General features: G+C 40.8%; 51 protein-coding genes and 2 other annotated features (2 of these 53 cut by a window edge). Of the genes, 37 read left to right on the plus strand and 14 right to left on the minus strand.

The genetic code is table 11. The features are described from left to right. The 3 genes in view from ACSQ8O_RS06390 to ACSQ8O_RS06400 are tightly spaced (at most 11 nt apart) and all read left to right on the plus strand, a layout consistent with a single transcriptional unit that may run on beyond the window. Positions 1-2,413 carry the 3' portion of a hypothetical protein gene (locus ACSQ8O_RS06390; protein ID WP_436240891.1) on the plus strand. 449 nt of this gene lie to the left of the window's left edge, so 2,413 of the gene's 2,862 nt are visible here — the last part of the coding sequence; its start codon lies beyond the left edge, outside the window; the stop codon is at positions 2,411-2,413. Between the two features lie 11 nt (positions 2,414-2,424). Beyond that, positions 2,425-4,224, plus strand: a complete 1,800-nt coding sequence (locus tag ACSQ8O_RS06395) for a site-specific integrase (protein WP_436240892.1) — start codon at positions 2,425-2,427, stop codon at positions 4,222-4,224. After that, positions 4,206-4,997, plus strand: a complete 792-nt coding sequence (locus ACSQ8O_RS06400; RefSeq protein WP_436240893.1) for a hypothetical protein — start codon at positions 4,206-4,208, stop codon at positions 4,995-4,997. Before ACSQ8O_RS06395 ends, ACSQ8O_RS06400 begins: the two co-directional genes overlap by 19 nt. A 115-nt stretch (positions 4,998-5,112) precedes the next feature. Here ACSQ8O_RS06400 and ACSQ8O_RS06405 read toward each other — a convergent pair whose 3' ends face one another. Continuing rightward, positions 5,113-6,060, minus strand: coding sequence for an ATP-dependent DNA ligase (locus ACSQ8O_RS06405; RefSeq protein ID WP_436240894.1), 948 nt, complete (start codon positions 6,058-6,060; stop codon positions 5,113-5,115). Between the two features lie 183 nt (positions 6,061-6,243). Next, entirely contained in the window at positions 6,244-7,239 is a 996-nt protein-coding gene (locus ACSQ8O_RS06410) for a DGQHR domain-containing protein (protein WP_436240895.1), read from the minus strand. Positions 7,240-7,381: 142 nt separating this feature from the next. Here ACSQ8O_RS06410 and ACSQ8O_RS06415 point away from each other — a divergent pair, with 142 nt between their 5' ends. Both ACSQ8O_RS06415 and ACSQ8O_RS06420 read left to right on the plus strand, forming a co-directional pair. After that, positions 7,382-7,753 (plus strand): helix-turn-helix domain-containing protein, encoded by a 372-nt coding sequence (locus tag ACSQ8O_RS06415; RefSeq protein WP_436240896.1) that lies wholly within the window; start codon positions 7,382-7,384, stop codon positions 7,751-7,753. A 349-nt stretch (positions 7,754-8,102) separates the two neighbouring features. Next, a complete protein-coding gene (locus ACSQ8O_RS06420; protein ID WP_436240897.1) occupies positions 8,103-8,243 on the plus strand; it encodes a hypothetical protein in 141 nt (46 codons plus the stop codon). Positions 8,244-8,261: 18 nt separating this feature from the next. On the opposite strand, the gene ACSQ8O_RS06425 is transcribed toward ACSQ8O_RS06420, so the two are convergent. Next, positions 8,262-9,005, minus strand: a complete 744-nt coding sequence (locus ACSQ8O_RS06425) for a hypothetical protein (protein ID WP_436240898.1) — start codon at positions 9,003-9,005, stop codon at positions 8,262-8,264. Positions 9,006-9,149: 144 nt separating this feature from the next. Between ACSQ8O_RS06425 and ACSQ8O_RS06430 the strand changes: the two genes are divergently transcribed. The 3 genes from ACSQ8O_RS06430 (at position 9,150) to ACSQ8O_RS06440 (ending at position 11,443) form a co-directional block, all read left to right on the plus strand. Further along, entirely contained in the window at positions 9,150-9,557 is a 408-nt protein-coding gene (locus ACSQ8O_RS06430; RefSeq protein ID WP_436240899.1) for a TIR domain-containing protein, read from the plus strand. Positions 9,558-9,570: 13 nt separating this feature from the next. Beyond that, positions 9,571-10,518: a caspase family protein gene (locus tag ACSQ8O_RS06435; RefSeq protein ID WP_436240900.1), complete on the plus strand. Its 948-nt coding sequence runs from the start codon at positions 9,571-9,573 to the stop codon at positions 10,516-10,518. A 175-nt stretch (positions 10,519-10,693) separates the two neighbouring features. Next, entirely contained in the window at positions 10,694-11,443 is a 750-nt protein-coding gene (locus tag ACSQ8O_RS06440) for a hypothetical protein (protein WP_436240901.1), read from the plus strand. A 300-nt stretch (positions 11,444-11,743) separates the two neighbouring features. Here ACSQ8O_RS06440 and ACSQ8O_RS06445 read toward each other — a convergent pair whose 3' ends face one another. The 7 genes from ACSQ8O_RS06445 to ACSQ8O_RS06475 all read right to left on the minus strand — a co-directional run bounded on the left by ACSQ8O_RS06445 (position 11,744) and on the right by ACSQ8O_RS06475 (position 16,346). Next, a complete protein-coding gene (locus ACSQ8O_RS06445) occupies positions 11,744-12,178 on the minus strand; it encodes a protein-tyrosine phosphatase family protein (protein WP_436240902.1) in 435 nt (144 codons plus the stop codon). Between the two features lie 10 nt (positions 12,179-12,188). Beyond that, positions 12,189-12,665 (minus strand): ArsI/CadI family heavy metal resistance metalloenzyme, encoded by a 477-nt coding sequence (locus tag ACSQ8O_RS06450; RefSeq protein ID WP_145667206.1) that lies wholly within the window; start codon positions 12,663-12,665, stop codon positions 12,189-12,191. A 1-nt stretch (position 12,666) separates the two neighbouring features. Next, on the minus strand, positions 12,667-13,095 hold the full coding sequence (gene arsC, locus ACSQ8O_RS06455; RefSeq protein ID WP_436240903.1) for an arsenate reductase (thioredoxin): 429 nt from the start codon (positions 13,093-13,095) through the stop codon (positions 12,667-12,669). Between the two features lie 36 nt (positions 13,096-13,131). After that, complete coding sequence (locus ACSQ8O_RS06460; protein WP_436240904.1) at positions 13,132-14,544, minus strand: arsenic transporter; 1,413 nt, start codon at positions 14,542-14,544, stop codon at positions 13,132-13,134. An 8-nt stretch (positions 14,545-14,552) separates the two neighbouring features. Next, positions 14,553-14,876 (minus strand): ArsR/SmtB family transcription factor, encoded by a 324-nt coding sequence (locus ACSQ8O_RS06465; protein WP_436240905.1) that lies wholly within the window; start codon positions 14,874-14,876, stop codon positions 14,553-14,555. 14 nt (positions 14,877-14,890) lie between these two features. Continuing rightward, the gene (locus ACSQ8O_RS06470; RefSeq protein WP_436240906.1) at positions 14,891-15,310 is read right to left on the minus strand and encodes an arsenate reductase ArsC; all 420 of its coding nucleotides are present in this window, start codon (positions 15,308-15,310) and stop codon (positions 14,891-14,893) included. A gap of 196 nt (positions 15,311-15,506) precedes the next feature. Then, positions 15,507-16,346 carry a hypothetical protein gene (locus ACSQ8O_RS06475; protein WP_436240908.1) on the minus strand — a complete coding sequence of 280 codons (840 nt, stop codon included), beginning with the start codon at positions 16,344-16,346 and terminating at the stop codon, positions 15,507-15,509. Positions 16,347-16,473: 127 nt separating this feature from the next. On the opposite strand from ACSQ8O_RS06475, the gene ACSQ8O_RS06480 reads away from it, so the two are divergent. The 4 genes from ACSQ8O_RS06480 to ACSQ8O_RS06495 all read left to right on the plus strand — a co-directional run bounded on the left by ACSQ8O_RS06480 (position 16,474) and on the right by ACSQ8O_RS06495 (position 20,265). Beyond that, on the plus strand, positions 16,474-17,940 hold the full coding sequence (locus tag ACSQ8O_RS06480; RefSeq protein ID WP_436240909.1) for a hypothetical protein: 1,467 nt from the start codon (positions 16,474-16,476) through the stop codon (positions 17,938-17,940). A gap of 263 nt (positions 17,941-18,203) precedes the next feature. Next, positions 18,204-18,545 (plus strand): ArsR/SmtB family transcription factor, encoded by a 342-nt coding sequence (locus ACSQ8O_RS06485; protein WP_436240910.1) that lies wholly within the window; start codon positions 18,204-18,206, stop codon positions 18,543-18,545. A 72-nt stretch (positions 18,546-18,617) separates the two neighbouring features. Next, positions 18,618-18,800 carry a hypothetical protein gene (locus ACSQ8O_RS06490; RefSeq protein ID WP_436240911.1) on the plus strand — a complete coding sequence of 61 codons (183 nt, stop codon included), beginning with the start codon at positions 18,618-18,620 and terminating at the stop codon, positions 18,798-18,800. Positions 18,801-18,873: 73 nt separating this feature from the next. Then, positions 18,874-20,265, plus strand: coding sequence for an NAD(P)-binding domain-containing protein (locus ACSQ8O_RS06495; protein ID WP_436240912.1), 1,392 nt, complete (start codon positions 18,874-18,876; stop codon positions 20,263-20,265). A gap of 348 nt (positions 20,266-20,613) precedes the next feature. Here the strand turns inward: ACSQ8O_RS06495 and ACSQ8O_RS06500 are convergent, their stop codons facing one another. After that, the gene (locus ACSQ8O_RS06500; protein ID WP_436240913.1) at positions 20,614-20,880 is read right to left on the minus strand and encodes an ATP-dependent DNA ligase; all 267 of its coding nucleotides are present in this window, start codon (positions 20,878-20,880) and stop codon (positions 20,614-20,616) included. Positions 20,881-21,060: 180 nt separating this feature from the next. Here ACSQ8O_RS06500 and ACSQ8O_RS06505 point away from each other — a divergent pair, with 180 nt between their 5' ends. From ACSQ8O_RS06505 to ACSQ8O_RS06515, 3 genes are read left to right on the plus strand one after another with little or no spacing between them, the layout of a single operon-like run. Next, a complete protein-coding gene (locus ACSQ8O_RS06505; RefSeq protein ID WP_436240914.1) occupies positions 21,061-22,587 on the plus strand; it encodes a spore germination protein in 1,527 nt (508 codons plus the stop codon). A gap of 20 nt (positions 22,588-22,607) precedes the next feature. Beyond that, a complete protein-coding gene (locus ACSQ8O_RS06510) occupies positions 22,608-23,765 on the plus strand; it encodes a Ger(x)C family spore germination protein (RefSeq protein ID WP_436240915.1) in 1,158 nt (385 codons plus the stop codon). Positions 23,766-23,781: 16 nt separating this feature from the next. After that, positions 23,782-24,891 carry a GerAB/ArcD/ProY family transporter gene (locus tag ACSQ8O_RS06515; RefSeq protein ID WP_436240916.1) on the plus strand — a complete coding sequence of 370 codons (1,110 nt, stop codon included), beginning with the start codon at positions 23,782-23,784 and terminating at the stop codon, positions 24,889-24,891. Between the two features lie 99 nt (positions 24,892-24,990). On the opposite strand, the gene ACSQ8O_RS06520 is transcribed toward ACSQ8O_RS06515, so the two are convergent. After that, positions 24,991-25,872 (minus strand): Ku protein, encoded by an 882-nt coding sequence (locus ACSQ8O_RS06520; protein ID WP_056608508.1) that lies wholly within the window; start codon positions 25,870-25,872, stop codon positions 24,991-24,993. Positions 25,873-26,028: 156 nt separating this feature from the next. On the opposite strand from ACSQ8O_RS06520, the gene ACSQ8O_RS06525 reads away from it, so the two are divergent. The 7 genes from ACSQ8O_RS06525 (at position 26,029) to ACSQ8O_RS06555 (ending at position 32,347) form a co-directional block, all read left to right on the plus strand. Further along, positions 26,029-26,214: a hypothetical protein gene (locus ACSQ8O_RS06525; RefSeq protein WP_056608512.1), complete on the plus strand. Its 186-nt coding sequence runs from the start codon at positions 26,029-26,031 to the stop codon at positions 26,212-26,214. Beyond that, positions 26,211-26,393 (plus strand): H-type small acid-soluble spore protein, encoded by a 183-nt coding sequence (locus ACSQ8O_RS06530; protein WP_056608515.1) that lies wholly within the window; start codon positions 26,211-26,213, stop codon positions 26,391-26,393. Before ACSQ8O_RS06525 ends, ACSQ8O_RS06530 begins: the two co-directional genes overlap by 4 nt. A gap of 164 nt (positions 26,394-26,557) precedes the next feature. Continuing rightward, on the plus strand, positions 26,558-27,055 hold the full coding sequence (tsaE, locus tag ACSQ8O_RS06535) for a tRNA (adenosine(37)-N6)-threonylcarbamoyltransferase complex ATPase subunit type 1 TsaE (protein WP_436240917.1): 498 nt from the start codon (positions 26,558-26,560) through the stop codon (positions 27,053-27,055). Then, positions 27,036-27,845, plus strand: coding sequence for a tRNA (adenosine(37)-N6)-threonylcarbamoyltransferase complex dimerization subunit type 1 TsaB (gene tsaB / locus ACSQ8O_RS06540; protein WP_436240918.1), 810 nt, complete (start codon positions 27,036-27,038; stop codon positions 27,843-27,845). The genes tsaE and tsaB overlap by 20 nt, the downstream gene beginning before the upstream one ends. Positions 27,846-27,847: 2 nt before the next feature. Further along, positions 27,848-28,351, plus strand: coding sequence for a ribosomal protein S18-alanine N-acetyltransferase (gene rimI, locus ACSQ8O_RS06545; protein ID WP_056608522.1), 504 nt, complete (start codon positions 27,848-27,850; stop codon positions 28,349-28,351). A gap of 64 nt (positions 28,352-28,415) precedes the next feature. Further along, on the plus strand, positions 28,416-29,456 hold the full coding sequence (gene tsaD, locus ACSQ8O_RS06550) for a tRNA (adenosine(37)-N6)-threonylcarbamoyltransferase complex transferase subunit TsaD (protein ID WP_436240919.1): 1,041 nt from the start codon (positions 28,416-28,418) through the stop codon (positions 29,454-29,456). A gap of 238 nt (positions 29,457-29,694) precedes the next feature. Then, positions 29,695-29,946, plus strand: a binding site (T-box leader). A gap of 61 nt (positions 29,947-30,007) precedes the next feature. Further along, positions 30,008-30,267 (plus strand) — a binding site (T-box leader). A 502-nt stretch (positions 30,268-30,769) separates the two neighbouring features. Further along, positions 30,770-32,347 (plus strand): 2-isopropylmalate synthase, encoded by a 1,578-nt coding sequence (locus tag ACSQ8O_RS06555; protein WP_436240920.1) that lies wholly within the window; start codon positions 30,770-30,772, stop codon positions 32,345-32,347. Between the two features lie 531 nt (positions 32,348-32,878). On the opposite strand, the gene ACSQ8O_RS06560 is transcribed toward ACSQ8O_RS06555, so the two are convergent. Continuing rightward, on the minus strand, positions 32,879-34,834 hold the full coding sequence (locus ACSQ8O_RS06560) for an ABC transporter ATP-binding protein (protein WP_436240921.1): 1,956 nt from the start codon (positions 34,832-34,834) through the stop codon (positions 32,879-32,881). 239 nt (positions 34,835-35,073) lie between these two features. Here ACSQ8O_RS06560 and ACSQ8O_RS06565 point away from each other — a divergent pair, with 239 nt between their 5' ends. The 10 genes from ACSQ8O_RS06565 to ACSQ8O_RS06610 all read left to right on the plus strand — a co-directional run bounded on the left by ACSQ8O_RS06565 (position 35,074) and on the right by ACSQ8O_RS06610 (position 46,908). After that, positions 35,074-35,706: a 5-formyltetrahydrofolate cyclo-ligase gene (locus tag ACSQ8O_RS06565; protein ID WP_436240922.1), complete on the plus strand. Its 633-nt coding sequence runs from the start codon at positions 35,074-35,076 to the stop codon at positions 35,704-35,706. Between the two features lie 16 nt (positions 35,707-35,722). Next, entirely contained in the window at positions 35,723-36,217 is a 495-nt protein-coding gene (gene moaC / locus ACSQ8O_RS06570; protein ID WP_327205080.1) for a cyclic pyranopterin monophosphate synthase MoaC, read from the plus strand. A 111-nt stretch (positions 36,218-36,328) separates the two neighbouring features. Further along, positions 36,329-36,820: a MogA/MoaB family molybdenum cofactor biosynthesis protein gene (locus ACSQ8O_RS06575; protein WP_056608535.1), complete on the plus strand. Its 492-nt coding sequence runs from the start codon at positions 36,329-36,331 to the stop codon at positions 36,818-36,820. 75 nt (positions 36,821-36,895) lie between these two features. Next, positions 36,896-37,921, plus strand: a complete 1,026-nt coding sequence (locus ACSQ8O_RS06580; RefSeq protein ID WP_436241956.1) for a molybdopterin-binding protein — start codon at positions 36,896-36,898, stop codon at positions 37,919-37,921. A gap of 58 nt (positions 37,922-37,979) precedes the next feature. Next, positions 37,980-38,513 (plus strand): twin-arginine translocase TatA/TatE family subunit, encoded by a 534-nt coding sequence (tatA, locus tag ACSQ8O_RS06585; protein ID WP_436240923.1) that lies wholly within the window; start codon positions 37,980-37,982, stop codon positions 38,511-38,513. 86 nt (positions 38,514-38,599) lie between these two features. Further along, positions 38,600-39,340: a twin-arginine translocase subunit TatC gene (gene tatC / locus ACSQ8O_RS06590; protein WP_420851967.1), complete on the plus strand. Its 741-nt coding sequence runs from the start codon at positions 38,600-38,602 to the stop codon at positions 39,338-39,340. 244 nt (positions 39,341-39,584) lie between these two features. Further along, complete coding sequence (gene groES, locus ACSQ8O_RS06595) at positions 39,585-39,866, plus strand: co-chaperone GroES (RefSeq protein ID WP_028553854.1); 282 nt, start codon at positions 39,585-39,587, stop codon at positions 39,864-39,866. A gap of 75 nt (positions 39,867-39,941) precedes the next feature. After that, the gene (groL, locus tag ACSQ8O_RS06600; protein WP_056608544.1) at positions 39,942-41,570 is read left to right on the plus strand and encodes a chaperonin GroEL; all 1,629 of its coding nucleotides are present in this window, start codon (positions 39,942-39,944) and stop codon (positions 41,568-41,570) included. A gap of 704 nt (positions 41,571-42,274) precedes the next feature. Next, positions 42,275-43,849, plus strand: a complete 1,575-nt coding sequence (locus ACSQ8O_RS06605) for an SWIM zinc finger family protein (RefSeq protein ID WP_436240924.1) — start codon at positions 42,275-42,277, stop codon at positions 43,847-43,849. Next, positions 43,846-46,908 (plus strand): DEAD/DEAH box helicase, encoded by a 3,063-nt coding sequence (locus ACSQ8O_RS06610; protein WP_436240925.1) that lies wholly within the window; start codon positions 43,846-43,848, stop codon positions 46,906-46,908. Before ACSQ8O_RS06605 ends, ACSQ8O_RS06610 begins: the two co-directional genes overlap by 4 nt. A gap of 98 nt (positions 46,909-47,006) precedes the next feature. Here the strand turns inward: ACSQ8O_RS06610 and ACSQ8O_RS06615 are convergent, their stop codons facing one another. Continuing rightward, positions 47,007-49,535: an O-antigen ligase family protein gene (locus tag ACSQ8O_RS06615; RefSeq protein ID WP_436240926.1), complete on the minus strand. Its 2,529-nt coding sequence runs from the start codon at positions 49,533-49,535 to the stop codon at positions 47,007-47,009. Between the two features lie 271 nt (positions 49,536-49,806). Here ACSQ8O_RS06615 and ACSQ8O_RS06620 point away from each other — a divergent pair, with 271 nt between their 5' ends. The 5 genes from ACSQ8O_RS06620 to ACSQ8O_RS06640 all read left to right on the plus strand — a co-directional run. Then, positions 49,807-51,273, plus strand: a complete 1,467-nt coding sequence (locus tag ACSQ8O_RS06620; RefSeq protein WP_436240927.1) for a class I SAM-dependent methyltransferase — start codon at positions 49,807-49,809, stop codon at positions 51,271-51,273. A 79-nt stretch (positions 51,274-51,352) separates the two neighbouring features. Next, complete coding sequence (locus ACSQ8O_RS06625; RefSeq protein ID WP_436240928.1) at positions 51,353-52,321, plus strand: UDP-glucuronic acid decarboxylase family protein; 969 nt, start codon at positions 51,353-51,355, stop codon at positions 52,319-52,321. Next, positions 52,322-53,725, plus strand: a complete 1,404-nt coding sequence (locus ACSQ8O_RS06630; RefSeq protein WP_436240929.1) for a UDP-glucose dehydrogenase family protein — start codon at positions 52,322-52,324, stop codon at positions 53,723-53,725. It begins immediately after the preceding gene. Between the two features lie 29 nt (positions 53,726-53,754). Next, positions 53,755-56,976: a glycosyltransferase gene (locus tag ACSQ8O_RS06635; RefSeq protein WP_436240930.1), complete on the plus strand. Its 3,222-nt coding sequence runs from the start codon at positions 53,755-53,757 to the stop codon at positions 56,974-56,976. Between the two features lie 47 nt (positions 56,977-57,023). Next, on the plus strand, positions 57,024-57,671 hold the 5' portion of the coding sequence (locus ACSQ8O_RS06640; protein WP_436240931.1) for an ABC transporter permease. It continues 93 nt past the right edge of the window; only the first 648 of its 741 coding nucleotides appear in the window; it begins with the start codon at positions 57,024-57,026; its stop codon lies off the right edge, out of view.

Consider the following 57,671-nt stretch of genomic DNA (forward strand, 5'->3'; position numbering starts at 1 on the left):
CTTCTTTTTTGTAACAGGAGAATCATTTAATAAATTTATTGAGGAATATATGTCAATTCAAGAAGCAATGAATGAACTTGGCGTAAGCCGTAATATTTTCTTTCGCGATTTTCCTGGTGAGATAATTAATCTTTTTAATGAAAGATATAACTATAGATTTATTAAACGAAACGACCTTTCGTTATTTCAAAGAAAAGTCCGAGTTTACACTAGTGGCTATAAGAGAAAGACTGTTTCCAATAATTCTACTGTAAGCTACCGTGTAGTGACCACTACAAAATCACATATAAACAACAAACTTAACATTGCTTGTGTAAGCAAGAAAGTAACCAAAACGACGCTAAGTATATCTATAGAAAACTTGGAAAAGACCTTGAAAAATTATCATATAGTGCCTATTTCTAGTGCTAACTATATAGCCCAAATTGATTTAGATTTCTTAGTAACTGAGCAAAGTAAACAGATTGATGATTACAGCGCTCTTTATATCTTATCAAATGAGATTAAAGAAAAATATAATATTAGTCATGCTGGGAAGAAATTTAAATGGATCCTTCCCCCACCATTGATTTGTGTGAAAAGAGCAAATCTGGATTGGTCAGGTACAAAATTTTTATATTTGAAGACAGATATTACTCAATATTTGGAATATAAACAAAATAAAAAAGCAATTAGGCTTGACTCGAATCAAACAGGTCTAATATATTCTACGGTCGATTCTCAACTATTCCATAGTTTCCTAACCATAATCGATCAATTAAATATCAGTTTCTCTAATGATTCACAAGAAACAAAGGCATTCTGGTATAAATACGTTGAACGTAAATTGGCAAAGTCTTCAGCTAATGCCGAAACAAAAAGTGCAGACGTTTCAAAACTCTTAAAAATTACTGAGTTATTCATTCGACATACGGCAGACAAAGAAATTTTTTCATATTCAATAAACGAATTAAATTTACTTTTCTTTAATGACATGATTCAAATTTCTTATCAACAGGAGATAAGATTTTTCTTAAGTACAATAAAGAAAGCATTATTAAAAAAAGGCATTGATTTAAAAATAAGCAATTTAAGATACGATCCTAGTACTGTAAATGATAAAAGTACTGATAAGGATATCTATTCCATCGAAAATTATATTCAATTACTTGATTATGTTGGAAATATTAAATTGCATAAACTCAATGCGATAAATGATATCAGGAATTTTAAGTCCAATTATTATCATTACTCTTCCTCTTGGTTGTATGTATTACTGCATCTAAATAATGCTTGGCGACATTATGATGTCACTTTATTCCCGAGGATCGATTTAAATCATACCAAAATATCAAGTTTAGAGTGGTTACAGGCAAATGAAATCTCAAGGGAAGATGCACAAAGGATTGTCGCTCAAATCAAATCAATGAATTTGATTCATTCAAAAACCGGTAAAATTAGGTACTTTTTTTGCTCAGACGAACTATTATTACCTTTTGCGAATGCTGCAGCTATTTGTGAACTGAGATGTAGATTATACGAGCCCTTCTCAGACTGCTTGATAGATTTTAAATCAAATGCTAATGCAAGTAGAATATTCAAAATAAGAAGTAAAAAAAGATTCTTCTTCAATATGATAGAAAATTTAAATTTTGAATCCTTAAAGATGAACAGAACTATCATCAGTTATATGTACAACGTAATCAAAAAAGTTACAAACCGAAACCCTCTAGAAATAACAAAATTTATAAGAAGTCACTCTGATGAAGAGGTCAACAATATATATTTAATATTAACTCAAGAACATTTAGATTTTCTGACGAGACAATTATTCAATACAGGACATTTTGGATATATTTATGATTTGTTAGGAGAAATTTTATTTAATGATTCCCCACTTGAGTTAGAGGAAAAAGCGAGTCGTTCGTTAATACTGAAAGACACATTTGGAGATATTTTTCATGTGGAGAGAATGGCAGGGCTTCTTCGAGCATTATTGAACGAACGGACGTCTGTTTCAAATATTCTTAATGAACTTCACCCAGAAAAGACCAAAAGTCTCCTGAATTTAATAAAACTAGGACAGCAGCCTGCAAAAGAAGATGGTTACCAATGTATTTTCACTAAATGCAAATACCCTGAGAAGAGTTGTGGTAAGTGTCAATGTTCAATTCCCAACATATATGCCCTGTCTAAATTAGGTATTGTTCTAAATAAGAGAATTGAAGAGTATAAACAAAAATTTGACACTGGATTAATTGGTGATAGAACTCGGATTGCCAACCTGCTCTATTCTGAACTATCTCAACTTAAAGAAGCCATAAATAAGTTTGGAGAACACGTTGTATCAGAATTTTTAGAGGGTGGTATAGAAACGTTAAGGGAAAAACTTAGTTTATTACCTAGTGGAATTCAAAATTTAACGATGAAATGAGATTATAAAATATGGAAGATATAAAATTTTTCGATGATTTAGAGGATATTGAAGAATTTAATGAGGATAGTTTCAACGTGGATCATAGCATTAGGGATGCCTCGTTACTACTGGAAGAACTGAATGAAAGACCACTCTCAATGTTGGAATTTGATGATAACATATGGATAATAGAAGATGATTTTAATGATAAAAGGATAATATTTGATTTTAGTGAAATAGTTGAAAGTCTTAATTTTCTTAACAAAAAGCAAAGCAAATATCTAATAATCGTTATTAAATGTTGGACCACTACTTTTTTATCTAAATACGTGGTTCGTACTGCACAGAGATATTTTTCCAATCTAAAGGAATTTATTATTATTAGTCATTGCTTTAATCAAGAGCAACTCTATGAAGTCGAACGTTTTCTTAAATTCGAATTAGATGACTTACAAAGATATAATTCATTACTATCCGTTTTGAATTTTTTGGATTATTACGACTTAATAGATCCAGAGGGATTATATAGCAGACTGGCTTTAGAATTAAAAATAGATTTGAAATTACTTGTCGAGAATCGAAATATAAGAAGCTTACCACCTTCACATGAAGTAATGATTTTTGCATGGGTCCTTCAAGATTATTGGTCAACCGTTCTCATTGGAAGTGCCGATTATTTACGTTACCTCCCTGTATATTTTTGGTGGATACTTACCAATCTGATTCCACTTCGCCCTTCAGAGTTTTGCCATATAGAAAAGAACTGTTTATCGATGGAGAATGGGAGATATTACATACGTTTGCCTAGAAAAAAACAAAAAAAAAGATCGAAGAAACATATTCAAATTGTTGATAAAATCAGTATCCCAGAGGATCTTTATAACGAAATTAATTTATACCTTTCAAATACAGAGCAATATGAAATGCGGAGCAGCCTACTCTCCTACGAAGCAATCCCGAGCATTAGGCATGACAGTTACACTATCTCCAAGGGCTTAAAAAGAAAAATAAATCCACACGTGTTTTCACGTAACACATTATCGAATTTAGTGAACTATTTTTATTATAGAGTAGTATATGGAATTTACGGATTTACGCTAAATTCAGATGATAAGTGGAAAATAGTTGATGAAGATGACTTAGATCTATATCCCTTATCCGATTCAATAAAGAACACAGGAACGACGGACATTTCCAGAAAAATTAGACCTGGTGACACTCGACACTTTGCTTTTCTTAATTTAATGAGACAAGGTTATCATCCAATGGAGATTGCTAGGTTAGGTGGTCATACAAATATTGGTTCACAGTATCATTACCACCAACATGCGGAGTATTGGGTAGACACGGAAGTACTACAACTTATGACCCAATTGAAAGTTCAGTTAAAACGAGACAATCAAGATGTACACCTGGGAGAGGAGTATAAAAATTCTTATATCTTTGCTCCTGGTAAAGATCTCAATACCAAAATACCTTTAGAAATAGGTTTCTGTACAGATCCTGATCAGTTTTGTCAGGTTTCAGATTGTTGTTTATGCAACGCTTGGAGGATATCCCCAGAAGAATTCGTTTTAAAGGCAGCGGAGATTGAAAAAAGAATTATTGAAAGTGAGCTCGAGGTTAATAATCTAATAAAGGTCTTAAAGCATTTACATGGTCTTGCTTTAGGAGCTACAGCAGAAGAATTTAGCGAAGAAGATCATTTTTTCAACCTCGATTTAACACAAACTTCTAAACAATTAGACTTTGCATTGTCTAAACATGTTAGGTACATCTCTATTAAAAACGCAACAAGGGGGGAACATCGTTGGAAAAGAAGAACGTAGGAAAACCAAAAATAGTCTTGCCTAAAGAGTTGATAAATGAAATAATTCATCTTTTTATTAAAGATAAAAAAGTATCAGGATTAATATCTTATATGGACGTATTAAGATTCTCAATAGAACTTGAGAATAATGGTACGTTAGAATCTTTAAGATTAAAATATAAGGATAAAATCGTGAATGAAGAGAAAATAAAACAAAACCTTGAACTGAGGGAACATTTTTGGAGAAAAGGCGATGGTAGAAAGGCCATTGATGAAGCTAATAAAGTACTACTATTCCAAATCCCTGGCGGAACCGAGAATATTGAACAAGTTGTAGACACGTCGGATGCAATTGAGAAGTTCTTTTTAGGCAAGTCTGCTGATAAATATAAGCTACTTGGGGCGTTACAAATTAATGAGCAAAAATTAAAACGTTACATTAAGGAAAATAGAAACCTAATGGAAAAAATTTCGAAGCTAGAAAGGAAAAACGAAGAATTACTCTCCCGACTTTCCAAGTCGGAATCTAAATGTAACTCTTATGAACAAGTTATGTTCACTTGGTTAGATGCCAGCATGAGTTCCGAATCATCATTAGTAAATTTAATGACAACCGGGAAATCAAGACACCCAATTGTAAAACTATTCTTTGAAAAGATTTTCTCGGATGATCCTTTGATGGGTTACCGCGCTTTTGATGAATTCAGATCTAACCGTTCTAATCCTGAAACTCCGTCTAAGGTGATTAACATTGAACAACGTAGGAGTGTCCTAGACGATATTCGCATTTAGTTTAAGGGCTATTACAAACTATACATAGTTATTACTTCTTATTTAAATTTTTTCTACCTCTAGCACGGAAAATGAGCATGTGGGCACGGCACATGCTCATTAAAATTATGTTAATTCAATTTTCAATTTGCTGAATTGTACATTCTTTTGCCTGTACACCAACTAATGATTGTATACTAGGATGTCTCATTGTTCCATTTGATGTCCACTCTAAAAATTGTACCTTTACTGTATACTCAGGCTTAATCCAAATAGCATCTTTCTCCCTTGCTGGTTCATTAGCAAAGGGGCGATCCACAGTAATCATTGGCCGAATTAATTCAGTTAAATTTCGCCAATCCTCGTTACTTAACTTACCAGTGCCTGCGTGGCCTATATAGACAAATTTCCCGTTATCAAATAAACCTAATAATAAAGCATTAACAATTCCGTTCCGCATTGTTACTCCACCTATTACTGCAAATAAATCACGAAATATCTTTTTCTTTTGCCAACGTTTATCTTTCCCTCCAATAAGATAAGTTCCTCGAAGGTCCTTACTTATAACGCCTTCCATACTATGTTCTTTCATAACCTCAAATAGTTTATTTCCATCAGTAAAATTTTGAGTTATTTGCAGGTTGGGATAGGGAATAATGACCTCTTCAAGAATCTTCTGCCGATCAAACAGTGGTTTATCTACTAGCCATATGTCGTTGTACATTATGATATCAAAAATCATATAGGTAATTGGTGTCCGACTTACTGCAAGTTCAATGCTTTGTCTATTTCTTAACGACTCCCTTTTCATTACCTCATGAAACGCTGGCCTCTTTTGATCGAATGCGATTATTTCCCCGTCTATAATACAGGAAGTTGCTGAGCAATATTTTTGTATTTCTAATAATTCTGGGTATTGGTTAGTTCGATCATTTTGTTTGCGATTCATTAAGCGAACTTCATGCCCATCAAAATACGTTAACATTCGCACTCCATCCCATTTTATTTGTGTTACCCAGTCACTAGATGTAGGTACCGATTCCGTACTTATTGGTTCGAAGGGAATTATAGGATTAAGTTTCATGAATTTCTCCAGTTTTTTATTCCCCATTATTTCCATTATTTAAAAAACGAAACAGGTTGAAGAGAACAAAAAAACCGTTTATTAAGCCGTACAATCGGCTATAAACGGTCATTAAGTCTATCTTGTAATTTAAGGCGTTTGCTGTACGATCTAAGGCATTAAACATCTTTAAGCAACCTTCGGTCAAGTTAGTAGCATTTGATCCTTTAAATCCTCTGCTAGGGACTTAGCGCCCCCCATACCTTTTAGGTATTTCATTGGCCCCTCGGTCGTCCAATTTATATCTTTTAACTCTTTTATTGATTTTTGAATTCCACTGTAGTCAATTTGCTTTTTGTTTGGCTGAATACATCTAGTTAATACAGCAGCACCAGCTATCGAAAGTGCATCCAAACAAACAATGTGAGTTAAACGACTTCCTTTATAATCAATCCATTCCATCGGAAAAGTTTCCTTCAAAGTTTGGAAGTAAGTTAGGGCCAGTAATAGTTTGTCTTGTTTATTTAATGATGTCACTTTAGGATCTTTTATTAATAAATGAAGAGTTCGATAAAGATTTTGAAGTGTAATGTGACGACCTTTATTACGCTTTCCAATTATGCTGCCAATATGATAAAAAGGGCTATCGCTTCGAATTAAAAGTTCCGTTGCAATCCAACTAATATCATCTGAATCCCTCCTTAGAAACTTACTTAATGAAGGGCCTATGCCTTTAGCCTTTGTGTTAATTACATCAAAAAGCTTAATTTCTTCATCTTCATCTAATGAATGGAAAGCAAGAAACGGGACATTTAGATCTGAATGAGTTTCTTGAATGTAACGCTCAATACCACCCATTCTGTGTTGGCCGTCCATTAAGGATGCTTTACCTTTACAAAACAACCGACCGTAACTAGGACGCTGCTTGTCATAGCTCGAATACTCCCAATTTGATCCGGCGTTAAGAACAATAGGTGTAAAAAGTGCATCATCCCCTTTGGAAAGATATACGGCGAAATCATTGCATCTTTTAGCATCCACTGGACGTTGATATCCCTTTCCTGAAGGATGATCATATGGTTTTACGTATGTTAAATTTACAGCAATCGTGGCTGGTACATAGCTTTGATAAATAATTTTACCGCGCATTTTGGACTGTACCACATTTTCAATAACAATTTGTGATGGTAACAGAGTCATAGTTGTCTTCCCCTCAATATAAGAATGATTTAATTAAAATAATAGATCTTATAAGAGCTAAAATCAAATGGATATATATAGAATGAGTATCTTCATTATGAATGATAACTTCTCTAACCTTACATTAGGGAGGGTTATCACTATGATAAACATCACGAAACTAGTTGGAGAAAGAGTCCGTTATTTAAGGAAAAACCGTGGGCTTACCCAAGAACAATTAGGAGAAATAGTACAGTTACCCCAATCATATATAGGTGGAATTGAACGAGGGGAAAAGAATATTTCCTTGGAAACATTGGAGAGAATCATCTATGCGTTAGATGTACATCCTAAGGAGATGTTTGAGGATTTTGGGATCCTAGAATCAAGAGATGAGTTAGATAAAGAAAAAACGATTGATTCGTTAAAACTACTTCTTAAGTTCAGAAGTTTGGACGAGATTAATATTATTCATAGATTAGCTAAAGATGTACTTTTAGCAATCGATTCTAAAAATAAGACCGGTCACAATTAAATACTTGATAATTCTAGTCATGTAGAAAACAAATGCCCTAACTCATTAAATGAATTAGGGCATTTGTTTTCTAATGTTCAATGCACCATATCTTAGTGAAGTGTAGTTCTATGACTAAAATCTTGCCCATCACTGTAGCAGTGAACGCCAGCTTCATACCGCTTTAGCCGCCCTCTACAGCGCTATCTACATCTTAATTGAGGGGTGAAAAGCCAGCTATAATACTAGAGGCCACGAGAAGGCCTTATATGTCACTTAGTCACCTATTTAAGTCCCTAAAATAAAGGGAAAACCAATAGTTTGTCGAATATAAATTACATAGTATTCTTTTGAAAGGAGTCGAATGAATATGTCCAAAGATGGTCCTAGTAATAATCGCACTACTAATGACTCTGTATATAAACCAACATTATCAAGTATGAAAAAGGAAGAACGTTCTATTGATAAGCCTACAATTAGCAGTATTACGAAAAAAACAACTGGAAAGTAAATGGTATAGGTTATGTTATCAGTTATTTTTATAAACCTTTAGAATATCGTCCGCATCTTCTTGAGATAAATACCCTTCTCTAGCAAGTCTTTCTATAGTGATTTCTACATCATAAAGTTTTACATATGAACCAGATTTCACATCGTAAAAACTATGTGTAACAGGAATTGAATGGTCTTCAATAAATTTCTTATTAAACCCCTGAATTGACTCAAGAAACAAGTGGCGTTCTGACTCAAACGGTCTGGACGCTTTATCTATACATCCATATAGACCTGGATTATCCGGTTTATCGATTCGACCAATTTCAGCTATCTGCAGTTCATTTTTCAAAAATACCTCATCCCAAACTGATGGGTATTCTGAGTATGGTGCTACATTTCTCTTCTTACGCACCTTATTAATAAGTACTTCTCGAAGGAACTTATTTCCCCACACAGACCAGTATACTCCGAACAAATAACTTACAATCACACTTAATAATATGTATGAAATAATAAACCTAAAGTCATTGGTTGCAATCTTCAGATCATCAATACTCACTACATAGAAATTACTTGTTGTAAATACCCTGGTAAGTGCTACAAGGCAATTAAATATCAACAAGGTTATCATTGAAACAGGGAACCATAATAAAACAACATATGCTGTGAATTCAGATGGATTATGTTTTACGACTGCATTTACACCAAACGACTGCAACCAAAAATATAAAAGCAATCCAGGTAGTAAAAAAACAATAGTCCCGATTAAGTTATCCAATGTCCACACACTCCTTCTAAGGGTTTAATTATTCGTTGCTACCCTTGTATTCCCTTCCAAAGCATGTATTTACGTGATTGATTTATTAGTGCTATAAAACTCACAGAACAAAAGGGGATAAATAATCAAATGATATTAAATAACATGAATTCAAAAACGCACAATTTGTTTATTAGTCATTCCTGGGCGTATGGAGATGCCTATGAAAAACTAGTTGGAATGTTAAATAATTCGGATCTGAAATATAAAAATTATTCAGTTCCTAAAAACGATCCCATCCATAACGCAGCAAATGATAAGCAACTTCATGAAGCAATAAAAAATCAGATTAGGTCTTGCAATGTTGTATTAATAATGTGTGGTGTATACGCTTCATATAGTACATGGATAAACAAGGAGATATATATTTGCAAGCAAGAGTTTAGCAAACCGCTAATCGCCATAGAACCATGGGGAGCAGAAAGAACATCTGCCGAAGTCAAAAAGCATGCTGATATAGTAGTAAGTTGGCGTACTGATTCAATTGTAAGCGCGATAAAAAAATTAGGATGAGAGGAAATTTATAATGAGAAAAGCACTAATTGTTGGAATTGATGACTATCCCAATGCAGAATTATCTGGCTGCGTTAGTGATGCAACATCTATTTCAAACTTATTAGAACGTGATGGTGATGGCTCTCCTAACTTTTCCATTCTAGCTATGACTAGTCCTCCACATCAAATCACCAGATCCCAATTGCGTGAAGCAATATCTAAGCTATTCGATGGTGAAAATGATGTAGCATTATTTTATTTTGCAGGACACGGAATGGTAAATTCAGCAGGAGGCTGGATTGTAACTAATGATTTCAAACAATATGACGAAGGAATTTCGATGGATGAAATTCTTGCGTTAGCAAACAAGTCCAAATCAAAAGATAAAGTTATTATTCTCGACTGTTGCCATGCAGGCGCATTTGGTAATCCAGCTGTAAGTGGTTCAACCTTTACTCAATTAAGTGATGGAGTTACCATATTAACTGCATGTAGACCGACCGAGAAATCTGCCGAACAATATGGTCAAGGACTATTCACTTCTTTATTAATTGATGCATTGTATGGAGGCGCCTCCGACATTAGAGGTTACATCACTCCAGGTAGTTTGTATTCCTATGTAGATGAAGCCCTGGGACCTTGGGATCAAAGGCCAGTATTCAAAACAAACGTATCCCGTTTCACAAAGTTAAGAAAGGTTCCTCCTAAAATACCTTCAGAAACTTTGAGGATGTTAACTGAATATTTCCTACATCCAGAGGAAGAGCATCACTTAGATCCAGAATATGAGGATACTGTTTTAGAGCATAAGCCCGACAAAGTGAAAATATTTAAGCATTTACAAAAATTCGTCTCTGAAGGTCTTGTAAAACCAGTTGATGAAGAATATATGTACTTTGCAGCAATTAATTCAAAGTCGTGCAGATTAACAGCACTTGGATATCAATATTGGCGGTTAGTAAAAGAAGGGAAAATATAATAGTCATGATGATTAAGTCACGACTATCTTTAGTGTAGTTCCATAAAAACAAGGAACAGATCTGCCGCGGCAGCTGCTCCTTGTTCCTACTTGTTTGTAAATTTGTTTTTAACCGAAATCTTATAAGAGATTATAAATTGAGTTATCAATAATTGAATGAGGTTGTGGTGCATTAATGAATCAAGAAATATGCTATTGGTGTGGAAAAATTGCAACTTCAATGGAACACGTACCGCCGAAGTGCCTGTTTCCTGAAGAAAAAGATATTAAGGATTTATTTGAAAAGTCATTTAGGGATAATTTGATTAGAGTTCCATCATGTGAAGTACATAATATGCAAAAATCAAATTTGGATGAATATTTAATGGCTAACTTGAGCGGTAAAGTAGGTAATAATTTAGTGGGGTATATTCACACTGCTACAAAGGTTAGTCGTAGTAGATTAAGAAACTCAAAGATTATAAATATTAATAAGGAAGATATACTGAAGGTAAAAAACAAAGAACTTCCAGTCCTTTGGATTACTGTTGATACTAAAAAATTAATTTACTCTTTTGAATCAATAGCTAGGGCCTTATACTATCATGAGAATAAGAAAATATATCAAGGAAAATGTTTTGTTGTTTCAAAATTATTCAATCATCCTGCTGATTCTAATGGTTCAGAATATAACAGTAAGTGTTCAGAATTATTGAGTCTTGACCAGAAACATTGGAAGTCCGAATTAAAAGGAAACAACCCTGATGTATTCACATATCAATTTAGTGAAATTGATGGGTTTAAGTGTCAAACTTTAGCTTTAAACTTTTATGGTGGCACAAAAGTATTTGTAATACTAAATGGGATGACAGATGATGAATTTAATAAAAACAAGCCTTTATTTACTCCTATTACTGATTCGATTTTTAGTAACTTAATTAATTAGTTTGAGTGCTATAAAACTGAGTTGCCTTGAGAAATCAGTGGCACCAAAAACACTGTTTTCCAGTATATTTCTTTATTGGGTATCATCTATATTTCTTATTCAAACAATGTAAACTTTAAAGCTCTATTAAATTCATCAAAAATTAAAAAGCGAGCTGATGTCAGCTTCGGTCGCTTCGTAAAAATTATACCCTGAAACACTGGTGATCAAGCCAGAGGGGAAGCATCTTTAGGCTTGTTTTTTCAGTTCCACTGTTATGCTGGAATTTATTTGATTCGTTTGATAGAGATAATACGTACTCTATTTGTTAAATAACTTCTCAAGCGCCTCACGTTGTGGCTGCCTAATGCTTATAACTGGGCGAATGCTTTTTGCCAAACTTTCAGCATCCTCAATATTCTCGCTCTTTCCTAAAGCTATCAAAGTGCCAACGGCCACAGCGCCAGTACGACCTTTTCCACCGCCACAATGGAATCCAAGCTTCTTACCGCTCTTATAAGCCTCTACAACGTGATTTATAGCTTGTTGGAATAGTTGGTCTTGTGGTTCTTCTGCATTGTCACCAAGCGGCACATGGAGCCATTCTACGCCATCTGCAGGATAGGCACTCTCCGTAGCCTCACCGCGCAAATCGACAACAACCTCAACATTCTCGTTTTTTATCATGTCCTCGACGTCTGAAGCTCCGCCGAAAAATATTTTGTCTTCAACCAAAGCTTGATAATTTTTCTTCATAATGAGCTCCTTACTTTTTCTTAAAGGGTGTGAATTCAATTGTTACTGGCGAGGATGGTGCTGAAGGAGGGGCACAACATAGAGACATATCCTGCAAGTCCCCTGCAGATTCAAACTCCGAATCCTCTTTGGTATAAAAAATCTCCCATGCATTACCGTCAGGATCATAAACCCAGACTTTATCTTGAACCGCATAACAGCATGTTGTGTTCATTTCATCAATGAGGAGAAGTCCACTTTGTCTTAAACGTTCGCCCATAGCCAGAACGTCTTCCGTGTTATCTACCTGGAATCCCAAATGATTTAGGACGCCTTTTTTCTCAAAAGGGCGAACATTTAAGGAAAAATGAAGGGCTGGATCATCCAACTCGAATTTAGCGTAGTTTTCTTTGACTTTAGAAGGCTCCGTACCAAAGAAAGCACGGTAGAAATCTAGAGACTTCTGAAGGTTTGAACAATTCACCGCAACGTGCATTCTTTTGATCATCTTACTTGCCTTCTTTCACGAATTGCTCGATCCGGCTTTTAATGGAGTCACGAACTTCGCGGAATTTAGCTGTAATTTCTTCTTCCGTGCCGGTTGCTTTGGCAGGATCATCAAAGCCCCAGTGCCATCTTTGGGCCTTATCATTACGGACAACAGGGCAGTGCTCGTCAGCATGACCGCACAATGTAATAATGTAATCAGCGCGGCCTAGAATATCAGTATCAATCACATCGGAAGTATTGTTTGAGATGTCGATACCATCTTCTTTCATTGTTGCAACTGCACGTGGATTTAATCCGTGGGCTTCTAAACCAGCACTTTTTACTTCGTATTTATCCCCGCCCAATGCTTTCAAATATCCATCCGCGATTTGGCTGCGGCAAGAGTTTCCTGTGCAAAGAAAATATACTAACGGTTTTTTGTTCTCCATGGTTTTATTCTCCTTTTTGTATGAGGACATCCAGGTTTAAGCGCCTTGATGCTCTTTCTTCATTTGTTTTGTGCCTAAAATAGCTTTTATGATTAGCGCGGCGATCACCAAAATTACTGCAATCGCAACAATTAACAACCAAATATTCACACTTGTTGTATTAATAACGTGAAGCCATAAATAAAGCCCAGTGAGGGTAATCAAGAGCGTTGGGACAGTAAGAATGATACCTGTCTTAAAATAATTGCCCCATGTTATTTTTACACCTTTCGTAGATAGAACATGAAGCCATAAAAGGGTTGCGAGTGAACCGATCGGTGTTATCTTAGGTCCAAGATCGCTTCCAACAACATTAGCGTAAATCAGTGCTTCTCGTATAATACCGTCTGTATTTGTACCTTTAATGGCAAGAGCATCAATCATAACCGTCGGCATGTTATTCATAATGGAGGACAAAATAGCCGACAAGAAGCCCATTCCTACTGTTGCAACAAATAATCCTTGCCCTGCTAAGTTCTCAACCACCGTTCCTAGGGCATCGGTGAGACCGACGTTTTTAAGACCATAAACGACGACATACATGCCGATAGAGAATATGACAACAGCCCAAGGAGCATCTTTAATCACCCGTTTTGTTTCGATTACTTTGCTGGATCTAGCCATTAAAATGAAGATCAGTGCTACGACGCCTGCAATGATGGAAACAGGAATATTAATGAATCCGCTGCTTACATACGCGACGAGAAGGATAGCCAGGATAACCCATGACATTTTGAAAAGCTTAAGATCTTTGATCGCATGTGAAGGTTGCTTTAATTGTTTCATATCGTAACTCGTTGGGATGTCCTTTTTGAAGAAAACGTACAAGACTACCAAACTTGCTGCTAATGAAAACAGGCTCGTGACAATCATGCGGCTTGCATAGGTGACAAAGTCGATACCGAAGAAGTCCGCAGAGACGATGTTCACTAAATTGCTGACAATCAAAGGCAAAGAAGTTGTATCTGCAATGAAACCACTTGCCATGATGAAAGGCAAAATCATTTTATCGGGCAGCTTCAACGCTCGAACCATCGCCAATACAATTGGCGTTAGAATTAACGCTGCGCCATCATTTGCGAAAAAGGCAGCCACTGCCGCGCCTAATAAAATGACGTATACAAACATGAGCCGTCCGTTTCCTTTTGCAATCCTTGCCATATGCAAGGCAGCCCATTCAAAAAAACCGATATTGTCTAAGATTAAGGAAATGAGAATAATTGCGACAAAAGCGAGCGTGGCATTCCAAACGATGGATGTAACTGTCAATACATCGTGGAGAGACACGACTTGGAAGATAAGAGCTAGGATAGCGCCAGCAGAAGCAGACCATCCGATGTTGAGGCCCTTAGGCTGCCAAATAACAAAAGTTAATGTAATAAGAAAAATAAGTACCGCAATGTAAGTCATGGTTCCTCCTAATCACAACAATTTAGATCTTCACAAGATATGGCATCCACTTTTTCTTTTTGGGATGGCAGGTGTTGAAAAAACTCATTCAGAAAGGGTTTATCATGAATATTTAAAGAATAAAAAACCCATTGGCTCTTTTTGGCCTCTTTTACTAAACCGCCAGCCTTCAGTTTTCGCATATGCTGACTTACATTGGGCTGACTGGTTTGTAAGAGTTCAACAAGTTCATATACACATAGCTCACGTTCTTTGAGCAGAGAGAGAATCGTCAATCTCATTTTGTCTCCTAGCAGCTTACACACTTCAGATAATTGTTCAATTTCGGACAAAATTACACGCTCCTTTAAATCGGCACATTCAAGCCTTTTAAGAGTTCAATCACTTTCTTTTCTATGGTGTCACGTGTTTGTCGAACTGACTGGATGTCATTTGAAAGTAATGGATCCTCAATATCCCAATCGACGCTCGTGATGCCAAAGGAGACAATGGGACAACGTTCCGCAACTTGTTGGCAGAGCTTAACAATGACATTCGACGCGATGAAGTACTTCATATCGATTTTCTTAGAAGTATTCCCTGATAACTCAATCCCAACTTCCCTCATGACTTCTAGAGTTAAAGGATGAATATCATGTGGCTCTAGCCCTGCACTTTCGACGATAACGTTTTCCCCACCGTAATGTTTAGCAAATGCTTCTGCTATTTGACTTCGGCAACGATTTTGAATACATAAAAAGTAAATGCGAACTGGTTTCTTCATCATTATCTCAGCTCCAATATCATTTGTAAATGATTATATAATTATTCAGTTATATATAAAAGTTAAGGTTTTGTAAATCACAAGTAATTGAATGTGATAGGAATGTCAGTAACTATGGAAAATGAAAAAGTGGTACCTTTGGGCTTAACTTTTGTTGCCCCTGGTGCCACTTTTATATTTCTGCAGAATTATTATGAATTTATCTACTTAATGATCCCAGTTCTTCACTTTGGAGAGAAAGAACGGATTGATTTTTATCATTCGGTTTAACAATCTTTATATTATGTACTAGGCGGTACTTCCCATTTTCTAACTTTTCAATCTCTTCGAAGATATACGAGTCTTGATATGTATTAATGAGAACCACTTTTTTAGAATCAATTGTGGATGTCAGGTAAATCGTTTCTCTGTAGGCACTCGTTTGTCCCATATAGCTAAAAACAAAACATAAACAAGTGATAATTACACCTAAAAGTGCTAAAACAACTGTAATTAGTAAAGGCTTATTGCTTTTTGCATGATCAGCAGCAATTTCCATGCCCTTGTCGATTTCGCGAAAAATCCATCTAAATAATAGAAGTATGGTTGTCATGGAAGCTGTTCCAATACAGTAAACTAAAAATTTATTCCACTCCTTTTCGCCATCCGTAAAATAGAATGAAAATATCATAGATATCCATAGCAGAACAATACCTAGAACAAACTTTAGTTTATTAGCCCAAAAGATAGCTTTACGAATAAATTCTCTCCTTTTAATACTGAGAAGGAGGAAGGCGAAAAAGGTAATGACAGTTGAAATAACACCGATAGCAAAAATATTTTCTAATATACTGGTAACATTTATCTCAATAAACATACTTGGAATAGAATAATAGGAATAAATGCCTTCTTGGTAGTTATACGTAAATAGATACGATAAAAAAGTAAAAATAGGTACAAATATAATTGTTATTTCACCAAGTGTTCTTCCGAAATGATTCGAATTCGAAGAATCTGCTTGGTTATCAGTAATTATGGGCTCAGTAGATTCGATTTCCATATGTTCTATTCCCCTCCATAAAATGTATACGGAGTCTATTAGTTTTAGTTTCAAAGTTATACATGGTAAAAGTTGATCATAGATCGGTGTGGGTGGTATCATTTGGTAAAAGAGGGAGCTGGTGTTTTTGGAAATCATAGAAAAAGAATCATTAATTTATCAAAAAAAGTTAGGATACCTTGATTTTATGAATGGAATGGTTTCTCTTTTTGTATTACCAAACATTCATAAAAGTACGATTAATGGTATTGATAAAGTAAAGTTACCTGAGAATAAAGTTAAAATATTACAACATGAACTAAAGGATAAAAATTTTTATCCTCAAGAAACCATATCTTATTTGTCTAATATGACAACTTACTTTCATGAATTAAAACACTGGCATGAGTATGTAGGGACTACCCTCGGCTATGAAATATTTAAGATAAATTTAGAGTATTATTCGCGAGCATTAATGATTCTAAGGCATATGGGTAATAATCTAAAAAATATTAAATTACCCTTAGGTAATCATTCATTTTATCGTAAGGCAACTAGTAAACACACAATGGAATACCGAGAGTTTTTAACAAGATACCAGTCAATTATAAAGAATAGAGTTTTTGTAGTAGATAATATTTTTGAGGATGTAAGCAAACTTAAAGCTAAGAATCTCAAGTGTAAGCTCTTAAAAGACATTCCATTTTTTAAGGGAATAACGAAACTGGAAGATGTAGCTTTTTTTGATGTACCAATAACGGGAATAACGTTACTAGAAGCTTCTGCTGTACTAACACAAGTATTTGCAATTCATGATGTTTATGGTTTAGAAGAGGCAGAGTTGTTTCTAAAGTGGGGGTTTGAAAACACGAAATTCTGGGCGTATAATTCAGTGATAAAATCTATGGTGTGTGCCAACTCAAATGTTCCGGTAGAAATGATGCAAGCCATAATATCAAACTCAATTATCTATCCGCTAACAACAAAAAATAAACAAGAGAAAGATCCAATTGAACGATTCATTACTTTCTTGGGAGAGTTAAGGGAAACCAAGGAAATGCCATCATCATTAGATGAAATTAGGGAATGGTTGCTCAATATTTATGTTAAGTATTCATGGATAAAGCCCAAAGATTTCATTAATATGCAAATTGAAGAGTCTCGAAAGATAGTATCTTTACATCAAGAGGAACAAAAAAGGACTGATAATTTAACCGACGCAATTGAGGACTATCTTGCTTCATACCACAAGGATAGGTTATTCTTTCTTCAAAAAACATACGATGATATCATGTTTTGGTCGCATGACTATTATTTTACCGAAAACCCCAGTCCACATTTGATGAATATTTCTACCAAGCATAATGAGTCTATGAAATTTAAAAGTAATAATGAAAATTCAAGCTTGAGATGGTTTTTATCAACCGAAATTGTTAATCAGTTAATTACTAAAGAAAAAGAAGAGTTTGAATGTCCATTTAAAGGTAAAGGTAAATGCACTGAAGAAACAACTAATTGTGGAAAATTGCCCTTAACTATGCCTCCGGAACATCCCGAATGTGAATTTTTAGTAACCGCCTGCGAAGTTGTACTGCCGAATTGGGATCTAGTTTAAAGTTGACAGTGGTAATACTCCAAAAATTATCAGTGTACTTAAGGAGCAGGATGCATTGTGCACTTGCTCCTCAAGTATTGATAAATGTAGAATTTTGAATAAGAAGAATAGTAGTAATAACAATAAACCAATTACGAATTTAAATGTAACCCTGCTTGCGAATATACATCAAAAATTTTTGATTAAGCATTGCAATATGGTTTAATCTGGTATACACTTTTAATAAATCAAAAATAATTGATAAAAGAATCAGGTGAGAATAAATGAAAACCATAATTCCTTTACAAGAAGTAAAAACAAATACAACACCAAATGACTCATTTTTCATTTCATACGAGTCAAAATTTAAAGCCCTAGCTGATAGCAAGCGACTGCAGATTATGTATGAGCTAACCCAACGTGGTAAAACATGCGTTTGTGACCTATGTGATACCTTCGATATGGCTCAATCCAAACTGTCGTACCACTTAAAGATCTTGTTAGATGCAAACCTAATTACTAAAGAAATCATTGGTACTTGGAGTTATTATGAGATTAATCAATCTGAAGTAAACGGATTATTATCTGAACAGCTTTGCTGCGTTTTTAGACCAAGCGGAAAGTGATTTTTTTAAATGAATAATCAATTTTTTTTGATTAATATATCAATATTATTTGATTAAAGGAGGTGTTTTGTAATGTTACTTCACGATGTGAATCCACAGCTTATGTATGTATCTCAGTTAGGCAACCAAGTTGACCAATTGGAGTTGAAAGAGCCTCAAAGTAATAAAAAAATTATCATCAGCTTCGACAAAATTACTAACTTGTTAAAAACAAAACAAACTCAAGTCGCTTGCTGTGCACCTGCTTGCTGCTAAGAAACAACAAAATTGCGTCCTTTGAAAGTACTGTTCGTCATAATTGAAAAATATATTACTTGGAGGTTCCACAATGCCTGAAAATAACTTTTTTGCTCAACCCAAATTGCCTGTAGCTATTATCGGTGCCGGTCCTGTTGGCCTTGCCGCTGCTGCGCACTTAGTAACTCGGGGGGAGGCTTTTGTACTGTTTGAAGTCGGAATCGAGGTTGGTTCAAATATTGCTTCATGGTCTCATGTCAGACTCTTTTCTCCATGGGAATATAATATCGACAAAGCTGCTCGCCAGTTACTCTCCATACACGGTTGGAAAGCTCCGAATAACTCTGATATCCCTACTGGCCATGAGATGATTGAAAACTATTTCAAACCTTTGGCCAACCTGCCTGAAATTAAACCTTACCTTCACTTCAATGCAAAAGTGGTTGCTGCGAGTCGCAAAGGTCTTAACAAGGTAAAAACACAGGGCCGCGACGAACTTCCTTTTGTTTTGCATGTTGAGAAAAATGGTGAGCGAATAGTTGTTGAAGCTAAAGCTGTTATTGATGCCACGGGCACTTGGACGAACCCGAACCCTGTTCTTTCAGAAGGGGTTTGGACGACAGAGGAGAGTTCTCTAAGCAACCACATTTTCTACGGCATACCAGATGTACTAGGCAAACATAAAGAGCGTTATAGTGGTAAGAAGGTGCTTGTTGTAGGAAGTGGTCATTCCGCTATTAATACGCTTTTAGAACTTGGAGAACTCAAAGATCAAGTACAAGCAACAACTGAGATTGTTTGGGTACTCCGAAAATCTAAGCTTAAAGATGTATATGGTGGGCAAGATCAAGATCAGTTGGCTGCTAGAGGAGAGCTTGGTACGCGAATTCAGAGGCTTGTCGAATCAGGTAAAGTCAAGGTTCTAACGCCATTTCATATTCAAGAGTTAAAAAAAAATGGTGGAAAAATTCAAGTCACTGGTTCATTTGAGAACGAGTTGCTTTATATTGATGGCATTGATGAGATTGTTTCAAATACTGGTTCCCGTCCGGATCTATCTTTCTTAAGAGAAGTCCGCGTGATCACGGATCCAAGCCTGGAGAGTACTTTGGAATTGGCTCCTCTCATCGACCCTAATGTGCATAGTTGCGGCACAGTAAGACCACACGGGGAAAAAGAGTTAAGACAACCAGAGAAAAACTTTTATATTGTGGGTTCCAAAAGCTATGGTAGAGCGCCTACTTTCTTGATGGCTACAGGATATGAACAAGTAAGATCTGTTGTAGCAGCTTTAGTTGGCGATTATGCAGCAGCTGAGAGAGTGGAGCTTGAACTTCCTGAAACAGGGGTGTGCAGTATTCAGACCGGATCATGTTGCAATTCAGAGCAAAGTAATGAAACCCTTGCCAAAGTAGAGGAAGCAAGTTCTTGCTGTACAAAAATAAACATATCGGTAGTATCAAAGTCTACATGCTGCAGCTAAAATCAATTTTGGTATTGCCCTTCAGGTTACTATAATAATAGCAATGGAGTCACTCGAATAGTCGAGTTGACTCCATTTATTTTTAACTGATTAAAGTTACAAAGAATAAATCCCTTAAGTTTTTCCTCAGTGGAATGTTTGTTTTAAATTGAAGCCGATAATCATTTTTTAAGGGTCATAGTATTTTTACATTATAAAGATCAATATTGCCGGAATTTTTCTTCATTTTAATGTCTTCATTCTCAATGTGTATAAGAGTTTCATCCAAATGATATGGATATAATTCTTACAACGCCTTTGTAGAAAAGATTTTTAATTATATCCATGATTTTTCGTTATACAAGCATCTTAAAATGAAGGTTTGCCATCGGATAGTGCAATAATCTCTCCATCCAAAATGACTGAATTTGCTGTACAGAACGCCTGCGGATTCGTTAATTCCGGGTATTGCAGGGTTCGATCATTGGCTCTGCGATTGATTAATTTGGTCGTACTTCCATCGAAGTACAGCAACATTCTTACCCCATCCCACTTGATTTGACTCGTAAAATGAGTGCCAACTGGCCATTCATTTGTGCTAACTGGCTCAAATGGGAGGATCGGTTTAAAATCCAACGGTCATAACCCCTTTACATTGTCGTTATCCTACCATTCTTCACCAATTTAGGTTCTTTCAAGCAAGATGCTATGGACGGTCTGTTAAAATGCTCCTGCTTTGGTAACAACTGAATAACCGTGTGATTTTGAGAGCATAACAATACGTAAATGAAAGTGAGTATTAAAGGGGAGTTGTGTATGAATCAACCTTTTCCTGAGGATCCGAGTATAGACAAGGAAGTATTCCATACTCTGGTGTCGACTGAGCTTTCCTCGAATATCCTTCATTTGCAAACCGTATTGACAGCTTGTGATGATGTCGTGTTCGCGTCGATACATCTGGCGAGTGGCCTTCAAGCATCCGTTCTCTATTTACGGGGAATGGTGAATGTAGAGTTGCTTGATGGTCATGTCCTCGAACCTCTTAAGCAAGCTAGCACAGAAACCGTGGCATCCATGGACAAGGTGATGAGCTGCATTTCGGTATCACAATATAAAGAACTCCGCATGATTGGTGAAGTTATCAATGAAGTGCTTGGAGGCAAGGCGGTTCTACTTGTAGACACGATCGAAGGGGCTTTATCCATTGAGTTATCGCAATCTGAAGGTAGGTCGGTAGAAGAGCCATTAGCAGAGTCTGTCGTTCGTGGTCCACGCGAGGGCTTTGTAGAATCCCTAGTCGTGAATACGTCATTAATTCGAAAAAGGTTAAAGACACCCGCTTTGAAATTCGTTTCCTTCACTCTCGGCAATTATTCGAAGACAGATGTCACAATGGCCTACATGCAGGGGATTGCCAAACCAGAAATCATAAGCAAGGTTTCAGAGCGAATCTCCCAAATTAAGCTGGATGGGGTACTTGAGAGCGGCTACATCGAGGAAATGATCGAGAGTAATATCTATTCGCCCTTTCCCCAAGTACAAACAACGGAACGCCCTGATGTGGCCGTATCAAGCTTGTTAGAAGGCCGTGTTGTTATTATTACGGATAATACGCCTATTGCTCTCATTGCTCCAACTACATTTTGGTCCCTCATGCAGTCTCCTGAAGATTACTATCAGCGCTTCCTGATTGGCAGTCTCATTCGTTGGCTTCGTTATACTTTTTTCCTTATTGCCATGTTGGCTCCGGCGATCTATGTGGCTGTGTTAACGTTTCATCATGAAATGGTTCCTACAACGCTGTTGCTTCGTGTTGCTAAATCTCGGGAGGAAATCCCTTTCCCTGCCTTGGTCGAAGCGTTAATTATGGAAGTTACTTTCGAAGCTTTGCGTGAAGCGGGAGTTCGTCTGCCTAGACAAGTTGGTTCTGCCGTCAGTATCGTTGGCGCACTCGTCATTGGTCAAGCGGCTATCCAAGCGGGCTTAGTATCTGCTCCTATGGTTATGGTTGTAGCCATTACGGGTATTTCCTCGTTCATGATGCCGCAATATTCGGCGGGTATCTCCTTACGTATGCTTCGGTTTCCAATTATGATTCTATCCGGTATTCTAGGATTGTTTGGTCTCGTTCTTGGGTTGCTGTTAATCATAAGTCATTTGTGTATTCTTCGATCTTTCGGTGTACCTTACTTGGCTCCATTTGCCCCGATATATCCCAAAGGAATCAAAGATGTTTTGTTTCGTGCTCCCATTAGCAAAATGAATACACGTCCTGCCTTCTATGCTGACAAAGAAAATTTGAAAAGGCAGCCTGAGCATTCGGATGAACGGAATAAGAATTAAGCCGTTAGGAGGGGCTAGCTATGAGGTTATACGTATCCGTACCTGTCATTTCACTGTGCGTTCTGCTCATAACTGGTTGTTGGGATCGTGTCGAGGTGAACGATATGGCTTTTATCATAGCTGCAGGAGTCGACAAGCTCACGGAGGATGAAATTGAAGTGACGGTTCAAGTGTTCATACCCAATCCGGCTGCTTCTTCGGGAGAAGGAGGTACAGGGCAGGGTAATGTGTACACGGTGTCGACCAAAGGAAGCTCCATGCCAGATGCGTTAACGGAATTGCAAAAGAAGTTTCCCCGCTATTTCTCATGGGGACATGCCAAAGCATATTTTTTTGGAGAAGAACTGGCTCGCAGCGGGATGTTTGACAACTTTGATTTCTTATTCAGGGATATCCAACCACGGGAACAGGCTAATTTCTTCGTGTGCAGAGGAACAGCCAAGGAGCTGTTAGAGTCGCAAAATGATCCTAATACCTATGAAACCTTAATTAAACTTTCGCAAAAGCCATTGATTCAATCGGCTACCATGCATGATATTGAGGAAGTGTTAAATGGGGAATCGGGGGCATTCTTACTACCGGTTGCGAATAAAAGCAAGTTGATATCGAATCAAACTAAGAAGACTATTCTGACCATAGAAGGACTGTCGGTGATTAAAGAAGGTAAACTAGCCTGTTTTCTGACACAAGAAGAACAAATGGGGATTCGTTTGTTTATTCATGAAAATCTTGGTCGGAATATTACAATTACCGAGGAGGAAGCGGGTGGGAAAGTGGTGATCAAAATCATTACCACGCATCTCCATCTCCATCCTTTGATTGAGAACGGTATTTGGAAGATGACCGTGGAATTGGAACTAGAGGCGGATGTCGTTCAAAATTCTACCCATATCATTCTCGCCGACGGTACGGACACGATGAAAAAGTTAGAAGAACCCTTTGATAAGAAGATTAAGAAAATTTTGAGGGACACGTTGCAGCAATTACAAACAAATCAGAAAGCTGACGTTCTGGGCTTTGCCCGCGCATTTCACAAAAAATATCCTCAGGAATGGAAGCAAGCCAAGGGGAATTGGAACGCCATCTTTCCAACAATGGATGTTCAACTGGAAGTGAAAACTATTATCAAAAGACCGGGGATATCAAATTTTCCTTATACCAACATGCAATCGAGATAGAGAATAGGGGTAGTCAATGAGCGACATGGCGTTATCGAACCGGCAAATATTCTGGTTAATGGTTAGTACGCAAATTATTATGACCATACTTCTCACGATTGCTCCTGCTGCTCAAATCGCTAAGCAAGATGCGTGGATATCGATCTTAATGGCGACAGGAATCGGGATATTCGTTGCCTATATATGTGGGAAGTTAAGTGTGATGTTTCCTGGTCTGACCGTAGTTGAATATAATCGCATTCTGTTAGGTAAATGGGTTGGTGGCTTGATTTCAGCCCTCTACATTCTTGTTTGGTTTGTTATCCTAACCGTGATTTTGAGACAATTCAGCTTATTTATTACGGGGACCATTATGCCAAAGACTCCCCTCTATGTGATTCAGGTGCCGATGCTTCTCATCGTAGTGTATCCTACGGTACATGGGGTGGGCGTCTTGGCACGTATTTGTGAAATTACAGGGCCAATCATCTTACTCTGTGTGCTAGGCCCAATGTTTCTAAGTATTAATCAAATGAATTGGGATCGACTGCTTCCGATTTTTGGAGATAATGACATGATGACATTAATGAATGGCGCGCTTCCTACAGCGGCTTTCTTAGGCGATTGCATCATGATCATGATGTTAATCGCTTTTGTGAGCAAGCGGAAGAACACTATTCGATTTGCTATATGCGGTGTTATGCTCTCAGGCATACTTACTGTGCTATCGATGATCGTTAGCATCCTGATGTTCGGTCCGCATGTCTCAGCTGGTTATCCCTATCCGATGCTCATGATCGTACGTTCCATTTCCATTGGTGGCATTATTGAGAATCTAGACGCCATTGTTGTTACGATCTGGATGATGAGTATATTCACCAAATTAGGGCTGTATTTATTTGTTGCTAGTTATGGAACGACACAGCTGTTGGGCTTGCGTAATTGGAAAATAGTCACTTGGATTACTGCTTTTGTTGTACTGCTCCTATCTTTCATCCCTGTGAACTATGAGGAGATTTCGGTTATTTTCCCACGGAAAATAGCTGTTCAGTTCATTCTTCCAATTTCTATGGTTGCATTGCCTGTGATTCTGCTTATGCTGGCGCTACTGCGGAGTAGGAGGTTGAAATTGGCTTCTCGGGGATGAGTTGGAGAACGGGAGATATGCAAGGAATTGATCCAAACAGCCAGAATCAAAAGAAGTGCCCTATCTTGGAATCCAAGACAGGGCACTTTTATATTGTTATTACGTAACCGGCTCTTTCGTTTTTCTTGCGCGGGGTTTCGCCGCGGGCTTCTTCTCGGTCGTGGGTTCGATTGTAACCGAAGCATCCGCGCCAAGCGTTACTTTAGCCTCAGATGGTTTCGTCGCGTTCAAGCTGGCTTGAAGCGCGGCCATGAGGTCGATGACACTCGTTTTTTGCACTTCAGGTGCAGACTGAATTTCTTCACCTGCCACTTTATGCTCAATCGCATCCAGTAAGCGAGCGCGGTACTCGTCTTTATACTTTTCTGGTTCGAAAGGGGTGGAGAGCTGATTGATCAGCATTTTCGCCATTTCCATCTCCCGTTCATTCACGGTAACCTTCTCAGGAAGGTTGGGCACTTGCGAAATCGGACGAATTTCATCCGGATAGAAGATGGTTTCCATGGCAAGGCAATTGTCGATGACACGGATAGCGGCTAGCGAGCTTTTGGAGCGGATCGACACCTTGGCGATTCCGATTTTACCCGTCTGGCGCATGGAATCGAGCAGCAGCATGTAAGCACCAGCGCCCGTATCGCCGGGACCGAGGTAGTACGTCTTTTGAAAATAAACAGGGTCAATATCAGTTAAATTTACGAAGTCCAAAATCTTAATTTCCTTATTCGCTTCGCCGGAGATTTCCTCCAGCTCATCTTTTTCAAAAAGAATAAAACGCCCTGGCTCAAACTCGTAGCCTTTCGAAATTTCCTCCCACTCAACTTCCTTCTCGCAAGTCTGACACTTTCGGACGTAGGATAGCGGGGTAATACACGTTTTGTGAATATAGCGCATAGAGATATCCTTATCCTCTGTGGCCGAAAACATTTTAACAGGAACATGTACAAGCCCGAAGCTGATTGCGCCTTTCCACACGGTATGCATCGATGTAATTCCTCCCCAACACACGTAATTGTACTAGTATTCTCTTGATGGGTTACCTTTATACGGCAGTTATTTAAGAGAATGGTTAGAGGCGAGTTTGGAGAGTTTATAAATGCAACATGATAACCCAAATAGCGACCTAAGGAGGGATTACGGATGGCATCAGAATCAAATCTGTCGCAAGACACGAACAATGAAGATAGGGACGATTGTTATATGGACATTGATCGTATGATTAATGAGGGGCTTGGAGGCGGTAACGTCACCATGCAGGGTGGGTTAATTGAACACTCAACCACGGATACGATGGATTATCCGGAATCCGTACTGGATGAACCATGAATGTTCACCGTGCTCAGGAAATTTTAGCTGCAGATGAGAAAATTGAAGTGGATCTGAACGGTCTGGCTGTATGGATTGACAGTGTAGACTCCGGGAAAGGTCTAGTCAAAGTGCATGCGGAAGGCAATCCCGCAGATGCTCGGGTCGTCCCAGCTAGGGAGCTTGAAGAGGTACACTAAAGGTCCGCATGGGCAAAACAAGCCTTCTCCGATAGGGTATCGGGGAGGGCTTTTCATAATTTCGCATGTCCTCGCATGAGGATTTTACATACAGGTTGCTGTCACCTGCTAGCGAGGACTATAATAGAAGCAGCACGCGCACGCGGAAGAAAGGGATGAGATATTTGGCTCAATCCACATATAAGTTCTATTCTGAGCATGAAGCAGATACGGATAAGCTGGGAACCCTATTATCAACGTATCTACAGCCAGGGACGGTCTTAACATTAGACGGAGATTTGGGTGCTGGCAAAACGAGATTCTCGCAAGGATTCGCTAGAGCGATGGGGATTTCGGAGCACGTAAACTCACCTACATTTACCATTATCAAAGAATACGAGGGAGCTGGGCTCCCCTTCTACCATATGGATATGTATCGCATTTCGCAAGAGGAAGCAGATGAATTGGGATTAGAGGACTATTTCTATGGATCAGGTGTTACTCTGATTGAATGGTCGAGTTTAATTGAGGATCTGCTGCCACCTGATAGATTAAGTATTACGATCACCCAAGAGGTTGATCAAACCCGCGTATTTCACTTGATTCCGCACGGTTCGCCGTATGAGAGCTGGTGTATACAGATGAAGGAGAACGGACATTTACATGACGGAACGGATAACTAATACGGGGCGATGCTTAGCGATCGATACCTCTACATCGGCAATGACAGTTGCTATATTGGAAAATGGACACTTGCTCGGGGAGATTAGTTCCCATGCAGAAAGGAACCATTCTCTAGGATTGCTTCCCCACATTCAAGATTTATTAGCTCGCTTAGGTATGAAGCCGAGAGATCTGCGCTCGGTTGCCGCTGGCCAAGGGCCAGGCTCGTATACAGGCGTGCGGATTGCTGTTTCTGTAGCCAAAACATTTGCATGGTCGTTAGGACTAGACTTGATTGGTATTTCTAGTTTAGAGGCTATGGCCATTGGTGGTTCTGTACAGAACGACTATGAAGGAAACGGTGTGACATGGGTTGTTCCGCTTATGGATGGAAGGCGTAAACAAGCCTTTACAGCTGTGTATGCTTATGAAGGGGCAACTGCTATTACTGCTGCACGAGAGCCTGATGAGACTTGGCGTGAAGTATTGTCCGATGGTATTCGGGTCATCGGTGCGTGGACGGAGGAGATTCTCTCGCAAGCTGGTCGTTTAGCGCCTGATCACATCCTGTTCGTCGGTGAGACAGCTGGCTTTGCAGCTGAGCTGGCGCAGTTTGCGGAAGATTTTGCAGGACATGTGAGCGTTGTCCCTTATGGCATTGAAGCGGAGTATATTGGCCTGCTGGCTAATCCAAGATTAGCGCGAGGCGAGAAGGCAGACGTTCATTCATTTGTACCGAATTACACAAGGCTTCCAGAAGCAGAAGCTAATTTGCTGGCTGGTCTGCAGACGAAGAAAGGGGAACAGTAATCATGGAACAGAGACAGCCGCATGCCATAGAAAATTCATTGGTATTCCGCTCAATGACCATGGAAGACATTCCTTTTATTGTCGAGATCGAGCAGGAAGCGTTCACGACACCTTGGACACGAGGTGCGTTTGAGAATGAGCTGACGAATAACCAATTTGCGCATTATATGATTATGGACATCGATGGGGAAGTTGCGGGTTATGGCGGCATGTGGCTCATTATGGAGGAAGCGCATGTCACGAATATCGCTGTAAAAGATACCTATCGTGGACGCAAGCTTGGAGAAAGACTCCTGCGCGAGTTGATGAAAACATCCGCTTTCCTTGGTGCGATCCGCATCACTCTGGAAGTGAGAACTTCGAACTATGTGGCGCAAAATTTATACGAAAAACTAGGCTTCCGCTCCGTTGGTGTGCGTAGAGGCTATTATACAGATAATCGCGAGGACGCTGTCGTTATGTGGGCAGATCTGCCCAATCGTAGAAAGGATAGTCTCAGTGACTGAGGCTTTCAAATAGGTGAATAGTGTGGGTAATGAACAAATGCAACAAGATAGACAAGAGGAAAGTATGCGAGATCAAGATAAAGACATAACATCAAAGCCGGTGTATATTCTCGCCATCGAAACGAGCTGTGACGAGACTTCCGTGGCCATTGTTGAAAATGGGAAAATCATTCGCTCGAATGTGATTTCCAGCCAGATCGAAACGCATCAACGCTATGGCGGCGTTGTGCCGGAGGTGGCTTCCCGAAAGCATGTGGAGTCGATCACCTGGATGCTGGAGGAAGCTGTTACGGAAGCGGGCGTATCGCTCCATGAGCTTTCCGCCATTGCCGTGACCGAAGGCCCCGGATTAATCGGGGCACTGCTCGTTGGCGTCGTCGCGGGCAAAGCCCTCGCTTGCGCTCTAGACCTCCCGCTGATTGGTGTCCACCATATCGCGGGACATATCTACGCCAACCAGCTCGTGCATGAGCTGGTGTATCCTTCGATTTCGCTCGTCGTGTCCGGCGGACACACCGAGCTCATTCTGCTCGAAGGCCCCGGCCAGTTCCGTATCATCGGGCGCACACGCGATGATGCGGCCGGCGAGGCCTACGATAAAATTGCCCGGGCAATGGGATTGCCTTACCCGGGCGGCCCGCACGTGGATCGGCTTGCTCAGGAAGCCGATTCTGAGATCAAAATGCCTCGCAGCTGGCTCGAGGCAGACTCCTACGACTTCAGCTTTAGCGGATTGAAATCCGCGGTGCTGAACGTCGTCAACCAAAGCAAGATGCGCGGCGAGACCGTTCAGGTCGCGCAGATTGCCAAGGGCTTCCAAGCATCCGTCATCGACGTGCTTGTGGAGAAGGCAAGTCGCGCCGTGAAGGAATACGGCGCGAAACAGCTCTTGCTCGCGGGCGGAGTCGCCGCGAACAAGGGGCTGCGCAGCAGGCTCACCGAGCGCTGCGAGCAGCTGGGTGTGCCGCTGCTGGTGCCGCCGCACCGGCTCTGTACGGATAATGCGGCGATGATTGGAGCCGCCGCTTTCTTGAAGTGGGACAAGCAGGAGTTCGACTCGATGGAGTTGAAAGCCGAGCCACAGCTGAAGCTGGAAGAGTGGTAATGTTGTCGCTCACCCCGGCTTGAGATTATTCTATGAGTTCTATACGTTCGTTGTTGGGGCAGTCGAGAACTTCTTGAAGTGATTAGTTAAAATCGGTCTAAATCGACTTCTGCGTCCATAGAGGTTTTGTAATTTAGTTACTTCTTGCGCATTCGTGACAGGTAATCGAATAAAATTAATTTTCAGATAAGTGTATTGACTTTGAAAAAAGTGCATATTATAATCACAATCAATACTTTCAAACGCAACGAACGGGAATAGTAAGGCATGATTAGTTTCGCTCAGAGAGCTGTGCATGTGGTGAAAGCACAGACGAAACGTCACCTGAACTCGCCCGGGAGCGGTAGGACTGATAAGGATGCCAAGGATCCAGCACCCAAGTAGGTCTTGACGGTTGACCCCCGTGATCAGGTACATGAGTGGTTTCGAGTGTAATAGCTCGGATCAATTAGAGTGGTACCGCGGAAGGTTCAAGCCTGTCGTCTCTTTTATAGAGATGGCAGGCTTTTTTGGTTGTTCTGAAACAAATGTAAACTTGGCAAACACATATAAATAACGCGATGAACAAGAGTAGTAAGGGCTCATGTCTCTGGTACAGAAAGCTGCGGGTTGATGCGACGCAGACCGAGAACGCCCCGAACTCGCTTGGAAGCGGTCATCTTGATCGGCTGGCAACGGCTGTTAGGGATGAACGGATGACCTCCGTGATCGGGTGATGTAGCGAGCAATTTGCTGGTTATATCTGAGGTGGGTTCCTTGATGGAGTCAACAAGAGTGGTACCGCGCTGGGTGAAGACCCGTCGTCTCTTATGTGGAGATGACGGGTCTTTTTGTCGTCTGTGGAAAGTGCGCTGCAGCCACTTTTATAACTGACTACACGTCGCTCCCTCCAAATTCAGGATTGTAGTGATGAAAAACATCACTACAGCATAGAAACCCCGCCGGATCCGGGCCAGTGCACCGCTGTAGTGATGAAAAACATCACTACAGCATAGATACCTCGCCGGATCCGGGCGAATGCACCGCAGTAGTGATGAAAAACATCACTACAGCATAGAAACCCCGCCGGATCCGGGCGAATGCACCGCTGTAGTGATGAAAAACATGACTACAGCATAGATACCTCGCCGGATCCAGGCGAATGCACTGCTGTAGTGATGAAAAACATCACTACAGCATAGAAATCCCGCCGAATCCGGGCGAATGCATCTCTGTAAGCATGAAAAACACGCTTCCAGCAACTCAGTCACTCAATATCTAATCCGAACGCCACATAAACACAGCCCACGGGCATACCTTAGGAGGAATTAACCATGGAAAACAACACAACTACTAATCGACGTATTCGCATTTTTGATACAACACTTCGTGATGGCGAGCAAGCGCCGGGCGCATCGCTATACCCGGAAGAGAAAATTCGCATCGCCAGACAGCTTGCCATCATGGGCATCGACACCATTGAGCCGGGCTTCCCGATCTCAAGTCCTGGCGATTTCCAAGCCGTGCAGCAGATTTCACGCGAGCTGCAAGGCATTGAGATCTGCGGCTTCGCCCGCGCCGTCAAAGCCGACATCGATGCAGCGGTCAAAGCTACGCAGGATGCGGCATCCAGACGTATTCATATGTTCCTGTCCTCGTCGGACATCCACCTGGATTTCCAGCTGCGCAAATCGCGTCAGCAGGTTGTCGAGATGGCTCGCGCCATGGTCGGCTATGCGAAGCAATTCGTCGATCGGATCGAGTTTTCGCCGATGGATGCGACGCGTACGGGAGATGAATTCCTTTTTGAAGTGCTGGAAGCTGTCATAGCGGAAGGCGCAACGATACTCAACATCCCCGACACAGTGGGCTATGCGCTTCCTGAAGAGTATGGTGCGATGTTCCGCAGAGTGCGCCAAAGTGTAAGAGGCGGCGATACGGTCGAGTATAGCGCTCACTGTCATAATGATCTGGGCCTTGCTGTTGCCAACAGCCTTGCTGCTATTGCGGCAGGTGTCACGCATGTGGAGGTAACGGTGAACGGCGTCGGCGAGCGTGCTGGTAACTGTTCACTTGAAGAGCTAGTCATGGCGATTGAGACGCGGAAGCATTCGATGGGCGTGGAAACAGGCATCGTGACGAGTGAGATTTTTAACACGTCCAAAATGGTCAGCCGCATCATGGGCTTCCCAATTGCCTACAACAAACCGATTGTCGGCCGCAATGCCTTCCAGCATGAAGCGGGCATTCATCAGGATGGACTTCTGAAAAACCGCAATACGTACGAGATTATGGATCCAGAAAAGCTGGGCATCCCACGCTCCATGATTATCCTTGGCAAGCACTCGGGCCGCCATGCGCTGAAACATCGTGTTGGACAATTCGGTATTGAACTTACAGGCGAGGAACTAGATTCACTTTATACGCGTTTCAAAGAAAAAGCCGATGAGCAGAAAATGGTCACAGACGACCAATTGATGGAGCTTGTAGGGAGCACAGTCGATGGGCAAATGGAGCCATTCACGCTGTCGCATATGCAGGTGATTTCGAGCAGTGATCGCAATCGTGTTGCTTCCGTATCCGTTAGAAATAATCAGACGGGCACAGAGAGTGTCTACTCGGGCACAGGAGAAGGTCCGATTGAGGCTATCGTGCATTGTCTGCAGCAAGCTATTCCGATGGATGTAGAGTTCTCAGATCTTGAGCTGCACTCGTTGTCCACAGGCGAGAAAGCAACGGGAGAAGCTGAGGTTACAATCTCAGTAGGCGGTCAGACTTACAAAAACACAGGGATCGACCAAGATGTCCTTGTCGCGGTTGCCAAAGCGTTCATATCGGCTTGTAATCAAGCGATTCGTATGCAAAATAGCGTGACCTCTGATGGTGCGGAGACGGTCATAACAGCTTCGTAATCGACAGTTTCCGTCTAATGTACCTAAATTGTAAGAAAACTTAGATATATACACACCGTGTGAGCAAGGTTATGCACACCCCCTGTGTACAATGTGTATAACTCGAAGAAAACCCGACATATCAACCTTTTTGGAGGGCATGTAAGAGGAATAACTTTTTCACAAAAAAATGTGGGTAATGTGGATAACCTTGTGGAAAAATAATAGAAAGCGAGATAGGGGGCGGAAAACGCCTCCTTTTTTCTGTGGATAACGTTGTGTATAACAAAATAGGGTTCCACAAAGAACGTTTTAAATTATCGGAACAATTCGTCATTATTTTTTTGTGTATAAGAGGGCTCTAGTAGGTGATAAAGTACGATTAGGAAGGGGACTCTAGGACATTTCAAGACAAAGTAGAGGATATCTGCTGTTCCTGTGGGTAACTTTGAACATTTTGTGAACTTGTCCACAGGGCTGCAGTCTAACCTGCTCGATAACGTATCGAACAACAAAAAAAGTCCACGTCAACGGACGTGAACTCCTGCTATTTTAAGCTAATAAAACTTCCCATTCCTCATAACAAGCCGCAAGTGAACTCTTACGCTTATCAACCTCAGCCGTTTTCTCCTGAACAAGCATATAGTCGTTATACACAGCAGGATCAGCAAGCTGGGCTTCAAGCGCTGTAACTTCTTCTTCAAGTCGAGCAATATCCAGCTCTAGCTGTTCTAGTTTCCGCTGACGACTGCGTTCTTCACGCTTAGCCAACTTGTCCGCCTCGTAACTGCCACCACCAGCAGCCTCAGCTTTCACCGCAGCAACGGAAGAGGAACTTCCGGCAGATTTCTTTTCCGCCTCTTTGGCTAGACGCTTGGCTTCCATTTCAGCAAGCTCCGCTTTTTTCTCCACATAGTCGTCATAGTTGCCGAGATAGCTCGTTAAGCCATCCTTTTGCAGATCAAGCATGCTCTCAGCCATTTTATTGAGGAAATAACGGTCATGGGAGATGAATAGCAGAGTACCCTCGTAATCCATCAAAGCGGACTCCAACACTTCTTTACTATATAAATCCAGATGGTTGGTAGGCTCATCGAGAATCAATACATTGGCCTTCTGAAGCATGAGCTTAGCTAGGGAGACACGGGCTTTTTCCCCTCCGCTTAATGCAGCAATCTTCTTGAATACGTCCTCGCCGCTGAAAAGAAAGCTGCCAAGCACCGTGCGAATACGCGCTTCTTCCAAATGGGGATATGTGTTCCACACTTCCTCCAACACGCTGTTGGACGGGTTCAAGCCTTTCTGCTCTTGATCGTAGTAGCCGATCGTGACGCCAGCCCCCCATTTGAATGTACCGGCGTCTTGCTTGTGCTGACCGATTAAGGTTTTGAGCAGGGTGGATTTCCCGACCCCGTTAGGTCCAATAAGCGCAGCGGTTTCGGAACGTCGAAGCTGGAATGAGACCCCGTCGAGAAGACGGTTTCGGCCATCATAGGAAAGGGAAAGTCGGTCAACTTGCAATACTTCTTTCCCGGAAGTTTGCTCAATTTCAAAAGAGAAGGAAGCCCGTTTCAAATCGCCCATCGGCTTATCCAAACGGTCCATTTTCTCCAACTGCTTACGGCGGGACTGCGCTCTCTTCGTCGTCGAGGCACGCACAATGTTACGCTGCACGAAATCCTCCAGTTTTGAGATCTCTTCTTGCTGTTTTTCAAACTGTTTCAATTCAATTTCATAATTCGCTTCTTTAATCTCGATAAAACGGGAATAATTGCCCGTATACCGTTTGGACGCATGGCGTTCAATTTCATAGATCGACGTTACCAGCGCGTCAAGGAAATACCGGTCATGTGAGACGACAAGAATAGCGCCAGGATAGCCGCGCAGATAGCCTTCGAGCCACGTTAATGTGGCGATGTCCAAATGGTTGGTAGGCTCATCGAGCATGAGCAGATCGGGTTCTTCCAGCAGCATTTTAGCTAGAGCCAATCTGGTCTTCTGCCCTCCGCTGAGGGTGTTGACCAAGGTCTCTGGTGCGAACTGTCCGAAGCCCATTCCGTGCAAAATACCGCGAATCTTGGCCTCGATTTCATAGCCGCCATGTTCACGAAACCATTCGGAGCGCAGCGCATACCGATTCATGGTGGTTTCATACTTTTTCTCATCGGAGATGAGGTCAGGGTCAGCCATCAAGGCTTCGAGCTCACGAAGCTCGCGCTCTGTCTCCAATAAAGAACTGAATACGCTCAGCAGCTCATTCCAAATGGATTTGTCGGTGTTAAGTCCGCTGTTTTGCTTGAGATAGCCGATCTTGGTTTCTTTTGCTTTGAAAAGATCACCGCTGTCATACGACATCTCGCCCGCGATGATTTGAAGAAGGGTAGACTTCCCTGCGCCATTAACCCCGACGAGCCCGATGCGTTCCCGATTTTCAATTTGAAGCGTTATATTAGAGAGTACGGAGCGTACCCCATAGCTTTTGGATATGTTAGAAACTTGTAATAGCATGTTGCTGCTACCTCCTGCGTTTTAGATACATATTAATGTAAGAACCTAGTTAAGTTGGCCTTCAGTCGCTGTTTCAATCCCATCAAATCATTAGTATACACGAAGAATGAGGGCAACGCCTGCTTAATTTAGACATGAAATATAGGCCATTCGGCGGGGTCTCTGGTACGAGTATAGTTTTTTACTTTATTTATGTTAAAATGGGGGAAACCACTCCTCGCTAGGAAGGGCTGTAACTTATGATGAACATCCGAGAGCGGAAAATAGAATTACGCAAGGAAATGGAAATACGACGTGCTTCGATTGTTGCTGAGATACGTGATGAGAAGCAACAACTAATCAACCAAAGAATGGTGAAGCTATGTTCGGATAAGCTGTTTGAACAGGGACAAATACCGTCCAATTCTCAGCCTACGCTGATGAGCTATATGCCTTTTCGTTCTGAACCCGACGTTACCCCATTAATGGAATGGTGTTGGCAGCAGGGAATTCGTGTGCTGATACCGAAGGTAGTAGCAGATACGAAAACGATGAACTTGCACATCATAAGCCGCTATGAGGACCTCGAAAGTGGTGCTTATGGGATTAGAGAGCCGCGAAGTGATGTTCCCATTGAACATGATTTGGGCACGATATCTATGATTGTGGTGCCAGGTTTAGCCTTTGATCTGGATTTCGGTCGCTTAGGTTATGGCGGAGGCTTCTATGATCGCTTTATGCAGTTATTCGCTGCGCGCGGTTTGAAAAGACCTTTTGCCGTTGCAGCTGCTTTCGATAATCAATTGATTCCTGCTGTGCCTTCTTCTTGGCATGACTTCCGAGTGGATGGCATCGTAACTGAAAGTAAGATGGTGTTCAAAACAGAATCCTAATATAGAGGTGATTGCAGTGCCCGATTCTTCACCATTGACGCATTTTAATGAGCAAGGACGAGCGCGAATGGTCGACATATCGGATAAAGAAGAGACGAAGCGCACAGCCACTGCTCGCTCTACCTTATTAATGAAGACAGAGACGCTTGAATTAATCCTGCAGGGTAAAATGAAAAAAGGCGACGTCCTCGCCGTGGCTCAAGTGGCTGGCATTATGGCCGCCAAGAAAACGTCAGACTGGATACCGATGTGCCATCCTATTGCTTTAACTGGGGTAGATATTCAGTTCTCGAATAATGGCATCAATGAACTATACATAGAAGCAACTGTACGTACAACTGGTCCTACAGGGGTAGAAATGGAAGCCCTAACGGCTGTTTCTGCCGCGGCATTAACCGTGTATGACATGTGCAAAGCTGTAGAAAAAGACATGATGATTAACTCGACCCTGCTTGTTATGAAAACAGGCGGTAAAAACGGGGATTTTCACAGGCAAGACAACAAAGCGTGAGGGACTAAGACCCAGTGCGAACATACCGTTAATTGGGTGAGGTTCTGTTCTGCGTATCACGCCGGTTAGTGGGTTGATCTCATTCAGTGAACAAGGGAGAGGTGACGAAGGATGCACTGGAAAGTTGCGATTTTGACAGCCAGTGACCGCGGTTACCGAGGAGAACGAGAAGACACTAGCGCTCAGGTAATCCGCGAGCTGATTGAAGAGGAAATTCAAGGCGAGATCATCGAGTATCGGGTGGTTCCGGACGAGATGGACGAAATTATGGCTTCCTTAATAGAAATGACTGATTACTATCAAGCTGATTTAATTTTAACAACTGGTGGAACAGGTTTGGCTCCGCGAGATGTTACACCGGAAGCAACGCTCAATGTGATTGATCGTGTAGCACCTGGTTTTGCAGAAGCGATGCGCATGATCTCGATGCAAAAAACGAAGAAAGCGATGCTCTCCCGAGCAGTCTCTGGCATTCGCGGACGCACGCTGATTATTAATTTGCCAGGCAGTCCAAAGGGTGTTCAAGAGAATCTCATGGCGATCATAGATCAACTTCCTCATGCGCTTGGTATTCTAACAGGCAAAGAAGGCGATCACGGGTGAAGAGTAGAAGTGAGTGCATGACCATGGTGAAGAGCAGAGCGATGAACGTAAGACAGGGCAAGAGGGTGACTCATGATGAGTAAAGACAGTTCCATGCTGCGCGAGGTCAAAGTGGAAGATGCGATCGGCATGATTCTTCCACATGATCTCACGCAGATTTTGCCAGGTGAGTTCAAAGGCCGGCTGTTCCGCAAAGGTCATCAAGTGACGGAAGCGGATATTCCTGCCTTGCTCAGTATCGGCAAGGAACATATTTATGTGATGGAGCTGCAGCCCGGCTATCTCCATGAGGATGAGGCTGCTTTGCGCATGGCCCGCGCCATTGCGGGAACAGATAAATGCTCGGATCTCAGACTTACTGAGCCACATGAGGGCAAAGTGAACGTGAAGTCGGAGATTCACGGCTTGGTGAAGATCGATAAAGCGTTCGTGGACAGCGTGAACGCCATCGATGAGGTCGTGTTGTCGACGATTCGCAGCAACACGGTCGTTCAGGGCGGCGCTTCGCTGGTTGGTACGCGGGTGATCCCGCTGATCGTGGACGAAGCGAAGGTTGTCGAGGTCGAGCGGCTAGCCGCAGCTCGACGTGCGGAGGGCTTCACCTTGCTCGAGGTGAAGCCGTTTCGGAAGCTGCGCGTCGGCGTAATTACGACGGGCAGCGAGGTCTTCAAGGGCCGAATCAAGGATAAATTCGGCCCGGTTGTGAAAGAGAAAGTCGCGCAGCTCGGCTCCGAGGTTGTGGACCAACGCTTCGTGTCGGACGACAGCGAAGCGATTGTGGGTGAGATCCACGCGCTGCAGGCGCTGGGCGTGGATCTGGTGTTGGTCACGGGCGGCATGTCCGTGGACCCGGATGATCGCACGCCGGGTGCGATCAGGGCGGCCGGCGCCCGCGTGGTCAGCTACGGCACGCCGATGCTGCCGGGCTCGATGCTGATGATCGCCTATCTGGGCGATCTGCCGATCATGGGCCTGCCGGGTTGTGTGATGCACGACCCGTACACGTCCTTTGACGTGCTGCTGCCGCGCATCTGCGCAGGCGAAGAAATCGTGCGTAGTGACATCACGGAGATGGGCTACGGCGGATTTTATCAATGCTAGAAGAGCATTACTTTACTTTCTTTGATTCATAAGGCATTACATAATGGAGATGAAGTCCATGTTTCAAAATATAGGATTTACCGAGCTCTTATTGATTGCGGTCGTTGCACTTGTCATCTTCGGTCCACAAAAGCTGCCGGAGATTGGCAGAATGCTTGGTAAGACGTTAAGAGATTTCAAACAAGCGACGAATGAACTGATGAGTGACGAGCCTAAAGCACCGTTAGCATCCAAAACACCCGTTGTACCTGACCCGGTTTCACCTGTGGAGGCTGCTAGCGTGGTTGCAACCGATGACGTTACTGAGCCTTCCCCTACACCGTCGCGGTCAGAACAAGGCACGATGGACGCTGTAGCTGAGATGAAAGTGGAGGTCGAATCGACCAGCTCACCTACAGTGAAGCCTGCTGTGACTTTCGTCTCTAACAAGTCTTCAGAGGTTGTCCATGTTACTGGGACGGCCGTTGATGCGGTAGCTCCACAAGCAGACAGGGCTGTGTTGTCCTCCGCTCCTGCACAAGCCTCGGCCCCTACCCCGGCGCCAGCGCAGCAGTCAGGCAATACAGGCAATTCCCGACGGTTACCGGATTAGTTTTTTGTCAGCAGATTAAGAAGTGGTTCAGCCTGCGGGCGGGATGCACTAGATTAGGTAGGTGAAATCGGTTGAAGAATGAAGAAATGTCTCTTGTAGAGCACCTTGGCGAGTTACGCAAGCGAATCATGTGGATATTAGTTGTTCTCGTTATTGGTATGGTGGGCGGGCTCGTTGCTGCTAAACCTATCATTCGGTATCTCAAAAGTATCCCGCCAGCAGATGGCATCGGTTGGAACGTGTTCTCCCCTTGGGACGCCTTGCGTTTGTATATGAATTTTGGTTTAGCTGTCGGTCTTCTTATCACATTACCCGTTATTCTGTACCATATATGGGCTTTCGTTAAGCCAGGTCTACGAGAGACGGAGCAGAAGGCTTCGCTCCTCTACGTACCCTACGCATTTTTGCTCTTTCTATTGGGACTGTCTTTCGGGTATTGGGTTGTCTTCCCAATGGCGTTTTATTTTACTTCGTCGATTAGTAAGAGTCTAGAAATTACGGAGATGTACGGTGCTGCGCAGTATTTTACCTTTATGTTTAACATCATTCTTCCGCTGGCCTGTGTGTTTGAGATGCCGATCGTGGTGATGTTTCTCACGAAGATTAAGCTCCTGAACCCGAAGCGTCTGCATAAGTTTAGAAGATATGCTTACATGCTGATGGTCATTCTTGCGACCGTTATTACGCCGCCGGATGCGATTTCAGCGATTTTAGTTGCGGTGCCGCTCATTATTTTATATGAATTCAGTGTCTTCATGTCGGGCTTTATTTATCGCAAACAGCTTGCGAATGATGCCGCTTGGGAACTGGAGTTTGGTCCAAAATGAGGAAATGGTTGAACACAGTCCGCCTTCATGGTGGGCTATTTTTTTTCATTCATAGAGGGAATATTTGGTTATCATTTGGGTAGAATGAGGGGGGTGTCCATAAGAATGAAAAATGTGTAAAAGGACTTGCAAATTACTCCCAGAATGAGTATCATAAGAGGTGTTGTTAGCACTAAACACATTCGAGTGCTAATAACAAAAGAAATATACCCAAGACCAATTTTCTAAAGGAGGCTATTTTTCCATGATCAGACCGTTAGGTGATCGAGTTATCATTGAAGCCGTTGCGAAAGAGGAGACTACAGCAAGTGGCATCGTGCTGCCAGATACAGCTAAAGAAAAACCACAAGAAGGTAAAGTTGTAGCCGTTGGCGCTGGCGCGTTGAAAGATGGCGTACGTGTTCCGCTTGAAGTAAGCGAAGGCGACCGCATCATTTTCTCCAAATACGCTGGAACTGAAGTGAAATACGAAGGCCGCGAACTGTTGATCTTGCGCGAAAGCGACATCCTCGCTGTATTAGCCTAAGTTAGAGCAGCATATAGATCGGCTTTACGTTATTACCAATTTATCTAGGTTTTTAATTAGAGGAGGTTTCCTATCGTGGCAAAAGAAATTAAGTTCAGTGAAGACGCACGCCGCGCGATGCTTCGCGGGGTAGATGCTTTGGCGAATGCCGTTAAAGTAACACTAGGTCCAAAAGGCCGTAACGTAGTTCTTGAGAAAAAATTTGGTAGCCCGTTGATCACTAACGATGGTGTTACTATCGCGAAAGAAATCGAGCTTGAAGATGCTTTCGAAAACATGGGAGCACAACTTGTTAAAGAAGTTGCTACCAAAACAAACGATGTTGCTGGTGACGGTACAACAACTGCAACGGTTCTTGCACAAGCTATGATCCGTGAAGGTCTGAAAAACGTTACTGCAGGCGCTAACCCAATGGTTATCCGCAAAGGTATCGAGAAAGCTGTTAAAGCGGCTGTAGAAGAGCTTCAAGCTATCGCCAAGCCAATCGAAGGCAAACAATCCATCGCACAAGTAGCGGCAATCTCTGCTGCTGACGAAGAAGTAGGCGAATTGATCGCTGAAGCTATGGAAAAAGTAGGTAAAGACGGTGTTATCACAGTTGAAGAATCCAAAGGCTTCTTGACGGAGCTTGAGGTTGTAGAAGGTATGCAATTCGACCGTGGGTACACATCCCCATACATGATCACTGATACGGATAAAATGGAAGCAGTTCTAGACAACCCGTACATCTTGATTACTGACAAAAAAATCTCGAACATCCAAGAAATCTTGCCTGTTCTTGAAAAAGTGGTTCAATCCGGTAAACAACTTCTGATCATCGCTGAAGATGTTGAAGGCGAAGCGCAAGCTACGCTTGTAGTTAACAGACTTCGTGGTACATTCACTTGCGTAGCTGTTAAAGCTCCAGGTTTCGGTGACCGTCGTAAAGCGATGTTGGGTGATATCGCTGCTCTAACAGGTGGCCAAGTGATTACAGAAGAGCTTGGATTGGATCTGAAATCCACTACTCCTGATCAATTAGGTAGCGCTCGTCAAATCCGTGTTACCAAAGAAAACACAATCATCGTTGATGGTGCTGGTAACCCACAAGATATCAAGGCTCGCGTTACACAAATTCGTTCCCAATTGGAAGAAACAACTTCCGACTTCGATAAAGAAAAATTGCAAGAGCGTTTGGCTAAACTTTCTGGCGGCGTAGCTGTTATCAAAGTTGGCGCAGCGACTGAAACTGAATTGAAAGAGCGCAAACTTCGCATCGAAGATGCTTTGAACGCGACTCGTGCAGCAGTTGAAGAAGGTATCGTTTCTGGTGGTGGTACTGCCCTAGTTAACGTATACAACGCAGTAGCGAAGGTAGTAGCAACTGGTGATGAGCAAACGGGTGTTAACATCATCCTTCGTTCCCTTGAAGAGCCAGTTCGCACAATCGCAGCTAACGCTGGTCAAGAAGGCTCCGTTATCGTTGAGCGCTTGAAAAACGAAAAAGTAGGCATCGGCTATAATGCAGCAACTGGACAATGGGTAAACATGTTCGAAGCTGGTATCGTTGACCCTGCGAAAGTAACACGTTCCGCACTTCAAAACGCAGCATCTGTTGCAGCTATGTTCTTGACAACAGAAGCGGTTATCGCTGATAAACCAGAAGCAAGCAAACCAGGTATGCCTGATATGGGCGGCATGGGTGGAATGGGTGGCATGATGTAAGAAGCTCTTTAGAGCTTCTGCACATGCAGAGAGAAAGACTCCTTCGGGGGTCTTTTTTTTGTTTACTTAAATTATAATTCTAGCATTTAACCACTGATTAGGAACGTGCGTTCTATTTTTGGGTGAAATTAAAAAGCCCAAAGGGCTACGAATGTTATCTGTTTTTTAACTTGTTTACTCCTAGGTACTCGTCATATAGCCTGGCTCTTTTCTATTTGCTTGGACCCCATGCCTGCTTGGCCCACGATTGTTAGCCCATTTATGTGAAAGATAGGCATTGGTACACTCTCTGGACTAGGGTTAGGCGTATACTATCTCATACTAACAGAGGAGTTGACGCATTCATGGCTTTACAACCAAATCAAGGAAACCAATTTCAGTGTCCACCTGCTGACCCTATAATGACAGATCCAGAAAGAGTAGTTAGAGATTTTTATCACCCACAAAAGGTTCAAGTCATTCATCCAATCCAAATTGTAAATCGCCATCACTGCGTACCGGTTTATGAGCACGTGTATACATGTACAGAAACCGACGAGTATTGCGGAACTCACCCACATCCACATCAAGGTATGCTCAGGAAGTAACAGATAAGCACTTCTCGCTAAGAATCATTCGATGATTCTGGCGGGGGGTGTTTTTTTGTTAGGGGAGTTAATTATATAATAAGGGAAGGATGTTGACTGGTAACGGGGGAAAGGCACATGCAAGAGTTAGAAATTGATTGGTCGTTTTGGATAGAACGGATACGTCCTAAATTTGATAAAGTGATCATCGCGAGAGGTTGGGCCTATTTCAATGAAGGTGTTGTAAGGGATATTCAAGTTGAAGGTACCTCGATTATAAAAGCTAGAGTGGACGGAACCAAAAGGTACAAGGTTACGTTGGATCTCGAGAGCTTCACAAAGAGTGGCTGCACGTGTCCCTACGGTTATTATTGTAAGCATATGGCTGCGGTGCTGTTTGAAGTGGCGAAGCAAGCGGGATATGATCCGGAGGAATTTCGGTTTGGTAAAATGAAGATGGTGCAGGTAGATCGGAAAATTCCACAGAAATCTAAGTCTACAACTAGGCTGCCAGATTCGACGGATAGCTGTGAGAAATGGCTGACTTATTTTCATAAACAATATGGCAATGCCAAGATTTATAATGCATTTAGTCTTGAGGAAGTTTGTATGCGAGCGTGGCGTGAGCTCAATAAGCTTGCTGATACGTGGGAGCCGACCATTCGAGGTGTGTATGATATTCAAGTTGCGCTGTATGTTATACAGTTATGCGATACGATGGCGGGATCGAAGGCGATCACCTATGATTTTTATCAAAATACGAACTATTATGTCAAACGTGTCTTGAAGCATGCTCTCGAGCAACTGGAAGTGACGCTTAAGGTGCTGGATGTTAACAGGGCATACAAAAAATACGGTGAACATTTAAAGGAATTATCAGCTTATCTGGCTGACATTTGCGATAATGGCTCAGGCTTGTACCTCTATGATTGGCTCGATTTGTATAAGCTGTTATGGTCACAGTTATTTCAGGATAAGGACATGCTGGAGGCAGAAAAGGCTAGGCTTAGGCAGGTGCTTACGGATCCGCGAGCGAGTCAACAAGCACATCAAGTCGCTACTCTCGGTTCTATTCATTTGGATATTAGCCGAAGTGAGGATGAAAATGCCTGGGAACGAGCAGACAGTGGGATGTTTGACATTGAGCCAGACTATTGGTTCGATTATTTGAATGGATTTGTTTTTGAGAGTCAGTGGGATCGTTTGTTGACCTGGTTGCGGTGGTTAAAACCGAAGATGGCGTGGAACGAGCGAGTATATGCGGATGAATTTTTGCATTATTGGCGTTTGGCAGCGGAACAGCGAGATGTTGAGAAAGAGCAGCGGGCCGTCATGATTTCGCTTTTACCTGCAAGCTACGATCACTATGCGAAATTCCTACTTTCAAAAGGCGAGTACCAGGAATGGGCAGATCTCTGTCTTCTTCTGAGTCTAACTACGGAACACATTGATGGAGCGCAGCTAAAACTCGTCGAGAAGGCAAATGTTCGCTTCCTCCTGCCGATCTATCATCACGCTATTGAAGCATTCATTCAAGGGAAAAATCGTCCCGATTATATACAAGCTATAAAGCTGTTGAAGAAATTAGCGGCTGCTTATAAAAAGCTGAAGCTAACCCCTCGTTTCGAAGCGTACTTGGAGCAAATCGTGAAACAATACGCTCGGTATCGCGCCTTCACGGAGGAATTGCGGAAAGGGAATTTGATACCATGATGACTTTGGCACCGATTCATATGAGAATTCAAAGGCTGCCTTCGGGGAGTTTTGCCCTGTATGGAGAAACAGAGCAAGCGAATGCGGTTCCTGGATATATGCTGCGCAAGCTGCTATTTGCTTGGCATGAGCGATCATTCTATGGGACTGGGCTAGAAGTGACTCGGATTCCTTATGGGGATGCGATTGTGCTGTCTCCTGCTATGGCTTTGGATTATTTGCGTACACCAGGAGTACTCCTACATAGCAGTTTAACTTGGGAAGATGGTTTTATGGAGCTGCAAAAAGGGGCGAACTTTCTAAGTGAAGCGATCGATGCTGGCTGGTATTTGCCTTCCTATGAACTTTGGCGCGAGGGGAAAAATGGCTGGAAGTTTAAGGGGCCTGTGGGACAGGCTGAGAGGTTTAGAGAGTTGTGCGACGGGGCTTTCCCGGAAAGTTTTTGGCAGAGCTGGTTTAGCCAAATCGTTGAAGAGCTGCTAGAGACTGAAGCGGATTTCGAGCTAACTTCGTTGTGGAATGGATTAGTTCAAGAGCATGAGCTGCTGCAGGTTAACGCGCGGGGTTTCGAGGCTTTGCTGTCTGAATCGTCTTGGATGCAGGAAGAGGATTGGCTCTTAGCGATTGGTTGGACTCATGACGATGATGCGCCATACCGCATCTGTGTACAGCTCGTGGAACCATATGCTGAGACATATGTCGACGGGACGACAACGGCTAAGGATAACGCAGCGGATTGGCGTCTACGTTTCATTGCACAGGATCGTCGGGATGCGAACCGATTCGTTGAATTTAGTTCCACAGGAAATGTGCTAGTTGGTGATATACCGCTTGCTTGGCAATCAGATATTGCTGATCATCTTCAGGAACAAACGAAACGTATTTTGCGGATGCTGCCAGAGCTTGAGAGCGCCTATCAACCAGGCAAAATCATCGAGCAATTGTCAGATGAAGCAGCGTGGACGTTCCTAACCGAATCGAGTCTGCAGCTTGTGGCTGCGGGAATTTCCGTCTTTTTACCATCATGGTGGGAAGAGATTCAGAAGAAGGGTCGTCCTCAGTTAAAGGCGAAAATCAAAAGCTCCGTGGGCTCAACACGTAAAGCCATGTTTGGCATGGATCAAATCATACAGTTTGATTGGCGTGTGGCGCTAGGCGGCGTAGATTTGTCTGAGGAAGAATTTGGGCAGTTGGCATTGGAAAAGAAGCGCTTGATTTATATCCGAGGCAAATGGGTGCAGCTGGATCCTGCGTATTTGGAACAAATTCGCGATGCTATGAAGCAGGTTGAGCGAAAGAAAGGTCTGTCTTTCCGGGATGTGTTGGAAATGCATCTGTCAGAAGGCGAGGAGACTCTCGCGGCGGATAGCGATGAGAAGGACAAGGCGGTAGATGTTAAAGTAGAGCTAAATAGTCATCTGCGTGGTTTGATGAAACAATTGGGTCAGACCAAGTCTATTCCACTTGTTGAGCGGATTGATGGTTTACACGCTGAACTTAGGCCTTATCAGGTGCAAGGGGTGTCGTGGCTCCTTTTCCTACGTAATATGGGGCTAGGTGGCTGTCTGGCGGATGATATGGGGCTGGGGAAGACCATTCAGTTTATTGCTTATTTGTTGAAGGTGAGGGAGCAGGGGGAGACAGAGGAGAAATTAAAATCAAAACCCTCCTTGCTCATATGTCCGACCTCTGTGCTTGGTAACTGGCAGAAGGAGCTCGCGCGTTTCGCACCAACCCTCCAGATTCAACTTCATTATGGTGCGCAGCGGGCAAAAGGGGAAGCATTCGAAGCATCTATTGGTGATGCTGATTTGGTGATAACGTCCTATACTCTCGCACAGTTGGATGAAGAGGAACTGTCGAGCGTTACGTGGGATACGCTTTGCTTGGATGAGGCACAGAATATCAAGAATGCATATACGAAGCAATCACAGACCATTCGTAAACTAGAAGCGGGTCAGCGAATTGCGTTGACTGGCACGCCGATTGAGAATCGATTGACCGAGTTGTGGTCGATTTTTGATTTTGTGAATCCAGGGTACCTGGGGACGTTGACTCATTTTAATAGACAATATGTAGGTCCGATCGAGAAAAATGGGGATGGCGCGAAGGAGCTGACGGCTCGTGTTCAGCGTTTGATAAGGCCGTTCCTGTTGAGACGCCTGAAGAAGGATCCAGCGATTCAGCTGGATTTACCAGATAAGTACGAGGGAAAGGCATTTGTGCGTCTTACTACAGAGCAAGGGGCGTTGTATGAGAATGTTGTGCAAAGCTTGATGGAGAAGATTGAGGAATCCAGTGGGATAGAGAAGAAGGGACTTATTCTTACTTCGCTGATGAAGTTGAAGCAGATTTGCGATCATCCGGGTTTGTTTTTAAAGGAGATTGGTGGAGCGGGCGCGAGAGCAGGTGTGAAAGCAGGCGTAAGTGCAGGCACGAAAGCAGGTGCGAAAGCAAAAGGGGGGCGCGGCGCACTCGTCGCCGCGGCTGATGTGAGAACACGCTCAGCGAAGCTCGAGCGGTTGGTTGAAATGATAGACGAACTCAGGAGCGAAGGAGGCAGCTGCCTCATCTTCACCCAGTTCGTCGAGATGGGCCACCTGCTGCAGGCTACGCTTGCGCAGGCGTTGGGAGAGCCCGTGCAGTTCTTGCACGGGGGGATAAGTGCGGTGAAGCGCGATGCGATGATCGCGCGCTTCCAGGACGCGACGCTCCCTGCGGAGGAGCGTTGCCACATCTTCATCCTCTCGCTGAAAGCAGGAGGAACAGGGTTGAACCTGACAGCGGCGAATCACGTGTTCCACTACGACCGCTGGTGGAATCCGGCCGTGGAGAATCAGGCCACGGACCGGGCTTTCCGCATTGGGCAAACGCGCAACGTGCAGGTGCACAAGTTTGTTACGCTCGGCACGCTCGAAGAGCGAATCGACGAGATGATCGAGCGTAAGCAAGGCCTCAGTGACCAAATCGTCGGCACCGGCGAGAACTGGGTCACGGAGATGTCGACAAGCGAGCTGCGCGTGCTTTTTGCTTTAAGGCGGGAGTGGCTTGAGAAGTAGGCGGGGGCGTATTTGAGAGAGGCTATTCCATTTTTGATGGTTGTAGCCTCTTTGCTTTTTAGAAACAAAAAAGGCGCCACATCTCTGTGGCACCCTCTCTATTTAGCTGGAAAAACAGCTGCAACAATCGCATCAACACTTTGCTTCTCAGTCGGATCCTTCGCAATTAACTTGTTCATTAATGCTTGATCTGGAGTACCTTGTTTCTGCAAGATGGCCAGATACCAGCGGATTAATAAGCGGTTAACTTGATCGTCCAGATTATCAGTCATACGCGGTTGAATTAGTGCAATAGCACCTTTATAATCTCCACGCATATAGCTGATTTGGCCAATGTTGAGCGCCATAGATGGTGTAACGGCGAATTCACGTCCTTGTGCTTGTTCTTTAGGCAAGTTCTTCAAGGAGTCAATACGAGTGAGAACATCTTTATAAGTGGCTAGTGCACTGTCTAATCTCGTATTGAACTCCTGTGCGTTGCCTTTGGCATTTGCTTCTCCTGCTAGCTCAATATTCAGTGAGATGCTCTTCTCATACATATCCATATACCAAGGGTAGTTTGGAGTTTGAGCGTTTGACCATTCCAAAGCCCCTTGTTTATTCCCTTTGATGAGAAGCATGTTTAGCTGCTGCATGGCCACTACGCGGTTATGGGGCTCTTTTTTCAAAAGCTGTGTCATCAGATCCTGAGCCTGATTGAAGAAAGGCTCACTCTTCTTAGGATCATTCGGATTTTCCTTTTGCATTTGATTATAAACTTGAAGAAGAATTCCAATTCGACTGACCTGACCAGTTAACAAGTAATCCGGATGAGCAGGATGCAATGAAATGGCTTTATCAAGAGGTTTCACTACCTGATTGTAATCTTGACTCGTTTTCACGACTTCAAGAGTTTGCTTGTAGGAACCGTTGGCTGAAAGAAGCTGAGCTGAGATGAAAAACATCACAAGCGACAGTACCGCAATACTTGCAGGGAATATCTTATGAATAAGAGCTAATTTCGACTTTAACCGTAGCTCACCAGAGGAGCTGTTGCTCAACATCCCACCTAAAGCAAGGAAGAGAATCGCGCCTAAGTACACATAACTCAAATCAAAGTCGATCATACTGTGGACCAATAGGGAAATCATGATAATGAAAAATAGGAAGTGCAGATCTCGTTTTTCTTGAGAGCTTCTAATGTAACTTCGGATATAGAACCAACCAACGGCAATGACAAATCCGATAAAAGCTAGGAAACCAAGCGCACCGGCTTCAACCAAATATTGTAGAGCAAAGTTATGAGCCTGACGACTTGTGTAAGGATTGTTTTGATACTTTTCATAAAGGGAAGCCCAAGCTCCGCCACCAGCACCTATGATCGGATAGTCTGACCACAGTTTTACTGCATCTTTATAAAATGTCCCACGCTCCAATACGCTGTGTTGTTGGAAGTTAATATTCTCTACACGTGTTTTTACGTTATCAGGAAGAATGTTTTTAAATCCAGTGTCACTTAGGATAAGAATGGCACCAACCACACCAATCAGGACAGCTGCGATCGGAAGAATAAATGTTGCATATTTTTTTGCATCAAATCGAGCTGTTATGCGCTCCAACCATGGCTCACCAAAGCGTTGAATAGCGACGGACAGTCCGGCGAAAACTAACGAAGCAAGTAGTAGAATCCACCAGCCATGCCAAGATTCTGAAGCACTAGGTTGCTTTTGTAGCCCGATGCCAATATCCGTTACTTTTTCTAAAATAATAAGGGAAGTGCAGAACGCTAGTCCCAGTTGAACTAGAGCTAAGATCTGGCGACTCATTCGGAAGAAGAACATCATAATGAGGAATACCACTGGGATTACGACAATGGCACCACGAGATAATGTCAGCCAGAAAGATACGATGGTTGGAATAAGTAAAAACGCATGAATGAGAACTACATACCATTTACGAGATTTGATGATGAAGAATAGCGAACTAAGCGTTATCGTAATTAAAAAAGCTGCATATGTGTTTGCATATTGGAAAACCGAAGTTAAACGTAAACCGTTTGAATCTGTCATGATCGCATCGCGGTACAGATTTGTAACTGTTCCATCCATGAGTGCAAACCATCCGACAAGGTGACCTGCGAAGGTTTTGTTCCCTAACCAGTACAAAAGTCCGAATAACACGATGAAATATCCTGAGATCATGAACAGTTGGGAAACAATCGACACACCGAGCTTGTTTTTTGTCAAAAATACACCTAAAATGAAGAAAGTTGCATACAGCATTTGGATGTAAACCATATTTGTTGCCAAATAGTGAGATGCCGAATTCGACAAAGAGATAACATAAGTAAGCGGCATAATGAAGACGAGAATGGTAAGGAGATCTTTCCTTTCTTGAAGCTTAAACACAAATAACGCTAGAATCGCAACAAGCAAAAGGATGATGGAGGACCACACAGAAGCGGAGTAAATGCTTCTCTCAAACTCTGATGTACCGCCATTAAACAGTGCCCTTTGAAAAGGCGCCCAGAACATAAACAAGCCTGTAAACACAGCTAATACCCAAAAGATGACAGAGCTTTTATCCGTCGTTATCGTTCCATTCGATTTTGCACGCGAAGCCGCGTAGGCATTCTTACTTGCACTCATTCCAGATAGTCTCCTTCTTCGCTAAAGTTCGACTTTATTTTAGCATACTGGAAGATGGTTTCCAAATAATTTTGAGCCAACCAATTTATTTTTACTGCATTCATTATTTAACGCAAAATTTTAATGGCAAATGTCTTTGCTTAAAATAGTTAGAAGTTCATTTTAACGAATTTGCAATCCCCACAATCCAAGAATTTGGTTGTTGAAACTCGTTTAGATGTGAATGATAGTAGTTAATTTATTGATTGCAAATAGGAGGTTTTGAGTTTTTATGAAGTACACGGGTGAGAGGTTTATTCCCAATTGTGATGGACCGGAAATAGAAGCTGAACATGTTCACCGATATAGAATTATTTCAGGGTGTTCGAGCATAAAAGGGATGAAGGTTTTAGATGCAGGCTGTGGAACAGGCTATGGTTCTTTTATTCTAGCTCAGTCGGCAGAAAGCGTAATTGGAATTGATATTTCACATGAAACTATTGAATGGTGTAAAGAACATTACGAGGTTCAGGATAACCTGACATTCAAACAAGCATCATTAGAGGAGCTTCCGTTTATTGATGCAGAGTTTGATTGTATCATTAACTTTGAAGTAATTGAGCATGTTGATAAGAATATCCAGAGAGCATTTTTAAAGGAAGCAAAGAGGGTTTTGAAATCAACGGGTGTGATAATCATGTCTACGCCAAACAAAAGGATTTATACAGATAAAAGTGGATATCACAATCCTTTTCATGTTAGTGAGTTTTATGAGGATGAATTTATTAATTATTTGGCAGAAGAGTTTGAAGCCATAAAAATGTATAATCAATCAATATTTACAGTTTCTTCAATTTTAAATGAGACAGAAGCAAGTGAGAACGTGCGAATTATTAAAAATAATGATATTGACTCTAATGAGAAATACATGATTGCATTATGTGGGAGTAACCAAGAGGCGATTTCTGTATTCGATTTGAATTCAGTCTACAAATTTAATAATCCAATCGGAGTATCAATTGCCTCGCTCTACTCAGGAACAGTTGACAAGCCATACTCTCAACTCTCTAAGGAAAGTAAATCACTGAATGCTAGTGAGAATAATGAATTTTCAATTACATTTGATATATCTCAACTATCTGGGGTAACTCAGTTTAGATTTGATCCTATTGAAGATCATTTTTGCGTTTGTAATATTCAGGAAACATTAACTGATGGATCAATAACTTCCATTTTGCCTTTAAACGCACTAGAATATCATAAAATAGGCTTTGTGTTTATGAATATTGACCCACAATTTGAAATTAAAGGGGACTTTTCTGACGCTACTTATCTAACACTTAAGGGATATTTTAAGCCTATGAGTCAAGTGGAGATAAGTGAGTTTGTAGATGCATTTTACATAAAAATGATGAGTCAGAATAAAGAAGAAAAGTTACTTGAAGGAGTTTCTGGGCTAATAAGTGAGACAAATAAATTAATAGTTGATCAAACTGACTCTTTCCTAAATTTCCAGAAAGAGCTAGTAGAGCAACAAAAAGAATTAATTATGAATAGTAAACTAATTTTTGACCAACAGACCCAAATCTATAATAACACGCAGCTGTTGATTCGTAGTGAAGAAGAAATACTTGAAAATATAATATCGAAATTTTCCGATCAAAATGAATTCCTTCTTTCAACAAGTGAATTGCTACTAAAGAGAAAAAACCTATTTCGTAAAATCTACAAATATTTCTTTAAACCAAAAAGTAAATAGTTGTAATCTATTTAAAAGTTATCAGAAATGAAATAAGTTGAAACGAAAAAACAATGGATCATAATTTAGGAGGTAACTAATGAAGAATACATTAATCACTGGAGTTGCTGGATTTCTTGGCTCCCATCTTGCAAGTAAATTAGTAGAGAAGGGCTATAAAGTTATTGGGATTGATAACTTATCTTCGGGTAAGAAAGAAAATATTAGTCAATTAATTCAAAATATGAACTTTGAATTTATTAATATGGACGCGGCAGATGAGTTAAGTATAAACGATTTGAAATTCGAGCAATTAAACGAAATCTATCACCTAGCCTCACCTGCCTCACCGAAGTTTTATCAGGAAGCCCCTTTTGAAACAATTGCTGTTAATACAATTGGAACTTATAATATGCTTCGAATTGCTAGGCGTTATGGTGCTAAACTATTATTTGCAAGTACAAGCGAGGCTTATGGGGATCCAGAAATTCATCCACAGCCAGAAGAATATAAAGGGAATGTAAATACATGGGGACCAAGAGCTTGTTATGATGAGGCAAAAAGATTAGGTGAAGTATATTGTTATGAATTTTATACTAAATACAAAGTAGATGTAAAAGTTGTACGTTTGTTTAATACTTACTCTGCTGGTTTGCGCAATGATGACGGAAGAGTTATTTCGAATTTTGTTACTCAAGCTTTACTAGGAGAAGATATAACTGTATATGGCGATGGAAGTCAGACACGATCCTTTTGTTATGTTGATGATACAATTCAAGCATTACAGCTAGTAATGGAAAAAGATACTGCAACAGGTGAGATCATTAATATTGGTAATCCAAAGGAACATACAGTCCTTGAGGTTGCACATTTAGTTAAAGAGTTAACAAATAGTAACAGTCTTATTACCTTCCATGAATTACCAAAGGATGATCCAAAGGTTCGTAGGCCAGTTATTGAAAAAGCGAAAAGTATCCTAAGCTGGGAACCACAGATTGACTTAAAAGATGGTTTGGAACGTACAATAACGGCGTATCAAAAGAGAATTGAAAAAGGGGAACTAAAATAAATGAACATTGCTTGTATTGGAGCAGGATATGTGGGGTCTGTAACTGGCGCTGCTCTTGCAGTATTGGGTTATAAGACCACAATCATTGATATTGATGCAGAAAAAATCAATCTAATCACGACAGGAAAAAGTCCAATATTTGAACCGGGATTAAATGAACTAATAAATGTATACTATGATAAGACGTTATTTGCGAGCACCTCATTTGATGAGGTATTCAATGCTGACGTAGTTTTTTTATGTGTAGGTACCCCTCAAAATTCTGATGGTAGTGCTGACTTGAAATATATAGAAATGGCATCGGAGACCATTGCTAAACATTTAAATCCCAATAAATTTACGGTTATCATTAATAAATCTACTGTTCCGTTAGGTACGACTGATTTGGTTACCTCAATTGTTGAAAAGATTACAGGTTTAAAAAGTGAATTGAATTTTTCAGTCGTTAGTAATCCGGAATTTTTACGTGAAGGATATGCATTGGAAGATGTCTTTTATCCAGATCGGATAGTGGTTGGAGTAGATAGTGAAAAAGCAAAAAATCTTATGCGAGATCTTTATTCAAAAATACTGAATAGAGAAAATTACGAATTTGTATTGAAAAATATTAATTATGGAAAATTTAGTGACCCCAAACCTGTATATTTTGAAACCGATATTAAGAGTTCAGAATTAATTAAGTATGCTTCTAATGCTTTTTTAGCAGTTAAAATAAGCTATATCAATGAAATTGCTAGGCTTTGCGATAGTTTAGGTGCAAACGTATTGGATGTGTCTCAAGGTATTGGCCTAGATAGCCGTATTGGAGAAAAGTTTCTTCAAGTGTCGAGCGGCTGGAGCGGTAGTTGCTTCCCTAAAGATACATCTGAATTGCTCTCTACATCTGAAAATTATGGAAGTCCACTAACTATTGTTAAAGCAGCAATCGAATCAAATGAGAAAATGCATTTATATTGTGTTGAAAAAATACAACGCAGATTAAAAACATTAAACGGAAAAATAATTAGTGTGTTGGGATTGACATTTAAACCTAATACGGATGACGCTCGGAAAACTCAAGCAACTACGATAATAAAAAAATTAATTAGTCTTGGTGCTACCGTTAAAGTACATGACCCAAAAGGGATGGATATGTTTAAGTCATTAAATCCAGATATATCTGTTGAATATTTTAATAACCCTGAGGATTTATGTAGAAATTCAGATGCCGTGATATTATTAACGCATTGGGATGAGTATTTAAATTTGGACTGGAAATATATATGTAATATCATGAGAACTCCTTATATCTTAGATACACGAAACTTTTTATTAGGTCAAAAATTAGGTGAAATTGGATATGATTATGAGGGGTTTGGAATTGGAACTACAGATAAGCTTGAAGCTAAGTTATATAAGGTGTAAATAAAATAATTTTAAGTGGGAGTGTTGAAATGCAAGTCAGTGTAATTATGGCTGTTTATAATAGAGCACCACTGTTGCCTGCTTTATTAGAACATTGGAGAGAAGTAAATAAAGTCACAAAGTACTCATACGAATTAATATTTTCGGATGATGCTTCCAATGATGATTCTGTAAATATATTGGAAAATTGTAATTTTCTCCCCATTAAAGTGTTGAGAAATAAACATGGTGGAGCTGCCAAAGCGAGAAATCATGCATACCAATATGCAACTGGGGAAATCATATTATTTACAGGTGATGATATATTTCCTACTCCCAATTTTCTGAATGAACATTATGAATCGTATTTAAAAAATGGGAAAATGCATGCAACTTTAGGTAGGATCGACTGGCGAGAAGGCATTCAGATGAATCATTTGATGACTCACATTACGGATATAGGCTGCGAACAATTCGGTTTTGTTGGAATGAAACCTTATGACATAGTTGATTTCCGGCATTTTTATACATCGAATATTAGTGTTTATCGGGAGCATCTTATACAATTAGGATATTTATTTAATGAGGATTTTAAAAAGTGTAACTTTGAAGATATAGAACTTGGATACCGTTTATCCAAAATAGGAGTAAATATATATTATAATCCTAACGCTTTAGCGCACCACGATCATGTTTATTCAAGCGTAGATAAATATTGTAAACGCCAATTTACTGCTGGCGAAGAATTGAACACTTTTAAACGTATCCAACCGGGATTAACTAGTGACGAAATAAAGGTCGATATTGATGAGTTTAATGGAAAGTATGCAAAATATGTTTCTTCAAACAGAAATATTGATGTAGTCGGGGATGCCGGACGTCTGATGATTTATATTTTCAAACAGTTAACCAAGCTATTTGAAAAAGTGTTATTGAAGGCAGATTCGCACTTAATTAGAAAAATTTGTTCTCGCATGTATGCGATCGTATTTAGTTATTATATGTATCTTGGACTTGCCTTTGGTTATGACAATGCTAAATTTACTAAACAGGCAAAGAGGTATGTTTTTAGGTATTTATATTTTGGAAAATCACAATTATTTTTCGATAAAAATAATGACTTTACGGAAATTAATTCAATCCAGTTTCATACAGTCGGCGAGAGAACGGTAACCCTCCACCTAGATATGAGAAATAGGCAAATAGGAAAATTAAGATTTGATCCTCTAAATAATTTTTGTGAAATAAAACTGAATTATGCAAGTGCTTATTTGGAAAATGGAAAAATTAAAGAAATCGAATTTATCTTTACAAATGGCAAAACTAATAATGGGAATCAGTATGATTTCTCTAATGAAATAGATCCGATTTTAATTAGTGATTATTTGCCGAAAGATACAAAGTCAGTAGAAATTCAATTTCAAATCAATTATTTATTAACAAAACATACTTGGAATTATTTGAAAACAATATGTAATAAAATAACTCCACTTATAAAGAAATCTATGAAGTATTTAGTGAAAGCTAGTAAAAAAAATAATGATACACAAATAATTACAACGTCTACGCAAGAAAAAAAAAGAAAAGTTTGGATCACTATTAAAGAATACAATTTAAAAAAAAGCATTTCTTCTTTAGTTCAAGAATATCAAGACATTTGTTCTATTTTCCCAGACATTCAGATTCAATCATCTGATTGTACATCAATGGAATATGAAGAATACGTCTATGAGATTTTAGATTCTAGTCGCGCTCTAGAAAAAACACAATTTTTAAATGCAGTTTTAACAATATTACAATATGACTATGATTTTGTTATCGTTTCTGATAACTTAGAATATTTTCCGTCAGTTTATGCTTTCACTGTCCAAGAATCAACAATATTCGCGAAGAAGCTTGTCTCATTTGAGAAATTTCAAAATAGTTTAGATGAATATACAGGCATATTTATAAAGATTCCTGGAAGTCGCCAGCTTAGTAATATTATAGATATATCTGATCAATTAAAAGAAATAAAAACATTGGATGGTAAAGTTTTATATTCTCACCAACCTAAGGAAATTAATTGGTATAATCAAATCGAAGTTATTACTCTAGAAAAACAAAAACCAATTGTTTTTATATTTCCTGCATTTATGGCCGTTGGAGGCGTAGAACGTAACACTGTCGAAGTTATGAGCCGATTAAAAAGCGAATTTGATTTTGTAGTAATCACATTTGAATCTTTACGTCCAGAGCAGGGTAGTCTTTTTTATCAAATTACAGATTTGTGCTTGTCCTACTATGATCTCTCGGAAATTTCAACATTTGATAAGTATTTGAATTTATTAGAGAAGTTTAAGAGAGCTTATAATCCAGATTTAGTATGGATCTGTAATAGTTCACCTTGGTCGATGGAGAAAGCCGCGGATATACGTAGGATATATAGTGATATCCCAGTTGTTGCACAGGATGTATATGATTATAAGTATGGATGGATTGAATATTACGATAGACCAGCAATCCGTTCGTATGATCGCTTTATTGCAATTAATAAAAAAATCGAGAATAAATTTGTTACTACCTATGGAATTAATTCTGAAGATATCGACTTAGTTTATCCTGCAACAGATATGGATAATATCAATAAATTAACAACTGGAAACTATTCAAGAGTTGATGTATTGAAAGATCATAATCTTAACCCTGACAAATTACATTTTGCATTCATAGGACGGTTTACAGAACAAAAGCAACCCAAAAAAGTGTTTGAATTAGCAAAATATATTATAAACACGTATGAAAATGTTGACTTTGTCATGGTAGGAGACGGTGAACTATCTCCAGAAATTGAATTATTAATTGAGAAATATGATTTGCAAAGTCGTATACATCGAATTAAATATATTGCCAATGTTCCTGAATTTACAAAATCTATGAATGGTTTAGTGATTGCTTCCATATTTGAGGGTTTACCAATCGTAACTATTGAAGCCATGTGCGTTGGAACACCAATTTTTTCAACAGATGTCGGTGATGTAGCACTATTCGTTAAACAATTTAATATTGGCATAATAACTGAGAATCACGAAATTGATACAATTAAAAAAGAGTTTGATACATTTTTTGTTAATCTTGATTTATATAAGAAAAATACAGAACAGTCTATTGAGATAAATATGCACTTCTTTTCATCGCTAAGGGCAGCTGAACTTATGAAAGATTCCTTTTATAAGGCAATTTCAAAGTACCAAGCGAAAGCAGTAGTTCAAAAAGGATGGGTTGAAACATGAAAAGCACTATACTAGACATGTGGAGAAGCAGAAGTTTACTATTAAACATGTCGAAAAGTGATTTTAATAGTCGATTTTCAGGTTCGTATTTTGGGATTTTGTGGGCGGTTATTCAACCAATTATGACAATTATTATTTTTTGGTTTGTTTTTCAGATTGGGTTTCGAGCCCAACCCATTTCAAATGTGCCATTCATTTTGTGGTTGTGCGCAGCAATGATCCCTTGGAATTTTTTTGCGGATGCTATTATTAATGCCACAGGTGCATTTACAAGTTATTCATTTGTTGTAAAGAAGCTTGTATTTAAAGTTGCTTTATTACCCTTGGTGAAAGTTACTTCCTCATTTTTTCTAAATATTGCTTTTAATGTTTTGCTTATTTTACTTTTCACGATTTATGGGAGATTCCCAGGAATTCATTTAATAAGTATCTTGTATTATAACATTTGTTTAGTAGCCTTAATTATTGCAATTTCTTATTTCATTTCTACTTTAAATGTATTTTTCAAAGATGCAACACAAATAGTAGGAATATTGCTGCAATTTGGGATATGGCTTACACCAATTATGTGGGTTGAAACGGTTGTTCCAGAGCAATTTAGATGGATATTAAAAATAAATCCGGTTTATTATATTGTGAATGGTTATAGAGAATCCTTAATTAATGGAAATTGGTTTTTCCAAAATCCGAGACTA

Origin of the sequence: Paenibacillus sp. LjRoot56 (assembly GCF_964253335.1) — a bacterium.
Lineage (GTDB): Bacteria > Bacillota > Bacilli > Paenibacillales > NBRC-103111 > Paenibacillus_E > Paenibacillus_E allorhizoplanae.

Bases quoted from the DNA above. Each gene is read 5' to 3' on its own strand.
- ACSQ8O_RS06395 (WP_436240892.1), top strand. From the start codon at position 2,425: ATGGAAGATATAAAATTTTTCGATGATTTAGAGGATATTGAAGAATTT.
- ACSQ8O_RS06405 (WP_436240894.1), bottom strand. From the start codon at position 6,060: ATGAAACTTAATCCTATAATTCCCTTCGAACCAATAAGTACGGAATCG.
- ACSQ8O_RS06410 (WP_436240895.1), bottom strand. From the start codon at position 7,239: ATGACTCTGTTACCATCACAAATTGTTATTGAAAATGTGGTACAGTCC.
- ACSQ8O_RS06415 (WP_436240896.1), top strand. From the start codon at position 7,382: ATGATAAACATCACGAAACTAGTTGGAGAAAGAGTCCGTTATTTAAGG.
- ACSQ8O_RS06420 (WP_436240897.1), top strand. From the start codon at position 8,103: ATGTCCAAAGATGGTCCTAGTAATAATCGCACTACTAATGACTCTGTA.
- ACSQ8O_RS06430 (WP_436240899.1), top strand. From the start codon at position 9,150: ATGAATTCAAAAACGCACAATTTGTTTATTAGTCATTCCTGGGCGTAT.
- ACSQ8O_RS06435 (WP_436240900.1), top strand. From the start codon at position 9,571: ATGAGAAAAGCACTAATTGTTGGAATTGATGACTATCCCAATGCAGAA.
- ACSQ8O_RS06440 (WP_436240901.1), top strand. From the start codon at position 10,694: ATGAATCAAGAAATATGCTATTGGTGTGGAAAAATTGCAACTTCAATG.
- ACSQ8O_RS06445 (WP_436240902.1), bottom strand. From the start codon at position 12,178: ATGAAGAAAAATTATCAAGCTTTGGTTGAAGACAAAATATTTTTCGGC.
- ACSQ8O_RS06450 (WP_145667206.1), bottom strand. From the start codon at position 12,665: ATGATCAAAAGAATGCACGTTGCGGTGAATTGTTCAAACCTTCAGAAG.
- arsC (WP_436240903.1), bottom strand. From the start codon at position 13,095: ATGGAGAACAAAAAACCGTTAGTATATTTTCTTTGCACAGGAAACTCT.
- ACSQ8O_RS06460 (WP_436240904.1), bottom strand. From the start codon at position 14,544: ATGACTTACATTGCGGTACTTATTTTTCTTATTACATTAACTTTTGTT.
- ACSQ8O_RS06470 (WP_436240906.1), bottom strand. From the start codon at position 15,310: ATGATGAAGAAACCAGTTCGCATTTACTTTTTATGTATTCAAAATCGT.
- ACSQ8O_RS06475 (WP_436240908.1), bottom strand. From the start codon at position 16,346: ATGGAAATCGAATCTACTGAGCCCATAATTACTGATAACCAAGCAGAT.
- ACSQ8O_RS06485 (WP_436240910.1), top strand. From the start codon at position 18,204: ATGAAAACCATAATTCCTTTACAAGAAGTAAAAACAAATACAACACCA.
- ACSQ8O_RS06490 (WP_436240911.1), top strand. From the start codon at position 18,618: ATGTTACTTCACGATGTGAATCCACAGCTTATGTATGTATCTCAGTTA.
- ACSQ8O_RS06495 (WP_436240912.1), top strand. From the start codon at position 18,874: ATGCCTGAAAATAACTTTTTTGCTCAACCCAAATTGCCTGTAGCTATT.
- ACSQ8O_RS06505 (WP_436240914.1), top strand. From the start codon at position 21,061: ATGAATCAACCTTTTCCTGAGGATCCGAGTATAGACAAGGAAGTATTC.
- ACSQ8O_RS06510 (WP_436240915.1), top strand. From the start codon at position 22,608: ATGAGGTTATACGTATCCGTACCTGTCATTTCACTGTGCGTTCTGCTC.
- ACSQ8O_RS06515 (WP_436240916.1), top strand. From the start codon at position 23,782: ATGAGCGACATGGCGTTATCGAACCGGCAAATATTCTGGTTAATGGTT.
- ACSQ8O_RS06520 (WP_056608508.1), bottom strand. From the start codon at position 25,872: ATGCATACCGTGTGGAAAGGCGCAATCAGCTTCGGGCTTGTACATGTT.
- ACSQ8O_RS06525 (WP_056608512.1), top strand. From the start codon at position 26,029: ATGGCATCAGAATCAAATCTGTCGCAAGACACGAACAATGAAGATAGG.
- ACSQ8O_RS06530 (WP_056608515.1), top strand. From the start codon at position 26,211: ATGAATGTTCACCGTGCTCAGGAAATTTTAGCTGCAGATGAGAAAATT.
- tsaB (WP_436240918.1), top strand. From the start codon at position 27,036: ATGACGGAACGGATAACTAATACGGGGCGATGCTTAGCGATCGATACC.
- rimI (WP_056608522.1), top strand. From the start codon at position 27,848: ATGGAACAGAGACAGCCGCATGCCATAGAAAATTCATTGGTATTCCGC.
- tsaD (WP_436240919.1), top strand. From the start codon at position 28,416: ATGCGAGATCAAGATAAAGACATAACATCAAAGCCGGTGTATATTCTC.
- ACSQ8O_RS06555 (WP_436240920.1), top strand. From the start codon at position 30,770: ATGGAAAACAACACAACTACTAATCGACGTATTCGCATTTTTGATACA.
- ACSQ8O_RS06560 (WP_436240921.1), bottom strand. From the start codon at position 34,834: ATGCTATTACAAGTTTCTAACATATCCAAAAGCTATGGGGTACGCTCC.
- ACSQ8O_RS06565 (WP_436240922.1), top strand. From the start codon at position 35,074: ATGATGAACATCCGAGAGCGGAAAATAGAATTACGCAAGGAAATGGAA.
- ACSQ8O_RS06575 (WP_056608535.1), top strand. From the start codon at position 36,329: ATGCACTGGAAAGTTGCGATTTTGACAGCCAGTGACCGCGGTTACCGA.
- ACSQ8O_RS06580 (WP_436241956.1), top strand. From the start codon at position 36,896: ATGAGTAAAGACAGTTCCATGCTGCGCGAGGTCAAAGTGGAAGATGCG.
- tatA (WP_436240923.1), top strand. From the start codon at position 37,980: ATGTTTCAAAATATAGGATTTACCGAGCTCTTATTGATTGCGGTCGTT.
- tatC (WP_420851967.1), top strand. From the start codon at position 38,600: ATGTCTCTTGTAGAGCACCTTGGCGAGTTACGCAAGCGAATCATGTGG.
- groES (WP_028553854.1), top strand. From the start codon at position 39,585: ATGATCAGACCGTTAGGTGATCGAGTTATCATTGAAGCCGTTGCGAAA.
- ACSQ8O_RS06605 (WP_436240924.1), top strand. From the start codon at position 42,275: ATGCAAGAGTTAGAAATTGATTGGTCGTTTTGGATAGAACGGATACGT.
- ACSQ8O_RS06610 (WP_436240925.1), top strand. From the start codon at position 43,846: ATGATGACTTTGGCACCGATTCATATGAGAATTCAAAGGCTGCCTTCG.
- ACSQ8O_RS06615 (WP_436240926.1), bottom strand. From the start codon at position 49,535: ATGAGTGCAAGTAAGAATGCCTACGCGGCTTCGCGTGCAAAATCGAAT.
- ACSQ8O_RS06620 (WP_436240927.1), top strand. From the start codon at position 49,807: ATGAAGTACACGGGTGAGAGGTTTATTCCCAATTGTGATGGACCGGAA.
- ACSQ8O_RS06625 (WP_436240928.1), top strand. From the start codon at position 51,353: ATGAAGAATACATTAATCACTGGAGTTGCTGGATTTCTTGGCTCCCAT.
- ACSQ8O_RS06630 (WP_436240929.1), top strand. From the start codon at position 52,322: ATGAACATTGCTTGTATTGGAGCAGGATATGTGGGGTCTGTAACTGGC.
- ACSQ8O_RS06635 (WP_436240930.1), top strand. From the start codon at position 53,755: ATGCAAGTCAGTGTAATTATGGCTGTTTATAATAGAGCACCACTGTTG.